This is a genomic window from Pseudoalteromonas sp. SCSIO 43095 (assembly GCF_023650455.1).
GTDB lineage: Bacteria > Pseudomonadota > Gammaproteobacteria > Enterobacterales > Alteromonadaceae > Pseudoalteromonas > Pseudoalteromonas tetraodonis.
This window is the reverse complement of the sequence record NZ_CP087995.1, coordinates 1,672,472-1,730,142: the sequence shown is the minus strand read 5'-3', so window position 1 is coordinate 1,730,142 and position 57,671 is coordinate 1,672,472. Positions and strand designations below refer to the sequence as shown.

At 40.3% G+C, this 57,671-nt stretch carries 45 protein-coding genes and 2 pseudogenes (2 of these 47 running past the window's edge); 15 read left to right on the top strand and 32 right to left on the bottom strand.

Features of this window, described 5'->3' with window-relative positions; translation table 11 throughout:
* A protein-coding gene (locus tag LOC50_RS08150) for a VWA domain-containing protein (RefSeq protein ID WP_250653032.1) crosses the window boundary here: on the top strand, positions 1-705 show its 3' end. It extends 774 nt beyond the left edge of the window; only the last 705 of its 1,479 coding nucleotides appear in the window; its start codon lies off the left edge, out of view; it ends in the stop codon at positions 703-705.
* 301 nt (positions 706-1,006) lie between these two features.
* Here the strand turns inward: LOC50_RS08150 and LOC50_RS08145 are convergent, their stop codons facing one another.
* The 5 genes from LOC50_RS08145 to LOC50_RS08125 form a co-directional block, all read right to left on the bottom strand.
* The gene (locus tag LOC50_RS08145; RefSeq protein ID WP_036983043.1) at positions 1,007-3,178 is read right to left on the bottom strand and encodes a M3 family metallopeptidase; all 2,172 of its coding nucleotides are present in this window, start codon (positions 3,176-3,178) and stop codon (positions 1,007-1,009) included.
* Positions 3,179-3,471: 293 nt separating this feature from the next.
* Complete coding sequence (locus LOC50_RS08140) at positions 3,472-3,738, bottom strand: c-type cytochrome (RefSeq protein WP_036983042.1); 267 nt, start codon at positions 3,736-3,738, stop codon at positions 3,472-3,474.
* A gap of 110 nt (positions 3,739-3,848) precedes the next feature.
* Positions 3,849-4,961 (bottom strand): methyl-accepting chemotaxis protein, encoded by a 1,113-nt coding sequence (locus tag LOC50_RS08135; RefSeq protein ID WP_036983041.1) that lies wholly within the window; start codon positions 4,959-4,961, stop codon positions 3,849-3,851.
* Positions 4,962-5,426: 465 nt separating this feature from the next.
* Entirely contained in the window at positions 5,427-5,816 is a 390-nt protein-coding gene (locus tag LOC50_RS08130) for a DUF2750 domain-containing protein (protein ID WP_036983040.1), read from the bottom strand.
* A gap of 64 nt (positions 5,817-5,880) precedes the next feature.
* Positions 5,881-6,459 carry a TetR/AcrR family transcriptional regulator gene (locus LOC50_RS08125; RefSeq protein WP_036983039.1) on the bottom strand — a complete coding sequence of 193 codons (579 nt, stop codon included), beginning with the start codon at positions 6,457-6,459 and terminating at the stop codon, positions 5,881-5,883.
* Between the two features lie 156 nt (positions 6,460-6,615).
* Here LOC50_RS08125 and LOC50_RS08120 point away from each other — a divergent pair, with 156 nt between their 5' ends.
* From LOC50_RS08120 to recD, 4 genes are all read left to right on the top strand, one after another.
* Positions 6,616-7,659, top strand: a complete 1,044-nt coding sequence (locus tag LOC50_RS08120) for an alkene reductase (RefSeq protein ID WP_036983038.1) — start codon at positions 6,616-6,618, stop codon at positions 7,657-7,659.
* 636 nt (positions 7,660-8,295) lie between these two features.
* On the top strand, positions 8,296-11,595 hold the full coding sequence (recC, locus tag LOC50_RS08115; RefSeq protein ID WP_036983037.1) for an exodeoxyribonuclease V subunit gamma: 3,300 nt from the start codon (positions 8,296-8,298) through the stop codon (positions 11,593-11,595).
* Complete coding sequence (gene recB, locus LOC50_RS08110; protein ID WP_250653031.1) at positions 11,582-15,148, top strand: exodeoxyribonuclease V subunit beta; 3,567 nt, start codon at positions 11,582-11,584, stop codon at positions 15,146-15,148. Before recC ends, recB begins: the two co-directional genes overlap by 14 nt.
* Positions 15,145-17,163 (top strand): exodeoxyribonuclease V subunit alpha, encoded by a 2,019-nt coding sequence (gene recD, locus LOC50_RS08105; RefSeq protein WP_036983033.1) that lies wholly within the window; start codon positions 15,145-15,147, stop codon positions 17,161-17,163. Before recB ends, recD begins: the two co-directional genes overlap by 4 nt.
* Positions 17,164-17,176: 13 nt before the next feature.
* Here recD and LOC50_RS08100 read toward each other — a convergent pair whose 3' ends face one another.
* A complete protein-coding gene (locus tag LOC50_RS08100; protein WP_036983031.1) occupies positions 17,177-17,809 on the bottom strand; it encodes a trimeric intracellular cation channel family protein in 633 nt (210 codons plus the stop codon).
* A gap of 128 nt (positions 17,810-17,937) precedes the next feature.
* Positions 17,938-18,261 (bottom strand): annotated as a pseudogene (locus tag LOC50_RS08095) (M20/M25/M40 family metallo-hydrolase); the annotation flags it as partial.
* Between the two features lie 65 nt (positions 18,262-18,326).
* Between LOC50_RS08095 and LOC50_RS08090 the strand changes: the two are divergent.
* Positions 18,327-18,944: a hypothetical protein gene (locus LOC50_RS08090; RefSeq protein ID WP_250653030.1), complete on the top strand. Its 618-nt coding sequence runs from the start codon at positions 18,327-18,329 to the stop codon at positions 18,942-18,944.
* Positions 18,945-18,947: 3 nt separating this feature from the next.
* On the opposite strand, the gene LOC50_RS08085 is transcribed toward LOC50_RS08090, so the two are convergent.
* A complete protein-coding gene (locus tag LOC50_RS08085; protein WP_250653029.1) occupies positions 18,948-20,174 on the bottom strand; it encodes an RNA-guided endonuclease InsQ/TnpB family protein in 1,227 nt (408 codons plus the stop codon).
* Between the two features lie 73 nt (positions 20,175-20,247).
* Between LOC50_RS08085 and tnpA the strand changes: the two genes are divergently transcribed.
* Together tnpA and LOC50_RS08075 are read left to right on the top strand one after the other, a co-directional pair.
* On the top strand, positions 20,248-20,607 hold the full coding sequence (gene tnpA / locus LOC50_RS08080) for an IS200/IS605 family transposase (RefSeq protein ID WP_081762908.1): 360 nt from the start codon (positions 20,248-20,250) through the stop codon (positions 20,605-20,607).
* 64 nt (positions 20,608-20,671) lie between these two features.
* Positions 20,672-21,016 (top strand): annotated as a pseudogene (locus LOC50_RS08075) (hypothetical protein); the annotation flags it as partial.
* A 48-nt stretch (positions 21,017-21,064) separates the two neighbouring features.
* Here LOC50_RS08075 and ttcA read toward each other — a convergent pair.
* The 11 genes from ttcA to ccoN all read right to left on the bottom strand — a co-directional run bounded on the left by ttcA (position 21,065) and on the right by ccoN (position 31,347).
* Complete coding sequence (ttcA, locus tag LOC50_RS08070; RefSeq protein WP_036983024.1) at positions 21,065-21,979, bottom strand: tRNA 2-thiocytidine(32) synthetase TtcA; 915 nt, start codon at positions 21,977-21,979, stop codon at positions 21,065-21,067.
* Between the two features lie 92 nt (positions 21,980-22,071).
* Complete coding sequence (uspE, locus tag LOC50_RS08065) at positions 22,072-22,998, bottom strand: universal stress protein UspE (RefSeq protein WP_036983022.1); 927 nt, start codon at positions 22,996-22,998, stop codon at positions 22,072-22,074.
* 375 nt (positions 22,999-23,373) lie between these two features.
* Positions 23,374-24,111, bottom strand: a complete 738-nt coding sequence (locus LOC50_RS08060) for an FNR family transcription factor (RefSeq protein ID WP_036983021.1) — start codon at positions 24,109-24,111, stop codon at positions 23,374-23,376.
* Between the two features lie 42 nt (positions 24,112-24,153).
* On the bottom strand, positions 24,154-24,825 hold the full coding sequence (locus LOC50_RS08055) for a sulfite exporter TauE/SafE family protein (RefSeq protein ID WP_036983020.1): 672 nt from the start codon (positions 24,823-24,825) through the stop codon (positions 24,154-24,156).
* The gene (ccoS, locus tag LOC50_RS08050; RefSeq protein WP_008109812.1) at positions 24,818-24,985 is read right to left on the bottom strand and encodes a cbb3-type cytochrome oxidase assembly protein CcoS; all 168 of its coding nucleotides are present in this window, start codon (positions 24,983-24,985) and stop codon (positions 24,818-24,820) included. Before ccoS ends, LOC50_RS08055 begins: the two co-directional genes overlap by 8 nt.
* Positions 24,982-27,354 carry a heavy metal translocating P-type ATPase gene (locus tag LOC50_RS08045; protein WP_036983018.1) on the bottom strand — a complete coding sequence of 791 codons (2,373 nt, stop codon included), beginning with the start codon at positions 27,352-27,354 and terminating at the stop codon, positions 24,982-24,984. The genes ccoS and LOC50_RS08045 overlap by 4 nt, the downstream gene beginning before the upstream one ends.
* A gap of 8 nt (positions 27,355-27,362) precedes the next feature.
* Positions 27,363-27,854 (bottom strand): FixH family protein, encoded by a 492-nt coding sequence (locus LOC50_RS08040; protein ID WP_036983017.1) that lies wholly within the window; start codon positions 27,852-27,854, stop codon positions 27,363-27,365.
* Between the two features lie 149 nt (positions 27,855-28,003).
* Positions 28,004-29,038: a cytochrome-c oxidase, cbb3-type subunit III gene (gene ccoP, locus LOC50_RS08035; RefSeq protein WP_036983016.1), complete on the bottom strand. Its 1,035-nt coding sequence runs from the start codon at positions 29,036-29,038 to the stop codon at positions 28,004-28,006.
* The gene (locus LOC50_RS08030; RefSeq protein ID WP_010389598.1) at positions 29,035-29,220 is read right to left on the bottom strand and encodes a cbb3-type cytochrome oxidase subunit 3; all 186 of its coding nucleotides are present in this window, start codon (positions 29,218-29,220) and stop codon (positions 29,035-29,037) included. The genes ccoP and LOC50_RS08030 overlap by 4 nt, the downstream gene beginning before the upstream one ends.
* 6 nt (positions 29,221-29,226) lie before the next feature.
* Positions 29,227-29,901, bottom strand: a complete 675-nt coding sequence (gene ccoO, locus LOC50_RS08025) for a cytochrome-c oxidase, cbb3-type subunit II (protein ID WP_036983014.1) — start codon at positions 29,899-29,901, stop codon at positions 29,227-29,229.
* Between the two features lie 12 nt (positions 29,902-29,913).
* On the bottom strand, positions 29,914-31,347 hold the full coding sequence (gene ccoN, locus LOC50_RS08020; RefSeq protein WP_010389600.1) for a cytochrome-c oxidase, cbb3-type subunit I: 1,434 nt from the start codon (positions 31,345-31,347) through the stop codon (positions 29,914-29,916).
* A 337-nt stretch (positions 31,348-31,684) separates the two neighbouring features.
* Between ccoN and LOC50_RS08015 the strand changes: the two genes are divergently transcribed.
* The 3 genes from LOC50_RS08015 to LOC50_RS08005 all read left to right on the top strand — a co-directional run bounded on the left by LOC50_RS08015 (position 31,685) and on the right by LOC50_RS08005 (position 37,036).
* Positions 31,685-32,119, top strand: coding sequence for a hypothetical protein (locus tag LOC50_RS08015; RefSeq protein ID WP_036983011.1), 435 nt, complete (start codon positions 31,685-31,687; stop codon positions 32,117-32,119).
* 754 nt (positions 32,120-32,873) lie between these two features.
* On the top strand, positions 32,874-35,561 hold the full coding sequence (locus tag LOC50_RS08010) for a TonB-dependent receptor (RefSeq protein WP_013464672.1): 2,688 nt from the start codon (positions 32,874-32,876) through the stop codon (positions 35,559-35,561).
* 107 nt (positions 35,562-35,668) lie between these two features.
* Positions 35,669-37,036, top strand: coding sequence for a hypothetical protein (locus tag LOC50_RS08005; protein WP_036983009.1), 1,368 nt, complete (start codon positions 35,669-35,671; stop codon positions 37,034-37,036).
* Between the two features lie 23 nt (positions 37,037-37,059).
* Here LOC50_RS08005 and LOC50_RS08000 read toward each other — a convergent pair whose 3' ends face one another.
* The 6 genes from LOC50_RS08000 to LOC50_RS07975 form a co-directional block, all read right to left on the bottom strand.
* Positions 37,060-37,314, bottom strand: coding sequence for a lipoprotein (locus LOC50_RS08000; protein WP_036983007.1), 255 nt, complete (start codon positions 37,312-37,314; stop codon positions 37,060-37,062).
* A gap of 24 nt (positions 37,315-37,338) precedes the next feature.
* Entirely contained in the window at positions 37,339-38,175 is an 837-nt protein-coding gene (locus tag LOC50_RS07995; RefSeq protein WP_036983004.1) for a peptidoglycan binding protein CsiV, read from the bottom strand.
* Positions 38,175-41,648 carry a transcription-repair coupling factor gene (mfd, locus tag LOC50_RS07990; RefSeq protein WP_036983002.1) on the bottom strand — a complete coding sequence of 1,158 codons (3,474 nt, stop codon included), beginning with the start codon at positions 41,646-41,648 and terminating at the stop codon, positions 38,175-38,177. Before mfd ends, LOC50_RS07995 begins: the two co-directional genes overlap by 1 nt.
* Positions 41,649-41,698: 50 nt before the next feature.
* Complete coding sequence (locus LOC50_RS07985) at positions 41,699-42,592, bottom strand: carbon-nitrogen hydrolase (protein ID WP_013464677.1); 894 nt, start codon at positions 42,590-42,592, stop codon at positions 41,699-41,701.
* Positions 42,589-43,644 (bottom strand): agmatine deiminase family protein, encoded by a 1,056-nt coding sequence (locus LOC50_RS07980; protein WP_036982999.1) that lies wholly within the window; start codon positions 43,642-43,644, stop codon positions 42,589-42,591. The genes LOC50_RS07985 and LOC50_RS07980 overlap by 4 nt, the downstream gene beginning before the upstream one ends.
* A gap of 114 nt (positions 43,645-43,758) precedes the next feature.
* On the bottom strand, positions 43,759-44,367 hold the full coding sequence (locus LOC50_RS07975) for a PilZ domain-containing protein (protein ID WP_036982997.1): 609 nt from the start codon (positions 44,365-44,367) through the stop codon (positions 43,759-43,761).
* A gap of 297 nt (positions 44,368-44,664) precedes the next feature.
* On the opposite strand from LOC50_RS07975, the gene LOC50_RS07970 reads away from it, so the two are divergent.
* From LOC50_RS07970 to LOC50_RS07960, 3 genes are read left to right on the top strand one after another with little or no spacing between them, the layout of a single operon-like run.
* Positions 44,665-45,222 (top strand): RNA polymerase sigma factor, encoded by a 558-nt coding sequence (locus LOC50_RS07970; protein WP_036982995.1) that lies wholly within the window; start codon positions 44,665-44,667, stop codon positions 45,220-45,222.
* Positions 45,219-46,295 (top strand): FecR family protein, encoded by a 1,077-nt coding sequence (locus LOC50_RS07965; RefSeq protein ID WP_036982993.1) that lies wholly within the window; start codon positions 45,219-45,221, stop codon positions 46,293-46,295. Before LOC50_RS07970 ends, LOC50_RS07965 begins: the two co-directional genes overlap by 4 nt.
* Before the next feature lie 9 nt (positions 46,296-46,304).
* On the top strand, positions 46,305-49,337 hold the full coding sequence (locus LOC50_RS07960; RefSeq protein WP_036982991.1) for a TonB-dependent receptor plug domain-containing protein: 3,033 nt from the start codon (positions 46,305-46,307) through the stop codon (positions 49,335-49,337).
* 378 nt (positions 49,338-49,715) lie between these two features.
* On the opposite strand, the gene LOC50_RS07955 is transcribed toward LOC50_RS07960, so the two are convergent.
* From LOC50_RS07955 to LOC50_RS07930, 6 genes are all read right to left on the bottom strand, one after another.
* Positions 49,716-50,159, bottom strand: a complete 444-nt coding sequence (locus LOC50_RS07955) for a ferritin-like domain-containing protein (protein ID WP_036983479.1) — start codon at positions 50,157-50,159, stop codon at positions 49,716-49,718.
* Positions 50,160-50,330: 171 nt separating this feature from the next.
* Positions 50,331-51,269 carry a LysR family transcriptional regulator gene (locus tag LOC50_RS07950; RefSeq protein WP_028835763.1) on the bottom strand — a complete coding sequence of 313 codons (939 nt, stop codon included), beginning with the start codon at positions 51,267-51,269 and terminating at the stop codon, positions 50,331-50,333.
* A 16-nt stretch (positions 51,270-51,285) separates the two neighbouring features.
* Positions 51,286-53,004 carry a bifunctional isocitrate dehydrogenase kinase/phosphatase gene (aceK, locus tag LOC50_RS07945; protein WP_036982989.1) on the bottom strand — a complete coding sequence of 573 codons (1,719 nt, stop codon included), beginning with the start codon at positions 53,002-53,004 and terminating at the stop codon, positions 51,286-51,288.
* 192 nt (positions 53,005-53,196) lie between these two features.
* Positions 53,197-53,679: a DUF4124 domain-containing protein gene (locus LOC50_RS07940; protein WP_036982987.1), complete on the bottom strand. Its 483-nt coding sequence runs from the start codon at positions 53,677-53,679 to the stop codon at positions 53,197-53,199.
* 145 nt (positions 53,680-53,824) lie between these two features.
* On the bottom strand, positions 53,825-55,321 hold the full coding sequence (locus tag LOC50_RS07935; protein WP_036982985.1) for a DUF3413 domain-containing protein: 1,497 nt from the start codon (positions 55,319-55,321) through the stop codon (positions 53,825-53,827).
* Between the two features lie 5 nt (positions 55,322-55,326).
* Positions 55,327-55,539, bottom strand: coding sequence for a YejL family protein (locus LOC50_RS07930; RefSeq protein ID WP_008109847.1), 213 nt, complete (start codon positions 55,537-55,539; stop codon positions 55,327-55,329).
* A 63-nt stretch (positions 55,540-55,602) separates the two neighbouring features.
* Here LOC50_RS07930 and yejK point away from each other — a divergent pair, with 63 nt between their 5' ends.
* Positions 55,603-56,619, top strand: coding sequence for a nucleoid-associated protein YejK (gene yejK, locus LOC50_RS07925; RefSeq protein ID WP_036982983.1), 1,017 nt, complete (start codon positions 55,603-55,605; stop codon positions 56,617-56,619).
* Between the two features lie 331 nt (positions 56,620-56,950).
* Here the strand turns inward: yejK and rne are convergent, their stop codons facing one another.
* Positions 56,951-57,671 carry the final stretch of a ribonuclease E gene (gene rne / locus LOC50_RS07920; RefSeq protein WP_250653028.1) on the bottom strand. It continues 2,441 nt past the right edge of the window, so only the last 721 of its 3,162 coding nucleotides appear in the window; the start codon falls outside the window, past its right edge; its stop codon occupies positions 56,951-56,953.

Genomic DNA, 57,671 nt, shown 5'->3' with positions numbered 1-57,671 from the left:
GGTATTAAATTATCTAAAGATATTGAGCATGCACTACCTTCTGAATTAGCGCTATTAAGTGACGAGGATACATCAATATTATTTGATCTTAAGTATGTTGAATCTTCTTTGATGTGCTTTGAAATGTCGGGGCAGCAATTTGTTGATGAGGAATTTGAAATAGAGGAGGAGTTGACAGTTGATGAAGATGAACAAAAAGGTCCTGTAATTATTTGTATTGATACCAGTGGTTCAATGCGAGGAACACCTGAAACTGTTGCAAAAGCCGTTGCCCTAGTTATGTCACTAAAAGCGCAAGCTAAAAATAGAGATTGCTATATTATCAACTTTTCTACTTCGATTAATACCTTGGATCTATCCAAAGGATTTAGTTTAGAAAAGTTGACAGACTTTTTATCAATGTCGTTTTATGGTGGAACTGATGTAGGTCCAGCTATTAGCCATGCAGTTAATTTAATGACAGAAAATACATACAACAAAGCTGATTTACTTATCGTTTCTGATTTTATAATGGATGGGCTACCAACTTCGCAAATAGATGCTATATCTGCTTTAAAGCTTAACGGAAATAAGTTCTTTTCTTTGGTAGTGGGTGATTGTTACTTAAGTAAACGCCTCGGAGAAGTATTTGATCAGGAATGGATATATAATCCAAAAAATGCAAGTATTACTGAATTGGTCGCTATTGATAGCTGGCTTGATTAATAAAGAGTATTAAATCTTCACCATTATTCTATATTAGGACGCTTTTAAGCGTCCTTTTTTTGTGCCTGTAATAAAGTTTAGCCTGTTAGCCTATCGCTTGCGCGACTCGATTATTTTTATGCCGATGTTTTAACGTATACATGCTCGGCTAAGGTTAAACAGGTTGGGTAAGTGGGGGGCGTTTTGCTGCTGGGCAATTATTAATACCCATAAAAATGGCTGAGGGGCGTTTGAAGTTTAATGTAATAGCATAAAGCAGAGCTTAATGGCTATGTAGCCATCAAGCTCTACTAACAGCTTGTTATTCAACCGTGGCTGTTAAACCACGACGTTTAAGTAAGGCTGATGTGTCTGGCTCTTGGCCACGAAATGCTTTAAACGATTCCATCAGGTCACGCGAGTTACCGACTTCTAAAATTTCTTTACGGTATTTGTCACCTAGTTCACGTTTTAAGCCACCTTGCTCTTGTACATAAGCAAAAGCGTCAGCTGCTAAAATTTCACTCCACATGTAGGCATAGTAGCCTGCAGAGTAACCGCCACCCATTGAATGAGAAAAGAATGCAGACTTATAACGCGGCGGCACAAATGGCACGTTAACGCCGTGTTTTGTTAAAACATCTTGCTCAAATTTTTCAATATCTTGCAGTGGGGCATCTGCCGGTAATGAATGCCATTCCATATCTAATAAAGCGGCAGATACATATTCTAATGTATCAAAACCTTGGTTAAAGCTTCTTGATTTAATTACTTTTTCAAGTAATTCATCCGGAATCGGCTCGCTTGTTTGATAATGTTTAGCATAGTTAGCAATTACTTCAGAGTGCATTGCCCAATCTTCTTCAAACGTAGACGGGAATTCAACAAAGTCTCTTGATACTGACGTACCAGATAAGGTTGGGTATTTTACTTTTGAAAGCATACCGTGCAGACCATGGCCAAGCTCATGGAACATAGTGGTTGTTTCATCGTAGCTAATAAGTGTTGGCTCACCTTTGGCGCCTTTTTGAATGTTCATAACATTCACGACAACAGGTTTTTGCCCATGCAAACCAGACTGTTTAACAAACGAGCTCATCCATGCGCCGCCACGTTTACCTTCACGCGCAAAATAATCAGCAAAAAAGATAGCTAGGCTTTCACCATTTGCGTCAAATACTTCATATGCTTTTACATCTGGGTGATACACAGGTAGATCGTTACGTGGCTTAAATGTAATGCCATACAAACGATTCATGGTAAAGAATACACCGTCTTCTAATACACGGTTAAACTCAAAATATTCTTTTACTGCTTTTTCATCAAGGTTGTACTTATCTTGACGTACTTGCTCAGCATAATATAACCAATCCCATGGTTTAAGTTCGAACTGCTCTGCAGATGCATTTATTTTTTCTTGAATATCGGCAGCTTCTAACGCTACATTTTGAGTTAGCCTTGGCACCATGCTAGCAAACATATCAAATACAGCTTGTGGTTTTTTAGCCATTTGCGACTCTAAACTAAATTCAGCCCAGCTGTTGTAGCCAAGTAGCTTTGCTTTTTGTGCTCTTAATTTAACTAGTTGCGCAACAATGTCGCGATTACTAAATTCACCATCTAGCGCGCGTTCTGAAGATGCACGCCACACTTTCTCGCGTAAATCACGGTTTTGTAATGAAGCTAAAACAGGCTGGCGAGTGGTATTGGTGATTTTAATTAAATACTGCCCTTCGTGGCCGGCTTCTGTGGCTGCATTAGCAAATTGTTCAATTTGACCTGCCGATAAGCCAGCTAACTCTTTTTGGTCTTTTACGATGACAACATTACTTTTACTTAGCGCAAGTAAGTTTTGTGAAAACTGTGTCGTTAAAGTTGATAGCGATGAGTTAATATCACGTATTTGCTGCTTTTGTTCATCATTAAGCTGAGCGCCTGAGCGTACAAAACGTTTATAGTAAACGTCTAATAGTCGTGTTTCTTGCGCTGTTAATGCTAAAGAGTCTGTTTTTTCAAAAAGTGTGGCTACTTTTTTAAATAACGCATCATTTAAAAAGATGTTGTCTCTGTGCGCTGCAAGCTTTGGTGCAAGTTCTTTTTGAAGCTCACGACGCGCTGGGTTTGAGCTAGAGCCTGCAAGGTTGTAAAAAATGCTGCTTGCACGCGTTAATAACTCGCCACTTTGCTCAAGTGCCACGATGGTGTTTTCAAAAGTCGTAGGGGCTGTATTATTAATAATGTCTTGTACTTGCGCCATTTGCTGCGCCATACCTTGATTAAAGGCAGGTAAAAAATGCTCATCTTTGATGACTGCAAAGTCAGGGGTTTCGTACTGTAGTGTGCTTTTTTCTAATAATGGGTTGGTAGCTTGTTGTGCTTGCGCTGAAATACTTTGCGCAGTAGTTTGCTGTTTGTTGTCAGCGTTTACATTTGGCTCAGAGCAGCCCGAAAGTAATAACGCAGAGCTGATTGCCGTGGCGAGTAAAGTTTTCATATTTACATTCTCTTATTATTGTAACCTGTCGTTACCTTGTCATTAATCATGTAAGAGTACGTTGACTTAAATGTAACTACACTTAGGTTGCGATAAAGTCTTAATTAACTGCGACGAGCTGTTAATTTATATGCCCCATAGTACATTTTTTGACGAGCGAGTAAAATATAAAGCAGTAAATAGGAGGGGCGTTGAGTGACTTAAATACGCCAGCGATGCTTAATTTATTTACTTATCTAGTTATTTATCGACGCACGTCTTTTGGTGCGCCACCTTTTGGCCAGTCATCCGCTTTACAGTGGCTGACCTTTCATTGAGCGTTGAAAACAGCCATTAATTCTGTCTTCAATGGTGTTTATTTTTGCATTACGTGAACGATACTTTGGATATACCACATTCATGCCCACATAAGGCGCGGCTTTGGCTACACGCCCTTCATTAAGATGGTAAGTGCTACAATTGAGCTTATTATTTACGTTATTGGGAAGTTGTTTATAGGTATCAATAATTAATAAGCGCCCATAACGAATTAAATCCGACTTTTGATTATTGAACAGCATTGCTTAGGTGGAGGTGTCATTAGTTTGTGATTAATTTATATAAGTTTGGTATGCATAGCCAAATGATTATGAATCATAACGCTATGCAAAGTGAGGTTTTTTTGACTATTTTATTTACAGTTATAATCCATAATTTTGTGTGATAAAGCGCTAAGTATGTCCGCTACTTTAAAACTTGCTTGCTCCATAAGAGATACTTTTTCTACAGCAGTATTGATATCGCCTAATTGGAATGCTTCTAAAGCAGCAAAGCCATTCTTATGGACATCTTCATGTGGTTGCTCTAATGCTTTAAAGTCGTTAATGCTTGAATATTTTAATGCACCTTCACCTTGGTAATACCATTTACCTAAACGACACATGGTATGATCAGAAAAGTCTTCTGCAGTCTTATTTGATTGGCCTAAAATGACTTTATAAATATCGTATTTCCATACAATGTGATCCATTTTTACTGTTTGAATAAATGCATCGGCACTTGAATTAACAATAACGCTATACATATTTTGTGATAGTTCAACCACCTTTTTAGCGGTAGCATCAATTTCTGATGAGCTATTTGCAATGCCATTACTTTCTTCGCTAACGCTAGTAATGTTAGTTACAACGCTTTGCATTTGCTCATTGACCTTAGCTATTAAATTAGAGATCTCGTTAGATGCATCAGAAGAGCGCTGAGCGAGCGTTCTTACTTCATCTGCCACAACAGCAAAGCCTCGTCCTTGTTCTCCGGCTCTAGCGGCCTCGATGGCCGCATTAAGTGCAAGTAAATTTGTTTGATCAGAAATCCCTTTAATTATGTTTACAAAATCATTAATTCCGGTTGTTACTGACTGCAATTCTTTAACGGATTTAGTGGCTGATTTTGTATCTCTTGAGATATTATGTGTTGACGATGAAGTCGTTGCTAACATATCTAAAATTGTATCAAGTAATTCTTGGGATGACTTAAATGACGTAATATCATTAATTAGTTTATGTGAAGTTGAGGCTAAGCTTTCTCTGATGTCACTCATTAAATAAGATGACTGTAATGATAAGGTGTTTAATTCACGCTGTTTTACAAAGGCTGTATTGTTTGCTATTTCATTGTCGTTTAGTTGTGATTGCTCGCTGTTTGCTGCTAACAATTGCGCCTCAAGTTTTTCATTGGTTTTTTTTAATTGCATTAACTCGTTATTTAACTCATTAATTTTGTTTTTATATTTTGAATTGAACAGCATGTAGACCCCAATTTAAACACAGAAAATAAACGTATATTTTTTATTAAATTTACCTGAACATTGATTACTTTATTCGATTTTTTACAGGGGTGGAATTGACGTCCACCCAAGTCGATTTTTATAAAAGTAAGTTACAACACTATAATAAATGCTTTATAACCTTTTGGTAAATAAACTTTTCTTTTAATGCTTAAGGGCCTGTTTATCTTTCGAGGTTGAATTTTCAGCAGTCTGTTTGGTAATTAGGCAAGGCAGAGCCTATGTAGTGTGGTTGTTCCCCATAAATAGGCGATAACGTAGCGTAAATGCCAAACAGGCGCTGCCCGAAGGGTTTCTGCCTAGGGGTCATTTACTCTTTGTTGCTCGGTTTTTACTTAGCCCACTAGGTTACAAACCTCGCGCCGCGATTAAATGGCCCCTAGATTGAACAAATTTTAATCCTGAAAGGTTAACAGGCCCTAAAATTTAATACTTCCTAATTGATTTACTCAACTGGGCTTGAAACTCATCAGGGAATAAAATTGTGCCGTCGTCTTCTTCGGTAGGGAACACGGCCACCAGTAAGTCGTCTTCTTCAAGACCAGGTGTCCAGCGGCTAAACCAATCTGCAGTTGGAATTGCTTTAGGTGTACATCCTTGCCATTCGCCGGTTGCCCAGGCTTGTGCGAATTCTCGTGTTGGCCATACCGGCACGCAATCGTCGTCCTCGTTAGTGAGCATTACGCAGCCGTCGTCATCGTTTAAAATCCACACTTGCTTAAATTGCTGCACGGTTTCGTACATGTATGCGAGTCGTTTTTTTGCGCCAAGGCCTAAAATTACGTCGTCTTGCTTTGATAAATTGTCAGTGGTCATTTTTGGCTCTCTCTCACTGTGGAGTATACAAAGAGCAGCGAGCTGCTGCGCTTTAAAATTTAGTTTAGCTGATGGCTGCTAGTAGCTCATTGGCTAGTTGGTTTAGTGCGTCGGGGTCTTGGTTTGTTAATGCGTAGGTGCGTAATCCATATATACCCATAACACAAAATCGTGCCAGCTCTATGGCACTTCGGCCATTGGTAATTTCTTTATTATCAATTGCTTTTTGTAACTGCTGCGCAAAGGCATGCTCATATGCAGTTAAATTAGTACGCAATACGTGGCAAATTTGTGGTTCGTTACCCTCTACCTCGCTAATGCTTTTTGTGAGTAGGCACACTTTGGTTGCTTCACCGTCAACGCATTCTTGCACAATGATATTAAGGTATTGTTTCAGCGTATCTAAAATACAACTGCTGTGCTCAAACAGCGCCGTAAACTGTGTATTGCGATCGGTTTGGTATTGCTCAGTAGCGGCTAAAAAAATGCCTTTTTTACTTCCAAATGCCGCGTATAACGAGCCCGGATGTAAATGGGTGGCTTGAGTCAGTTTTTGCATACTGGTTTTTGCATAGCCATGAAGCATAAACATGGCCATAGCTTGGCGCAGTACAAACTCTGTATCAAATTCTGCAGTTCTCATAATGACTCTTTTAGTGGAGAGAGTAGTAATGAATAAATTTATTTTTCTTAGGCTTAGGTGGAGTTTACGCAATCTTAAACAAAGTTTCAAAATTATACTTGAATATTCATTCAAGTGACCTTATCTTGAATGTACATTCAATAAAGGATAAACATTATGTCGATTGACTTACTTTCACCTTTTAAATTAAATAACAGCATAGAACTGCAAAACCGCGTACTTATGGCACCAATGACCCGTTGTATGGCAGATGACAATTTAGTGCCAACACAAGCCATGGTTGATTACTACGCTCGCCGTGCTGATGTAGGCTTAATTATTAGTGAAGGCATTATTATCCGTGCTGATGCTCAAGGTTATCCAAATACACCTGGGCTTTTCACTAGCGAACAAATTCAAGGTTGGAAAAAAGTCACTGATGCAGTACATGCCAATGGCGGAAAAATGTTTGCACAACTATGGCATGTTGGCCGTGTTGCTCACCCTCACTTTTTTGGTGGTGATGTTTTGGCGCCATCTGCAATAGGGGTTGAAGGTTCAGTACCGCGTATGCGCGAGCTAACTTATATTACGCCAAAAGCTGCCACTAAAGATGATATTAAAGGCTTAGTGGCCGATTACGCTAAAGCCGCAGAAAATGCGATGGAAGCGGGTTTTGACGGCGTGGAAATTCATGGTGCTAATGGCTATTTAATTGACCAATTTTTACATTATGCGGCAAATAAACGTGATGACGAGTACGGCCAAACACCAGAAAACATGTCGCGCTTTGCACTGGAAGTAACCGATGCAGTTATTAATGTAGTAGGCAATGAACGCACCGCAATACGTTTAACGCCAGGTGCTTATTTTAATATGAGCGAAGACAATCGCGATAAAGCAGTATTTGACTACTTATTACCAGAGCTTGAAAACCGCAAGTTAGCTTATTTACATGGCGGTATTTTTGACGACAGCATGCGTTTTGATTCACTAGAAGGTAAATCAACCTCTGAATTTTTACGAGCTGGTTATGCAAGTACCTTTGTGGGGGTAGGTAGTTATAGTTTTGAAACTGCCAAAGAAGCGATTAACGACAATAAATTTGATTTAATTGCTATTGGTCGCCCGCTAATTGCTAACCCAGATTACATTAGCAAAATTAAAAACGGCGAAGAAGTCACAGCTTACAGTGATGAAATGCTAGCTGAATTGAAATAGCAGCTAATTTAGTAAAAACCATAGGACACTCATGGACAACTTTGAGTGTCTTTTTTTATACATTTATTTGCCATAATTTACTCATAATTGTTTAATCTTGCTGTCAATAAAATTGCCCCTCGTTGTCATATTTAAAAAATAGACTGTGCCCGCTTTCATCATTACCTTTTATAATTAGAAACCTGCTATTTCATTAAAGCTTAAAGGCATTGATGGGCAAGTTATTATGCAAAGTGACTTTAGTCTTTCAAGTATTAGTCCTTATAAATAGCATCACCATTTAAATAACCTGAACTCTGGTTAAGAGATTTACTAACATATTGAATCAAAATGATATTTATGTTTATTTTCTCTAGCTAGAGATTTTTAGTGAAAACAAGGCGAAATTACGCGTCAATAGCTAGCCTATTGCAAGTAAATTCAACGCAGTTAGCGCTGAAAATAGCTGCTTGAGATGGATTTATTATCCACAGTTCAGGTTAAATAATAAACGCACTGCGGTTAAAGCTGTGCGTTTAAAAGTTCATCTATCGGCGGGCTAACTTGCTGATTTATTAACGCCAATGTCTTCTTAGCGCTACCGCTTAAATTGAAAATATCATACACTGGCTTTATCTCAATTAAGGCTGGTATCGTATGCTCAATATTTTTCAATCAAACCGTATGGAAGCCCTGCAAGCGCAGTTTCATCAGCTATTAAAAATAAACCCATTGCAAAGCCCATTTGATAAAGAAGTGGTGTTAGTGCAATCGCCGGGTATGTCGCAGTGGCTAAAAATTGGTTTAAGTGAAAATTTAGGCGTGGCTGCGCAGGTAGACTTTCCGCTGCCGTCGAGCTTTATTTGGCAGTTGTACCAGCAACTATTGCCAAACGTGCCTAAAGAGTCGGCGTTTAATAAACCGAACCTTGCTTGGAAACTGTTTGCAATTTTACCTACTTGTATTGACGAGCCACTGTATTTACCCCTAAAAACCTATTTAGAGGGGGATATTGACGGCCAAAAAACCTTTGCCCTATGTGAAAAAATAGCCGATGTGTACGACCAATATTTAATGTATCGCCCCCATTGGATAGCCAAATGGGATAGCGGTGTTGATACGCTTGACGATGTTGATGTAAGCATTGCTCCTTGGCAACCCGATTTGTGGCGCCGCCTTGTCAAATTAAGCAAACAGCTAGGGCAAAGTCAATTTCACCGCGCCAACATGCAAGGACAATTACTCAGCGCCCTTGAGAGTATGGATAGCAGCTTATTGCCAAAGCGTATTAGCCTATTTGGTATATCTGCTATTGCCAGCTCACAGCTTGATGTGTTTGAAGCCTTGAGTAAAAAAACTGAGGTGTTTTTATTCTTTTTTAACCCCAGCGAGCATTATTGGGGCGATATAATCGATGAAAAAACAGCGGCTAAAATAAACGCTAAATACGCCAAAATGCCGCTGGTGGAAGCGCAGCAAAAAAAGCAAACGAATCCTGATGAAGAATACTATTTTATTGGTAATCCGTTGTTGTCGTCGTGGGGTAAACTCGGCCGCGATTATTTTGAGCAACTGGTGCAGCTTGATGCCCGTTGGATTGATGGTTTTATTGATGCGTTTGACGATACCTTACTTGGGCAAGTGCAAAGCGAAATATACCAACTTGCCTTTAAAGGTGAATCGCTTACCGATAACAAAGAATGGTTTATAAACGATGAGGGTAAACTGCCCATAAGTGCACACGATACCAGCATTACGTTAAGTGACTGCCACACACCATTAAGGGAAGTCGAGCGCCTGCACGACTACTTACTCAATTTGTTTAATCAAAACCCAACGCTTACCCCCAAAGATATCATTGTGATGATGCCTGATGTAGGTACTTATAGCCCTTACATTGAGGCCGTTTTTGGTGGTGCGCAGGGCAGCCGATTTATACCATACGCCCTTGCCGATTTAGCCATAGAGCAAGAAAAACCAGTACTGAGCTCGTTTGCCAGTTTAGCTAATTTACCGTTTTCGCGCTTTGGCGTGTCGGATATTCTTGATTTATTACAGGTTACGCAAATTGCCGAAAAATTTGGCCTAGAAGCCCATGAATACGAGCAAATACATTATTGGCTTGAGCGAGTAGGGGTAAAGTGGGGTATAAACGCTGAGCATAAACAAAGCTTTGATTTACCCGCCATTGATTTAAATACCTGGCAACATGGCTTGAACCGTTTATTACTGGGGATTGCCATGCGCGACGAACAGTGCCCATTTAATGGTATTTACAGCGCCGATGAAGTAGAAGGTATGGCGCTTGATACTCTCAATAAGCTGGTGCATTTTATTGATGTGCTTCAAGACTTTAAAGCGAAACTCACCCCTGATGATACGCTTTCTAATAAAGCCCATATACTAAGTGAGCTACTCAATGCTGTGTATGAGAGCGAAAGCGATGATAGCTGGGATTTATTACTGCTGCAAAAGGTGCTCGAAGACATTGCGAAGCACCACGACAACGGCGACTACAGTAAAGCCGTTTCGCAGCGCATAGTGAGCTATCTAATAAAACAAGGTATACAAGAAAAAGGTGTAGGTCAGCGCTTTTTAGTAGGACAAGTGAACTTTTGTACTCTCATGCCCATGCGCGCCGTCCCTTTTAAAGTGGTGTGTATGCTAGGCTTAAACGATGCCGATTACCCGCGCACGGTGCAGCCAATCGGATTTGATTTAGTGCCGTATTCTAAAAAGCAAAAAGGTGACCGTTCACGTAAACTCGATGACCGTTACCTCTTTTTAGAAGCGCTCTTAAGTGCTCGAGATAATTTATATATGAGCTACATTGGTCGCTCATGTTTTGACAACCAGCCGCGCATGCCATCAACGCTTGTCAGTGAGCTTTTAGAATACATAGGCCGCAGTTTTAAACTTAGCGAACCCAGTGATAAATCCTTGCCAGATTGCCTTATTAGCCAACAACATTTACAACCTTTTAATAGTCAGTATTATTTGCCAGCTAGCACTGAACAGGCGGGAGTAAATAATCACAGCTATAACCCAATTTGGCTGCCTAGCGAGGCTATTGAGCCTAAAGCAATCACTGCGCTTGATGTAACGCCCCCAGAGCTACTTGATCTTGATGTGTTTATTCGTAGTGTATGCCATGCCCAAGAGAGCTTTTATCAACAAAGTTTAGGGTTACGCTTGCCGCAATTTAACGATATAGCGAAAGACGAAGAACCGTTTAGCTTAGATGCGCTGCGCCGTTATTTTTACCTTGACGAAATACTTGAAGCAAACATTAACAATACGCCGCTCAGTACCAAGCAAATCCTGCAGCGCGGTGAGTTGCCCCAAGCCAATGTAGGCAGCTTAATTTATGAGGGTATGCAGCACCGAGTTGATGCGCTTGCAGGGCAAGTAAAAGAGCAAATAAAAGCCGGTAAAAGCGAACCGATAGAAGTGTTACTTGCGCTTGAAAATACCACCATTGAAGGCTGGCTTAACCATGTGTATATGCAAAAACAAGTGTTTTACCGCAGTGCCAGTATTAAAGCCAAAGATTTAATAAAAGGCTTTCTTTATCACCTGGCAGCTCAAAGCATGCAACAAGAGGTTGAAACCTTATTACTGGGTTTAGATAAACAAATTAGCTTTGCCCCTATGAGCAAAGCCAATGCTGACTTGCTGCTTGCAGATTGGTTTGAACTATACAAAGCACTGCGAAATGCGCCGGTGGCGTTTTTTCCGGTGAGCGGTTATGAATACGTGAAAAGCGGTGGCGACATGGCAAAAGCTAACAGTAAATTTAGCCCACAGTATATTGGCCCAGGTGAAGGGGAGAATCCCTATATTCGTTTAACGGTGCAATCGCTCAATGATTGCCAAGAGGAGTTTATTAAGTGGAGCGAAAAATTACTCGCCCCGTTATTTGAGCATGCCAAGGAGAGTGACTATGCAAGCGCTTAACCCACTCACTATGCCTTTATCAGGCCAAAGTTTGATAGAAGCCAGTGCGGGTACAGGTAAAACCTACACGATCACGGGTTTGTATTTACGCTATTTATTAGGCATGCAAATACCCGGTGAGCTGAGTACGCCATTGAGTGTTGAGCAAATTTTGGTGGTTACCTTTACCGATGCTGCAACACAAGAAATTAAAGACCGGGTACGCAGCCGTATTATTGCCGCGCGCGATGCCTTATTGGGGCAACAGCCAAACGATGAATTAATAGAAGGTGTAATAGCCGCAGTAGATGATAAACATCGTGCGTTTGACTTACTCGATGCAGCAGCTAAATCAATGGATGAGGCGGCTATTTTTACCATTCATGGTTTTTGTCAGCGGATGCTAAAACAACATGCGTTTGAGTCGGGGGTCGCGTTTAACTTAGAGTTTATTTTAGATGAGCGCGAGATACTGCTTGAGACCATAAAAGATTTTTGGCGCGCGTTTGTCTACCCGCTTAATAAGCAAAGAACAGATGCGATTTTAGAGGTGTTTGCCGCACCTGAATCATTATTTAGCCAAGTAAGCAGTATTTTAAATAAAGCTAACGCCGAAATAACGCCGCAAATAAATTTAGAGGATGTGTGGCAAGCGCGAGATGAATATTTAGAGCTTATACCCGCTTTTAAAAAAACGTGCCTAGAGCAAGAGTTTATTGGTGCTGTTAAAGCATCCGATTTAAGTGGCTCAAAAACACCCGGGCGAAAAGGCAGTTTAGCGGCGCTTGAAGCATTTTGCTTAGGCAATGATGACTTTTTTGAATTTGGTACTAACAAATATTCGTTTGAGGTTTGGAGCAGCGAGAATTTAAGTAATACCGCTAATTATAAAAAAAATGGCACATTACTGACGCATCCACTTATTAGCCAATTCGATGCCTTAGCCGCACTTAACAATACCATTAAACAAGGGCTAAAAATTGCGATAGTGCAATATGCGGCGAGTTGGGTAAAAGCGGCCATAGTTAAACGCAAACAAGAACAAAGCGTGATCACGCCTGATGACCTACTCACTAATTTACATACAGCCCTTAATAGTGAGCAGGGTGACGTATTGTCGCAAAAAATTGCGCAGTTATTTCCGGTGGCAATGATTGATGAGTTTCAAGACACCGACCCTATTCAGTACGGTATTTTTAGTAAAATTTATGCTCAAAGCAATACCACTTTAGCCATGATAGGCGATCCCAAACAAGCTATTTATGGCTTTAGGGGCGCAGATATATTTACCTACATTGGTGCCAAAGAGGCCGTAGAGCAGTCGCAACAATTTACATTGGGCACTAATTTTCGCTCCAGCAGTGATATCGTCAACAGTGTAAATAGCTTGTTTGGTAAATACGACAACAGCTTTATTTATAACGATGCCATTCCTTTTAATAAAGTGAAAGCCAAGGGTAAAAAAGCCGAAGATACATTTTTAATTGATGGCAAACCGGCCACCGCCTTTGAATTTAATGTGTTTGTGGATGAAGCCGGCGATGAAAAAGCCAAGCCGACCAGTAAAGGCGTAGGGCAAGCACATTTAGCCACCCATTTTGCTAATAAAATAGTTACTTTACTTGAGCAGGCAAACCAAGGAATAGCCTGTATTGGCAGTACGCCGGTAAGCGCTGCTGATATTTGTATTTTGGTGCGCGACCGCGTTGAAGCGCAAATAATGAAGCAGGCCTTGAGCAAAGCCAATATTGCCAGCGTGTATTTGTCTCGTGATAGTGTATTTAGCCAAGAGCTAAGCCACCATTTACTCAACTTTTTAACCGCATTGCACGGCCAGTACGACGAGTCACTTCTACGTGGTGTACTCGCAGGGCCATTATTCTGTTTAAGTTATAACGATATTTTTGCTTTGGCCGATGATGAAAATGCATGGCAAGAACATTTAAACTTTTTTGCTCAACTTAGCCATATTTGGCATAAGCAAGGGGCTATGGCGATGCTTGAGCGCTTACTAAGTCATAATCAACTCAGTGCCAAATGGCAAGGCTTGGGCTATAACGTAGAACGTTGGCTTACCGATTTTAGACACCTTGGCGAAATACTGCAGCAAAAACAAATAGAGCTTGAAGGGACACTTCGTTTGTTGCGTTGGTTTGCGCAAAAGGTGAGCCAGCAAGATGGCGAAACAGTGCAAGTACGTTTAGAGAGCGACGCAAACTTGGTTAAAATTGTCACTATGCATGCCTCAAAGGGGCTTGAATATCCATTGGTATTTATGCCCTTTGCCAGTGGCTATCGTGAAACTAAAGACGCGCTTTATCACCATAACGGCAAGTTAATTTTTGATTTAAGTAAAGGCGAAGACGCCTTGCAACAAGCAGAGCAAGAGCGCCTAGCCGAAGATTTACGCCTATTGTATGTCGCATTGACCCGTGCAGTGCATTTTTGTGCCTTGGGTGTATATAACATCGGGCAAGGGCAAAGTAGCCGCTTAGCGATTCAAAGTAGTGCGCTTGGGCATGTGTTGTTCTCAGGGTTAGCGTTAACCAGCAGCCAAACATGGCGCACTCATTTAAGTGAGTTTTGTGATGCCAATGATTCGATGGAATATTTGCAATTTACCTCGGGTGAATTACTCGAGCAGGGCATACTTCGCTTTAATAATGAACACGTTAAAAAGCAGGCGCTGAGTATTAATACTGTAACCACGCAGATTGAACGCGATTGGCGGGCAACCAGTTTTAGTGCTTTAAGCTTTAAAAAGCATACTGACCAACTGGCACCTGGGCGCAGCGATGAAGATCATCAAAGAGATGAGTTTGCGGTGCAACAAGATGAACTTCTCTCACCGTATAATTTTCCAAAAGGTGCAAAACCAGGAAGTTGCTTACACGAAATATTCGAGCAACTTGATTTTACCAGCCCGCTTGTTCACCCCTCAAATCCAGAGCAAAACTTATCGGCAGTAATTAAACGTGCTTTTGAAAAATACCACATTAGTGAACAATGGCAGCCAATAACCGAACAATGGATACTCGATGCGCTTAATTGCCCATTAAATAGTGAAAATAATTTAAGCTTGAGTCAATTATCACCGAGAGATTGTCTTGTTGAAATGGAGTTTAACTTACCGCTTGCTAGCCTAAGTGCGCCTAAACTCAACGAAATGCTGATTAAACACTTTGCTTTTAGCCAAAGCAAACTTGAATTTGCCCATGTAAAAGGCTTACTAAAAGGCTTTATAGATTTAATTTTTTGTTACCAAGGCAAGTATTATATTTTAGATTATAAATCGAATTATTTGGGCAGTACCCCCGCAGATTATGAGCCAGAGCAGCTTGAGCAAGCCATGACCAGCCACCAATACCATTTACAGTATTTAATTTATACCGTAGCGCTGCATCGATTGCTTAAACAGCGTATTCCTGATTATGCCATAGAGACGCATTTAGGCGGCGTGTATTATACCTTTTTACGCGGTATGCCAGCGGGTGAAGGGGTGTACTTTAAACAGTTAAGTGCAGAGCAAGTTATTATTTTAGATGGTTTGTTTAGCCAAGGAGCGATGCTATGAGTGATTTAAACCAACAACCCGGTTTGTTTGATGACTTTGACAACGCGCCTGTTGATGAGTCGGCGTTACTCAATGAACAACTAGCGGACCCTGTAACTCAAACACCTAAAGTTGTGCCGCTGCTTAGCTATTTAACTGAGCAGCACCGCGTACGTGTTGTGGATGTAAAGCTGGCTGAATTAGTCAGTGGTAACAATACTGAACATGATTATGACGAGCTATTTTATATTATTTTAATGCTGTGTTTATCGCAGCAAAGCCAGCATAGTTGTTTAACTCTAACAGAGGTTGATTGGGCTAATCCGTTTAATTTACGCCAAAGCGACTTTACTAAGTTAGAAGGTACCGTACCTGACACTCTCACCCCATTTAGTGACGATTTTACGACTGAGGCGGCAATAAATTACTTACACGCGCATAACAGTGTGGGGGATCACAAGCCGCTGCAATTGTTTAATCAGCGGTTGTATTTTTCCCGTTTAGCAGGGTATGAGCAAACCTTAGCGCAACGATTACTGGCAATGAGTGAGCGACAACTCAATATTGATGATGAAGTCCTTACTGAGTTATTAACTCGCTACTTTCCTGATGATCCAACGCTTGATATTGATTGGCAAAAGGTCGCTTGTGCCATTGCTGCAACAAAGGGCTTTAGTGTGATCACCGGTGGGCCTGGCACAGGTAAAACCACCACGGTGACAAAGCTGTTAGCCATTTTACAGTCGTTATATCAGGCTGCACCATTGAGCATAAAATTAGTGGCACCGACCGGTAAAGCAGCGGCACGACTAACAGAGTCAATTTTAGGGGCTAAAAATAAGCTCACAGAAATACCGGCTGATATTAATGCGTTGATCCCGCAAAGTGCGCAAACTATTCATCGTTTGTTAGGAGTTAAGCCATTTACCAATAAATTCAGGCACGATAAAAGCAATCCGTTGCATGTTGATGTATTGATTATTGATGAGGCCAGTATGGTCGATTTATCGCTCATGGCCAAATTAATTGAGGCTCTACCAGCGCATGCCCGATTGATTTTACTTGGCGATAAAGACCAACTCGCCTCGGTTGATACCGGCAGTGTAATGAGTGATTTATGCCAAGGTTTAGTGCTTGGACAAACACCGCAGTATTCAAAAGCACGCTGTGAGCAATTAAATAAGGTGTGTTTTAATGGCACTGCTAAACTTGGCGTGCAAACTCAGAGTGAGTTTAAACTGGCTGACTGCATTGCCTTTTTACAACATAGTTATCGCTTTGATGCCCAAAGTGGTATAGGCCAGTTGGCTTTGGCTGTTAATACCAATGATCGAGGAATATTAAATTATGTTGAACAACACAGTACGCAAGGGCATTTTAGCGATGTTATTTTAGACTACGATTTTGTCTCTACCCCGATTGAAAAGCTTATAAACAGCGCGGCAAGTCACTACGGTGATTATTTAACACTGATTGCCCAAGGAGCGAGTGTTGCCAAAGTGCATGAGGCTTTTGCCCGCTATCAATTACTTGCAGCAGTGCGTGAGGGCGATTACGGCGTTAATAGTTTAAATCAGCGTATTGAGCGTGTATTGCAACAGCAAGGGTTAATTAGCGTTAACCCTAATCAGCGACATTACACGGGTATGCCTATTATGATTAGCCAAAACGATTATCAACTTAAACTTTTTAACGGCGATATAGGTATTTTGATGCCTGATGACAGTGGCCAACTCAAAGCACTGTTTATTGATGAGCAGGGTAATGAACGTGCATTTTCACCTGCACGACTCCCAGCGCACGATAAAGTGTATGTTATGACCATTCATAAATCGCAAGGCTCAGAGTTTAGTTACACTGCTATGGTATTGCCACCACTTAAACAAGCAAACGTCGGTATTAACCGGCAATTAGTGTATACCGGTATTACCCGTGCAAAGCAGACCTTTGAGCTGGTAGCAGATAAAAAAGTGCTGCAACTGGCGATGGGTAAAAGTGTGTCACGGGCATCAGGACTCTATGAGCGATTAGTGTAACGCAATACTTATACTAATCGTTTATTTTTGGTGTTCTTTTTCTAAATAGATTGGGCTGCCAGTCAAAATGGAGCGCGCCCAATCTTAAAAAAACACTGACCAACAGCGAACCAAGAATGCACCATAAATAAGGGGCTTCTAATAAAAATAGCGCTGCATAGGTCAAGCCTCCTGCAAAACAGGCGGTGGAGTAGAGCTCTTCTCGCATCACCAACGGCACTTCTCGACAGATCACGTCGCGTATTAAGCCACCAAATATCCCCGTAGTCATGCCCATTGTAAGTGCAACCATCATGGTGGTGCCTTCAATTAATGCTTTTTCGATACCGACCACATTAAAAATAGCCATACCAATTGCATCAACCAACAACATGTAATAGTTAGACACATCGGGTAAGTGGCTAATAAACATAACAGTGACAAAAATAGCCACATAGGTGACATATAAAAAATCGGGGTTGGCTATCCAAAAAACGGGTTGGTTAAGAAGTATGTCTCTGAGCGTGCCACCGCCAAGCGCAGTGACTGAGCCAACAACCACCACTCCAAATCCGCCAATATCTTTATCATGGCCTAATAACGCACCTGAAATTGCAAAGAATGCCACGCCAATAAGGCTTAAAAAATTAAAATATTCTGCTGTCACTAAGGCGTCCTTTCCAATTTGAGAATTTATAATTAAAGGTAAGCGATTGGGGATTTATATTAGCTGAATAACACTCTCTAATAAAACAAGCACAGGGTTATTAGCCCTGTGTTTGTTATGTTGAGTTGTTATTGTAAGTAGTCAACAACCAGTTGTGATAGTGATTCTACGCCAAGTTGTAAGGCATTTTCGTCAACATAAAACTGAGGTGAATGATTACTTGCTGCTGTTTTAGCGTTTTGATCTTTTGGAGTGACGCCTAAAAAGTAAAACAGCCCGGGGGTTTCAAGCGCATAGTAGCTAAAGTCTTCTGCGCCGGTAATTAAATCGGTGGTAATAATATTGTCAGCACCAGCAATACGGACAAGCGTTGGGGTCATTTTTGGGGTGAGTGCTACATTGTTTACTGTGACAGGGTAGCCGTGATCTATATGCACATCGGCTTTTGCACCCCCCTCTCAATGATAAAAAGCCGATATCGGCACCTCCTGCTCAGCAGCGCACGCTAAGCCAACCTGTGACAAAGGCAACAACAAAAACCAGCTCAGTAATTCAGTCAGCATTTGATGAAGACTTAGCCAAAGCCGCCTCTGTGGTTGCTGATCAGTATCAGAAAAGTTTGGCGTTTCCGCCTTATTCACAACCATTAACGGTATATGATGAGGACAGACTTAAGCCAAATCAGTTCTTTCCTGTTAGCAGCCCAGTGGGTGAGCAAGGCGGGGAGTTAACAGTGAGCTTGTCTAAATATCGGTATGTGTATCCACAAGCTATAGAGCTAACCGTAAGTGCCCCAAATTTAGGTAAGGTGGTATTAACACTCAGTGATACAGACACCAAAAAGTCGCTAAAAACGCAAAGCGGTGTGGCTCGTCAAAACGAGCTGGCAATGATATTTAAAGGTGAAGAAGACTATCCACGTAATTTACAATTATTAGTTGAAGCCGATATCGCGGGTAAAATAGTCCCGGTGGTGGCACAAATACATTATATGCCGCCTAGTGCAACCTTAACTGGTTTTGAAAACGCCCATCCACGTAATGAAAACATGATAGTACCGGCCAATTTAACAGTTGTGAACTACCCATCGACGCCACTCCGTGTCGATCAATGGGCTTCTACAGCCTTGACTTAGAGACTAGGCTGCTTCTTTTTTCTCAGTTCCAACAGCAAACTTCGATAGCTCGAAGACTTTCGTTTTAATGGCTGATTTCTGCTGAGATGTGGGGGTAACCCTTGCGACGATCCCAGCCGCAATCAAATCTAATTCACCTGTTTTTGCTATGCTTTTAGCCGCTGACAAGTCTCGGCTTTGGTAAGTTTCACAAGCCGTACATGTGAAATATCTGTCGTTCAATGTTAAAACATGATGTTGGCCGCATTCAGAACAAACCCCTGTGGATTTTTCAAACCTGTCAATCTCGTGATAGAGTTTACCTTCAAGCTCAGTTTTGTATTTTGAAAGCTGAGTAATTAAGCCCATCATATTGTCGGCAACCATGCTGCCATTGAACTTTTGCATCCCTTTTACGTTTAAATCTTCGAACACTAAAATGTCATTTTCATTGGTTATCTGGCGTGAAATTTTGTGTGCAAAGTCGAGCCTTTGCCGTGAGATTTTGCCGTGTAATTTGTTGATGCGTTGTTTGGTTTTTTGCCAGCGATTTGAACCTTTAGTTCGGCGTGCAAGCTGGCGTTGCAATTGATTTAACTTTGTTTTTGACTGCTTTAAAAACTTGGGGTTATCGACCACAAAACCATCTGAGCCAACAACAGTTTGCTTTGAGTTAATGTCAAAACCTGTGATTGTTTTTAAAACTTGTTTAGCTGTTTTGCACTCAACTTCCTGAGTGATGCTGCATCCCCATTTTCCGTGGTGATACTGGATAGTAACAGTCTTGATTTTACTTGCTAGTTTGCGATGCAAGATAATGGGTATCTTGCCTACCTTTGGGATACTGATAGCGCCATTTTCAATGCGGATACAGTTCGAGTTATTGACCGCTCGAAAACTATCGTTGTGAAGTTTTTTCTTTTTATATGAGATCTTGTGCTTTGGAAAGCGTTGCAAGCGACCTTTAGTAAAAGCATTCTTGAGCGCTAATTCCAGGTCGCGGGCAATTTGTTGAGCTGCCGCAGAATCGAATGCTTTGATCCAGTTAAACTCTTCGAACGTCTTGATATCTTTAAGTAGTGAGGCCATGTCTTTGTAAAACAAAAACGTTTTATCGTGCTCGTATCGACGCATGTTCTCAGACAACAATAAGTTCCAAATGCCACGCGCTGTCGCGCCAAACTCAACGAGTTTAGCTTCTTGCTCTGCCGTAGGATTTAGCCTGTAGTTGTATCTAAGCGTCTTTTTCATATACTGTATAGACTACTGTATGGAAATGAGTTGTCAAGATGGAATATGAACTAAATCTCACTGTAAATATTTAATAGCGCTACATTTAATTCTTGTAGTTAAATATAGAAAACAATTGTTAAAAGGTGATGTAGGTGATTTTGTAAAACAAAAAATCACTGAAATTGCAGAGCGCTCAGAATTTAATATCGAAGAGATGGAGGTGGACAAAGATCATATACACATATTGCTAACGATTTCTCCCAATATCAGCGTTGCGAGTTACGTTAGGAGAATTAAACAATCTACAACGCAAAGTCTATGGTCGAGATTTAAATGGTTTAAAAAGCAATTCTGGGTTAAAAAGACAGTTTGGTCTGACGGATGTTTTGTTTGCTCTGTTGGAAATGCGGCTGCTGATACAATTCGAAAATACATTCAAGAGCAGGGCTGACTATTCCGATTCATCCCATCGACGCCGCTTCGCGTCGAACAATGGGTTTTCTCGGAAAATTTCGATAAAAAGTGGCTTATACCGTTTAAGAGCTAACTTATACAGTGGCACCTCGCCATTAGCACATTTAGTTGCTAAAGCACGTTTAAATGAGGGCAGTCAGCAAATTGACTTTAAAGCGCATTGGTCTGTTTTGCCCAAGCAAACGAATGACTTACGGTTGAGGGACTTTGTTATTGAACGTATGTCGCCAAGCTCAGGTGAGCTTAACAGTTTTGGTGAAAGTGAAATTAGCGAGTTTACTATTGATGATTTTGCTTACGACAGCTTACAACAGTTGCCTTATCAGGCAAACAAACAAGAAATGCAGAGTTTAGAGTTTTTACAAGGATTAGCTGCTGGTCAGTAGCAGCATAGAACAAAGAGAAGGGTTTGCATTACTGCAAACCCTTAAAAATTAGCTTAAATTAATGGTAACCACGTCGGCTTGGTTTGTTTCATTTTGTTCATGATTAACTGGCGCTTTTGGAATATCTGGTTTATCGAGCGCGATATCGCCCCCATCAATAATGTCACCCGTTTGCAAGTTGGTAAAATCAAATAATTGATTATCAGCTAAGTGTGAAGGCACAACGTTTTGCATGGCGGTGAAAATACTCTCTACACGACCTGGGTGCTCTTTATTCCATTGCTCCAGCATATTTTTAGTGTGTTTACGCTGTAAGTTTTCTTGTGAGCCACATAAATTACACGGAATAATAGGGTAGTCTTGGCTGAACGCATATTTGCTTATATCGGCTTCTTTACAATAAGCCAGTGGGCGAATAACCATATGCTCACCGTTATCGCTCATTAGTTTAGCCGGCATACTTTTTAGTTTTCCGCCATAAAACATATTTAAAAACAAGGTTTCTATCATGTCATCGCGGTGATGGCCCAGTGCAATTTTAGTCGCACCTAACTCTTTAGCCGTGCGATATAAAATACCACGGCGCAAGCGAGAGCAAAGCGAGCAGGTTGTTTTACCCTCAGGAATAATATCAGTAACAATACTGTAGGTATCTTCTTCTACAATTTTGTATTCAATATTTAAATTATCAAGATACTCAGGAAGCACATGCTCAGGAAAACCAGGTTGTTTTTGGTCGAGATTTACTGCAAATAAATCAAATTTGATAGGTGCAACACGTTGTAAATGTTGCAACATGTCGAGCATAGTGTAGCTGTCTTTGCCACCCGATAAGCACACCATAATGCGGTCGCCTTCTTCAATCATGTTAAAGTCCATGACAGCTTGACCTGTGAGGCGGCGTAAACGCTTTTGAAGCTTATTTAAGTTGTATTGAGCTTTGGCTTGAGCAGAATGAGACACTACGCCCCCTTATAAATAGTACGGCAAAATTAATTGCTAAAAATAAAGGGACGTATTATATGCCATATGTAATATGGGAGCTACTGCAAACGCTAACTTTCTGCGAGCGGGCTTACGTACCCATCAGGTTTAAGTGCAAGTACATCACAATCAAGGCTGTCAATAACATGCTCAGCAGTGTTGCCTACTAAGGCAGCGCTTAAGCCAGTCCGTCCGACCGTGCCAATAACCACTAATTCGCTGTTTAAGCGTTTTGCAACATCCGGTATCACATCTTCTGGCAATCCCTCTTCAATAAAGCATTGATCAGAGGTTAGGTTAAACTCATTAGCGAGTTCATTGGTTGATTCAATATGATGTTTTTTAACTGATTCGTTATATAACCCTGGGTTAAACTCAGGGATCTCTATGGCTATATTAACCGGTGTAGCAGGGTATGCATTGACTAAGTTAAGTTTAGCATTAGCCAGTTCACATAAAAATTGTGCATCTTTAATTATGCGTTTATTAAGTGACAGGTGCTGATCATTTTCACTGACTGCATTAACAGCCGCTAAAATATTCCCATGTGCTGGCCACGCCATATCTTTTACAAATAATACAGGGGTTGGGCACTTTCTGACTAAGTGCCAGTCTGTTGGCGTGAAAATAACCGCTTTAAGCGCACCATGCTGATGAGTACCTTTGATCACTAGGTCATATTTATCATTAATAACGGTATTAATAATGGCTTCGTAAGGGCGGTTATGCCAAATGACTTGGGTATTAATATTAATGTTTTGATAAGGAGAGACAAGATCTTTTAACCATAGTTCGCGATCTTTTAACACCGCTTTACGCATTGCTTCACGTTCATCACCAGAGAGCATAGTAGTCATTTCGTAAGAGAAATCGTATACCGTCATAAAGGCGGTAATGCTAGCCCCTGATTTTTTGGCTAAATCTATTGATCGCGCGAGGGCATTTTGATCGTCTTTAGTTGGGTCAATAACCGCGATAATACGTTTAATCGTTTCCATTGTGCTACTCCATTCACTTAACAGTTATACCTTGAGTGTAACGCAAATACACAACAGTTAAAGGGGTAGCACTAATATTCTTGTTCTATATCAAGAAATAAAGTTTCTCTAATTTTAAAACTCTTTATCTTGTATAAAAGCATGTACGGCTTTATAAAAATTTAATTATTCTCAGGTTTTATTAAAGTGTTGTCTTCTACAGTGAATCCACTCGTTTTTGCTTTTATATTAAAAAATGAGCCAGACAATTCATTCATCGAGTATTAAAAGTGAATGGTTAATACCTCTACTCAAAGTGTTAGTAGAGATAGAGCATAATTGCAATAATTACGCTCCAATTCAGGGTAGGATTAATTTTAAAATGAGAAGCGATTATTAACGAGGCTTAACAATCGCAGCCGTTTTAGCTAAAGCGTCATTATCTAAAATAGTAATAAATTTACCTTCTACTTTAATTAAGTCGGCTTTTTGAAAACGGCTTAATAAACGGCTGATAGTTTCTACTGTTAAACCTAAGTAGTTACCAATTTCGCCGCGAGTCATAGTAAATCTAAATTCTTTTCGTGAAAAACCACGCTCACCAAAACGCTCTGATAAGTTATAAATAAAGCTAGCAAGACGTTCTTCAGCAGACTTTTTATTAAGTAATAATAGCATTTCTTGATCGTAGGTTATTTCGCTACTCATTAAACGCATTATCTGTTGGCGCAATTTAGGCAGTTTACCGGCTAGTTCGTCAAGAGTTACAAAGGGAATTTCACATACCATTGAGGTTTCTAGTGCTTGAGAAAAACTTTGATGTTGCATTTTATTGATGGCGTCAAAACCAACAAGGTCGCCCGCTAAATGAAAGCCTGTAATTTGTTCATCTCCTTGCTCTGACAAGGTATACGACTTAAACGACCCCGAACGAACTGCATAAATTGCATTTAAAGGTGCGCCCGATTCAAATAAGTAGTCACCCTTGTGTAATGGTTTTTTTCGCTCAATGATCTCATCAAGTTTATCCATTTCTTGGCCATTTAAAGAAAATGGTAAACATAACTGGCTAATACTGCAGTTATTACAGCTAATGGCACAATTACCTTTAGCACGACTTTGAGAAAAATCCATAAGTTCAATCCGTTAAATTTTTATGCACAACGTTTACCAATGTTAATGCACTAGCTTGTCTGTTGCAATGATCAGAAGGTAGATACCATACCAAATGATAACACTGCCTAATATTATTCGCGTCCAAGGGTGATTATAAAGCGTATTGAGCTTTTGTGCAGCCACACCTAAGGTGATCATGGCAGGGAACGTACCTAGGGCAAATGCCAGCATAACCAGAGCACCATTTATGGCAGTGCCACTGGTCATCGCCCATGTGAGCGCAGAATATACTAAGCCGCACGGTAACCAGCCCCATAGCGCGCCATAACCAAGCGCTTTTAGTGGAGAATCAATGGGCATTAAATATTTATTAAGTTTAATTAAGTGCTGCCAAATGAGGGTTTTGCCAAGTTTTTCGAGCCATTGTAATGTCGCGGCTAAGCGCATGATATAAACGCCGACCAGTAACATAAACACGCCCGCTAAAAATGATAAAAACAGCGCAAAGGCCGAGTTTTGTGTGGCAAATTGACTACTAATACCGGCAACAAGGGCACCAGCTAGCATATAACTTAGCGCTCTACCGCTATTATAGGCTAGAGAGTATAACCAAGTTTGGCGCTTGTTACTGGCTAACTGTAATGAGCTGGCAATGCCGCCGCACATAGCAATGCAATGGCCACTGCCAATCAACCCCATTAAAAAAGCACTAACAAAAATCGGGTCAATCATTACTTTTATTATGTTGCTCTTTATCGTCTTCAAACAAAATACTGTGGCCTTGCTTGTTTAAATCAGAGAATTGCTCGCCTTTTACTGCCCAAAAAAACACGCCAATGGCAATTAGTACAAACAAGATAGCGATAGGAACTAAAATATAAATTATGCTCATAACTTTAATAGCCTTAGTGAATTACATATCACAATAATAGAGCTGGCAGACATACCAATTACCGCCATCCAAGGCGCAACTAAACCCATAGCAGCAAGCGGCAATATAGAGCCATTATATAATAAAGAAAGCGCTAGGTTTTGCTTAATTATACGCCGTGTTTGCTTAGCAATCGTCAACAAATGATCAATAGAGACTAAATCACTGTTAAGCAATACAACATCAGCACTGTTTTTAGATATATCGGCACCGGTTTCCATGGCGATAGATAAATGGGCGCTGGCAAAGACTGGGCTGTCGTTTACGCCATCGCCAACCATAGCAACAACTTCACCTTGAGTTGACCAGCGTTCAACTGCGACTTGTTTATCTTTTGGACTACAACTGACTTGTACTGAATCAAGCTTTAATTTTTTAGCCACCTTGGCACCGGCAGCTGAGGCGTCACCTGTTAGCATATGACAACTTAGATTGGCAGCTTTTAACGAGTTAATGAGTTTATCGGCATCTGTTTTTACTTTATCAATAAAGTAAAAGCGTGCAACAGGTTGCTTGTTTATGTAAAGGGTAGCTTGCGCATTGGTTTTTTTGGTATCAAACCAGCCACTTTTACCAATGGCGTAATGCGTATTATCGTATTGAGCACTGATCCCAACCCCGGGATGGAGTTGTACACCGTCAAATTTACGCTGACCTTTAAACTCTTTAAAGGCACTAGCAATAGGATGCTCAGAATAGCTCTCAAGCTGTGCTGCAATATCAAGAATTTGCTCTTTGCTGTAGTTATCATCAAGTATGTCAACAACGTCGAGGCTAAATTTACCTTGCGTAAGCGTACCTGTTTTATCAAAAGCAACTAAAGTAAGCTTTGATAGGGTTTCTAACACATGTGCTTGCTTAATTAATATTCCTTTACGAGTTAAGGTAGCCACAGCACAGGTTAACGCGGTTGGAATAGCTAAACTTAATGCGCACGGGCAGGTGGCCACTAACACCGATATAGTGATCCAAAAAGCAACATCAGGGTCAATTTGATACCAGCCAATGGCGGTTAGAGAGGCAAATACCAGTAATACCGCGACAAACCACTGCGCTACTTTGTCGGTAATTTCTACTAACCGTGGGCGTTTTGTTAGGGCATTATGTTGCAGGCGAATAATTTGATTAAGCAGGGTATTTTGGCCAAGCTTATTGATTTTTATTTCAATAATACCATCATGATTAACCGTGCCCGCATATACGTTATGATCAATATACTTTCGTACTGGCTGATGTTCACCAGTCATCATAGACTCATCAACACTGGTGCTGCCTTTGACTAAGATGCCATCGGCAGGGATAGTTTCGCCTGCTTTTATTAAAACGATATCGTTAAGCTTGAGCTTTTTAGCGGCAATTATGTGCTCTTTGCCGTTTTCATCGAGTGTACGGGCAGTCAGTGGCAGTAGCTTTTGTAAGTTGGCTGTAAATTCACTGGCCTTTAAACGCGCTCTAAATTCTAAGTATTTACCTAATAAGAGTAAAAAGGTAAACATACAAATAGATTCAAAGTAAACTTCACCGACTTCCATTACCGTGGCGTAACAGCTTGCACCATAGGCACCAAAAATCGCCAATGATACCGGTAAATCCATATTCAGTTGTTTTGCTTTTAAGCCGTTAATTGCGTTACTTAGAAAGGGCAGGGCACTGTATAAAATTACGGGCGTTGCAAGGATCAAGCTGATCCATCTAAAGTATTGTTCAAAATTACTGTCCATCCCAGAGAACATGCCAAAGTACATAGCAAAGGCAAACATCATCACTTGCATGGTCATTAAGCCTGCCACGCCGAGGCGGCGAATATACGCTTTGGCTGTTTGTTGTTTTTGCTGGGCTTCTAAATCTGATTGGAATGGATAGGCTTTGTAGCCTATTTCAGCCAGTGAGGTGATTAGCTCACTTAAAGGGGTTGCGCTTTTATCCCATTGGATCATAGCGCGATTTGTTGAGGTGTTTACATCAACGCGCTTTACCGATTTAAGGTTAAGTAATTGCTTTTCAATAAGCCAGGCACAGGCTGCGCAGGTAATGCCCTCAACACTGAGAAGCACCTCAGAGTTGTCGTTATGCGTACTGATAAACTCATCTTGAATATCTTCATTGTCATAGCTTTTAATAAAAGCGAGTTGTTCTGGGACGAGTTGCTCTACTTTACCGGCACTAACAGTGCGATATTTGTAGTAGTCGGTCATCCCTTGGTCAATGATATTTTGTGCAACAGCTTGGCAGCCAATGCAACACATTGGCTCAGCGGTATTGTCTATAACAACATGTGCGCTAAATCCAGCAGGCACACTTTCAAGACAATGAAAGCAATTTTTAGACATACTAAATACTACTTATAGTTAGGAGTCACTAAAACGGTGGCGGTGGTTGGTAAACTAACGTTTTCTTTCATTTTCCAACTGTTATCAACGGGTTCAATAAATACCGAATATGCGCCTGGTTTATAGCTTTCTAATAATGCAGTGAACTCTTGATTAGCATTTGGAGTGAGGGTAGCTTCAAAATCTTGTGCTTTTATAGTTCGGTGAAAAAACGACAATCTTAATGCGTGTATATTACTGGTATCGCCTTTGGTAAATTTAAAGCTTACACGCTTATCTGATACATTTAGGTCGCCATGTAAATACAACGCTTTTGCTTTATCAAACTTAACGAGTTCTAAGTTGATTGCTTTGCCTTTTTTATAGTAATCATCTACAACCATATCTGGGCCGTTACCAATGGCTGTAATAAATAAACTAATGCAGCCAATAATTGCAGCTAAAGGAAAGAAGATTAAAAACCAAGGCCAAAAATTTTTATACCACGGAGTCGGTTGCATAGTCGCTCTAAAATTAATTAATGTGCGGCTATATTATAATAAATAGAATGAAAAGACTAAAAAAAAGCCTCCGAGTGGAGGCTTTTTTGATCTGAATTAATCTACTGAAATAAAAAGATTAAAACTGAAACGTTTTGTTAACTTTATCGTCATTTATCTTGCGATAAGCTGTAAACGTAAGCAGTTAATAGGTGAATTTTATCTTCGCCTAAAATCTCTTTCCATGCAGGCATTACACCAGCACGGCCATGGTTAAGTGTTTCTTCAACAGCGCGTTGAGAGCCACCGTATAACCAAATGTTATCAGTTAAGTTTGGTGCACCAAACGGTAGGTTATGGGCAACTGAACCTTTACCATCTGGACCATGACACGCAGCACACATAGCAAATTTTGCTTTACCTGCATCGGCATCTTTTTGGTTAACAGTACGGCCAGATAGGCTAAGTACGTAAGCCGTCATTTCTTTAACGCCTTGCTCACCTAATGCATCACCCCAAGGTGGCATTGCTGCAACACGACCTAAAAGTAATGTTTCTCTGATCTTGTCAGGAGAACCACCGTACAACCAATCGTTGTCAGTAAGGTTAGGGAAGCCAGTACCACCACGAGCATCAGAGCCATGACATTGTGCACAGTTTTGTGAGAACAAACGTTGACCAATTTCAACAGCGAGTTGGCCTTGCGTTTGCTCATGCGTAGTGCCGTTTTCTAGCGCAACTTGCTGTGCTGCATCACCAGCAAATTTAGACTCTACTAAATCTAGAACAGGTATTTGAGCCAATTCATTAAAAATAGGACCAAAACGTTCTTCAGCAGTGCGGTATTCAGCATCTAGCTTTACAAAACGGCCATCTTCTTTAGCTTCAATGACTGCTTCTTTCGATTCAGTTAAAGAGGTAATACCTTGGTTTGAGCTTGTCCATTTTGCTAAACCTTCCCAGTTACCTAAACCTGGGTAGGCTGCTAAGTAATAAACAGACCACACAAAGGTTGCGAAGAACATGTAAGTCCACCATTTTGGTAGTGGATTGTTTAATTCTTCAATGCCGTCAAACTCATGTCCACAGCTTTCACCTTCTTTTACGCCTACATAGTTTTTTAAGTTCCAAACTAGTAGACCAAAGATAATGATTAAGCATGCAAGGGTTAATACAATAACCCATATACTCCAAAAGCTAGTCATTTCTCAGACCCCTTTTCCTCGTTAGAGAGTGTATTGTTGTGTTTTTTTTCATCTTCAAATATGACATTAGCAGCGTCTTTAAAACGACTTTTACTACGCTTGCTATATGCCCATCCAACAATCACAATAAATAATACTAAAATTACCAGAGTCAAAATGCCTCTGTATGTCCCGTAGTCCATAATAATCTACTTCAAATGTGTGCCAAGTTGTTGCAAATAAGCAATAAGGGCTTGCATTTCTGTTGCACCTTTACCGTCATTCATTGCATCAACTTTAGCAATGTCAGCGATTAATTCCTCGTCACTGCCATAACCTAGACCCTGGTGTTTTGGGTTTTCTGGATTAATAGCAAACGTGTCACGGAAAATTTGTAGTTTTTTCAGAGTCAGACTTGTATCAAGCGTGTTCTCTGCTAACCAAGGGAAACTTGGCATATTAGACTCAGGAACCACGGCACGTGGATCCATTAAGTGCGCATAATGCCAATCATCTGAGTAACGTTTACCTACTCGTGCTAAGTCAGGGCCAGTACGTTTAGAACCCCAAAGGAAAGGGTGATCCCATACTGACTCGCCTGCTACAGAGTAGTGACCGTAACGCTCAACTTCATCACGAAATGGACGGATCATTTGAGAGTGACAGTTAGCACAACCTTCACGCACATAAATGTCGCGACCTTCAAACTCGAGTGCATTTAACGGGCGTAACCCATCCACTGGCTTGGTTGTATCGTCTTGGAACATTAGCGGCGTAATTTCTACTAATGCACCGAAGCTGATTGCGAAAACAGTCAAGATGGCCATGAGGCCAATGTTTTTCTCGATAATTTCGTGTTTGTTTTGTGAATTTTTATTGCTCATTATCTAACTCCGTTATGCTAACTGCGCTTGTTCATCAAGTTCTAACGAGTTATTTTTCGCTGAAACTGTACGATAAACGTTATAAGCCATAACCAGCATACCTGTAACGATGAATACACCGCCTAAGAAACGCATAACATAGAAAGGATGAGAGGCTTCTAACGATTGTACAAAGCTGTACATTAATGTACCGTCAGAGTTAACTGCACGCCACATTAGACCTTGCATTACACCTGAAATCCACATTGCAACAATGTATAAAACAACACCCACTGTGTGTAACCAGAAGTGTGTATTGATTAATTTAATGCTGTACATACGACCTTGCGAGAATAACGCAGGGATAAGGTGGTAAATAGCACCGATAGAAATCATCGCAACCCAACCTAATGCACCTGAGTGAACGTGACCTACAGTCCAATCTGTGTAGTGCGATAACGCATTAACAGATTTAATTGCCATCATCGGGCCTTCAAACGTCGACATACCGTAGAAAGACAATGAAACCACTAAGAAACGTAAAACAGGGTCAGTACGTAGCTTATGCCATGCACCTGAGAGCGTCATAATTCCGTTGATCATACCACCCCAAGACGGTACGAATAAGATAATAGACATCACCATACCTAAGCTTTGCGTCCAATCAGGAAGCGCAGTGTAGTGAAGGTGGTGAGGACCTGCCCAAATGTAAAGAGAAATAAGTGCCCAAAAGTGAACAACCGACAAACGGTATGAGTAAACAGGGCGACCCGCTTGCTTTGGTACAAAGTAATACATCATACCTAAGAAGCCAGCAGTAAGAAGGAAGCCTACTGCGTTGTGGCCATACCACCACTGAACCATTGCATCTACGGCACCTGCATAGATTGAATATGATTTAGTCAATGAAACTGGGACTGCCATGCTGTTAACAATATGTAGAACAGCAACAGTAATAATGAAACCAGCATAGAACCAGTTAGCTACATAAATATGCGCTACTTTGCGTTTTGCAATAGTGCCCATAAATACAACAGCGTACGTTACCCAAACAACAGCAATTAAGATATCGATAGGCCACTCAAGTTCTGCATACTCTTTAGAACTTGAAATACCCATAGGTAAAGTAATTGCTGCTAGAACAATCACTAACTGCCAACCCCAAAAGGTGAAGGCGGCTAATTTATCTGAAAGAAGGCGCGTTTGACATGTACGTTGTACGACGTAATAAGACGTCGCAAAAAGTGCACTTGTACCAAATGCGAAAATTACTGCGTTCGTGTGTAACGGACGAAGTCGAGAGTAAGTTAACCATGGTGTGTCAAAGTTAAGAGCTGGCCAAGCTAATTGGGCAGCTATCAGAACCCCAATACCCATGCCAACGATGCCCCAAATCACTGTCATAATAGCGAATTGGCGTACAACTTTATAATTGTACTCAGTTTGTGATGCTACTGTTTGGCTCATTTTCTGGCTTCCGCTGCAATAAATGCGTTTAGAAATGAATTACCTACTTGTAAAAGTAGGACCTACTATTATTCCAAAGTATACTATCTAAAACCCACAATATATGGTTGTTACAGATAATAATCTCGAGAATTACTTGTTTTTTTTGCAGTTGAAATGATAAATTTTTTGGCTTTAAAAAGATAGGCCAATTGCGTAATAATATGACATCAATCAAACTTTATTAAGTTGCTGTCTATTTTTTGAGGTGATTTGTACTTTACTAACTCATTAAAACCGATAATCAACCAACGTGCCCAAATGTTGGACTAATACATTAGATACTTTGAGAACCTGCATGTATATATATAGAGTATGTTTACTTTCTTTTTTACTATTCTTACTAGGTTGTGACTTTTCTGGATCAACATCAACATCAGCATCAAAAGTAAATCAATCACAAACAGAGTGTAAAAATAACAACCCGTGTATTTTTCCAAATCAAGTTAAAGTTTGGCTAAACGAAGAAACCCTATCACCAGAGACACCGTTTTCAATTTACACTCAGTTACCGACTGGTGTAACAATAACAGCGGCTAAATTGGAGGGGGTAACTATGTATATGGGTTACATTCCCGTACAATTTAGAAATCAGGGCAGCGTTTGGGTAGCTAATACTATGGTAGGGATTTGCTCGGAAAAAAACATGGTGTGGAAGCTTATTCTTACTACTGTCGATACAAACACTGGCATAAGTGAAAATGTTGAATATTTTTTTAACGTTACCTATTAAAGGCTTTCTACTCAGGCGTGGTTTTTAACTGCGCCATTCCCGTAAAATTATAGCGGCAAAACCAAATGCCTCACATTTAATAGTTATTTGCAATTAAAGTACATCTGATAAAATAACCATTCTTAATAAAGCTTTACATACCTATTTACCTTCCAAGTTTATAACTTAAGCTCTGCTTGGCTTACTTTTTCAATTGTGCTCATACGTGCAATAAAGCACCTATATCATTTGTATGTAGATTTATCTAATGGACCCACTTTAATAGCCGTTTTTAGTTTGATTGGCAGCCCGTCTTAAACCTTCAATACACATAGAATTTGCATGATTAAAACTTATAACAAAAAAATTCAGACTAAATAAACAATCTACTTGCATAAATATGGTTAGTAATTAACACCTAGTTTTACCGTTTTAATAACGAGCTGTGATTAACATGTTAATTTTCCTGTTTAGGGCACATTAATGTAATAATTACATTTGATTACAAACTCTACTCATTTGATTTCAGCTGTGTTTTTTATGTGATTGCTTGGTCTTTAATTATTGATTATAAAGTGTTTTTATTAATTAACAATGAAACATACTGTAACCTTTGTTCCTTTCGCGGGACGTCTTAATTTTTATTGATTGTACCGTGATCGCTCATTAAGTTTTCATTCAGTTAAAGACGCCTAAGTTGCTCCCGCTCACTCAAAATTCTCATAAAAGTGAGCATTACCAATTTAGGTAAATTTCCAACAAGTAGGGTTCATCCATGAAAAAATCAACTCTTGGTTTAGCTGTAATTGCAGCAATCCCAATGTTCTCAAGTGTTCAAGTTTTAGCTGCAGACGAAGCAGCAAAGTCAATTGAAAAAATTCAAGTAACGGGTTCTCGTATTAAGCGTTCAGATATGGAAACGGCTAGCCCAGTTACACTTATCGGTGCCGATGAAATTAAAGCATCAGGTGCAACATCTGTAGATAGCGTATTACAACAAATGACGGCTACGGGTGGTGCAATGACAAACCCTGGCGTTAATAATGGCTCTGGCGGTGGTGCATCTATAGATTTACGTGGTTTAGGTTCACAACGTACTTTAGTACTTGTTAATGGTCGTCGTATGATCAATTCAGGTACTGGTGCGGCTTCAACGGTTGATTTAAATACTATTCCAGTATCAATGATCAAACAAATTGAAGTACTTAAAGACGGTGCTTCTGCAGTATACGGCACAGATGCTGTAGCTGGTGTTGTAAATATTATCCTTAAAAATGACTTTGAAGGTTTAGATTTAAACGTCAACACAGCCATGACTTCAAAACATGATGCGTCAGAAACATCAATCGACTTTACCTTAGGTACAACATTTGACAAAGGTAATATGGTTTTTGGTATTCAATACACTGATCGTGGTGAAGCAAGTCAAGGTGATCGTGGTTTCTCATCATGTCCTTTATTTGAAGGCGAAAATGGACTTTTCTGTGGCGGTTCTTCATTCAGCGAAGGCGGCCATATTTACAATGTTAATACAGCTAATATCATCAACGATAAAGGTGAAATCGAGAAGCAGGGTGTTGCTGACGATGCTGGTTTAAGTGGCCTTGGCGGTAACTTACACCGCTATACCGATGAAAACGATGCATACAACTATGCGTCTAAAAGCTACCTATACACACCTATGGAACGCTTAAACATCACAGGTTTAGGTAATTATGAACTAAATGATGACACAATGCTTTTCAGCGAGTTTACCTATACTAAGCGCTGGTCAGAGCAAAAGTTAGCACCACAGCCTATCAACTTTGGCTTTAAATATACCGAAGATATGGGTGACAGCTTACTGTCACAAACTTATGATAAGCGACAAGTCGTTAACGGTGCATTTGTAAAAGATGCTAATGATAATTACGTTACAACACCGACTAATTACGCCTATGGTGATGAAATAAGCTACCGTCGTCGCATGGCTGAAAGTGGTACTCGTGACTTATCGCAAACAGTTGATACTGTTCGTGTTGTTGTGGGTGCTGAAGGTATTATTGGTGATTATTCATGGGATGCATCAGCAAACTTTGGTCGCAATGATTCTGTTGATAAAATGAGTAATCTGCACAACGTTTCTGCAATCACAGAAGACTTAGCTGCAGGTACATTTAAGCCCTTAAATGAGGCATCTTGGTCACAAGAAAACATTCAAGATTATATATACACAGAGCAAAACTCAGGTGGAAGCCAGTTATTTATTTTGGCAGCCTCATTATCTGGTGAAATGTTTGAGTTACCTGCAGGTTATGCTGCATTTGCAGCGGGTGTAGAGCGTCGCCAAGAAAAGGCATGGTATAACCCTGATTCAATTGCTGCTCAAGGTCTAGGTAACGATCCACGTGTAGATCCAACAAGTGGTGGGTTTGATGTGAATGAGGCTTATGTTGAGTTTGCATTACCCTTACTATCTGAGCTTCCATTTGCAGAATATGTTGAATTAAGTGCGGCAATCCGCGCGTTTGATTACAGCACTTTTGGTTCTGATGAAACATGGAAACTTGGTTTTACTTGGAAAGCAAATGATGAATTGATGTTCCGTGGCGTACGTTCAACCGCATTCCGTGCTCCAACGGTAGATGAGCTTTACTCAGGTAATGCGCCATCTTATGAGCAAGTAAAATACCCAGGTGCTGATAGCCAGGCAGAAGTAACTGTGGGCGGTAATCAAAATCTAACACCAGAAGAAGCTGATACTTTAACGTTTGGTGTGGTGTACGAACCACAATGGTTTGAAGGTTTCTCAATGACCGTAGATTACTACGACATTGAAATCGAAAATGCTATTTCAACATACAACAACCAATTCGTTGTTGATCAATGTATTGGTAATTCAAACAGCAGTTCAAACGAACTTTGTGCAAGCACAGGTGCAATTTTACAAGCTGATGGTCGAATTGTGTTCAATAATCAGCTTCGTAATATTGGTTCTGAAAAAACATCTGGCATTGACTTAAATCTGAAGTATTCATTTGATGCATTAGGCCTAAGCTGGAGAGCTGGCCTTGATACAACATATTTAGATGAATACGTTGTTGATACGGGTGCTGTTGTAGATTACGCTGGTTACATTACGGGTGGCGCTGGTAGTTACGCAGATATCAAATCAAACTTTAACTTAACAGTTAAAGGAGATAACTGGGATGCAACTTATGAAGCACGCTACATTGCTGGCCTAGATAGCTTCGCATGTATTGATGGTGAGACATGTTATGCACCTTCAACGCCTTCAGTTGTGTACCATGACATTAGTGGATCTTACTTAATTAATGATACAGTGACATTGTCTGCAGGTGTTAATAACTTATTTGATAAAGAGCCACCGTATTACTCAGGTAATAACGATTCAAACACTGACCCGTACACGTTTGATACGTTAGGTCGTCGTTTATTCGCTGGCGTAAACGTTAAATTCTAATTTTAATTCATTAGAACTATTAAAAGGCCTAGTTTTTACTAGGCCTTTTTTGTTGAACAAAATTAAAGAGGCACGTAAACTCAGGCAGATAACCAAAGGAGGCATCATTGTTAAAGCAAGACGAAAATTTATCGTTTGTTATTGAACCGCAATTATCACCGCGTGCAGAGCAGCGTCTCGATCTTTATTTTTCTATCCCAAATGAAATGGGTATTAACGCGCAAACACTCAGCGAAGAGTCTTACTTTAATAACCAATTTAAATCTTTTGTAGCCTATAACGCGAATAACATTCATCTTCCATTGGTACGAAGCCGCTTTGTGAGTAAAAACAAAGGCGAACAGCAAGATTACCGACAAAATTTAAATCTATATTGTTATCAAGTGCGTCTGGCAATTGATGCTGATATTAAAGATGCGTTAAAAATTCAAGAAAGCGATGAGTTTTATCAACGAGCCATGGAGCTTTGCGAGCAAAGCCAAAGCCTACTTAGAAAACTCAGACGTTACACCCCAGATAACGAAAAGCTGATCCCGTTTTATACCAATGCTGATAACTACCTAAGCTGGCAAATTGAACAAACGTTTTTAAAGCTACTTGATGAAGGCCCGCGTAGTAGCGATTACGCTAAAGAGCGAAATGACTTATTAAACTTTTGTAAGTCAGAGAGTGAGTATCGAGAAGAGCAGCAATATAATTCTGATTCAACACTTAAAGACGCCAACAGAATTACTAATAAGATGCGTTTACTCCAGCGTTTAATAGAGCATGGAGTGATTTTACAGCGCCAAACACGCTATCTTAATAGCTATTTAAAGCGGTTAGTAAAAGGCTCTGTAACAGCTGTTATAATGGCTTTTGTGATGGTGGTAATACTCAATGCGCGTTCTACCTTTACTGAAATAACCGCTTCATTAATTCTAATTTTAGGGGTTATTTACGGGCTGAGAGAAATATTTAAAGAAGATATTACCCGTATTATTTGGCGTGCTATTGTGCGAGGGCGGCCAAAATGGCGCTTTATTTTTAAAAACAGTATCACAAAAGATAAAGTGGCGAGTCAGTTTATTTGGTTAGAGTACACGCGCTTTAAAAAAATCCCTAAAGAAGTGAGGAAGATTTTTTCTAAGCGTCGTCAGCAAAACAAACAAGCGGCACAATGGTTGCACTTTGCTAGTGAAACCCGGGTAAGTGCCAAAGAATTTTTGCCGGGCTACGATAGCTTACAACAAACATTGCAATTTAATCTTGCACCATTTGCACGTTATTTAAAAAAGGGGGAAGGGAAGCTCTACCATTTAGAAAACAATAAAATTTCTAAACAGGGAGTAGAAAGGCGCTATCAGTTAAACATGGTGTTGGTTCTAACCGAACCGGATAAAACACTCTATCAGCGTTACAAAATAACCTTAAACCGCAGTAAAATAGTCAACATAGAGCTTATTTACACCAGCGATGTAAAAAAAGAGGAATAACATACGTTATTCCTTTGTTGTCTTTATTTATCCGTTAGCCCTTTTTTGCTGTATAGCGTTACTTTGTCTGATACTAAGGTAATTTCGATATTTTTAGCGTCATTACCCCAAGTACAACTAGTATGCAGTGTTTTTTCTACACAATTATCAGCACTGCCTAAAAGAGCTTCAACTTCTGTTTTGTCCATACCGATTTTAATCTTTTCATAATTTTCTAAGTTTACTTTTGAACAAGCAGCAAGACTCAGTGCCGCTGCAATAATAAGTAATTTTTTCATTGTTATTTTCCTTGAATAATACCGTTAATGATTAAATTTTCGAATTTGCACAATCATCCCCATACGAGGGTGATCAAAATAATGAATGTCTTCACTGAACACTCGCCTAAACTGTGAAAAGCGGGCTGATTCTAGCTCACCATTGTCACGTTTTTCACTTATATCAAAGTGTGCATTAATAAATAAGTAATGGCGCAAGTGTATTTTAAATAGCCCATCTAACTCCCATTTCATGTCAGAAGATTGAGCTTCGTCAAATAGTGGTTCAGGCGTATTTATTAAGCTAATAAAGTCGGAATTAGCGTAACTAAAACCGGTGTTCATATTGTTTTTTAATTGGCTGCCTGCAAACAAATGAATGCTAGGCGAGCGTGACTTGCTCGCACCCTCAAATCGCCACCCGGTATGCAATAAAGGAGTTAGTCCTTTGCGGTCTAAAGCTTGGCGTTGTGATTGAAACTGCAATTGCTCAGGGGCTAACAGGTAAGTTTGCTCCATCGTCTCTTGGGCAGGTGCTTGAGGTATTACTGGTAACACATCGTAACTTTTTACATAATCAATGCTGTCGTTACACGCTGCTGACTGAGGATTTGAGTTGACTAAAGTGTCAGCAAAGGTACGTTTTTGAAAACGCGGATCGCCATTTATACACGCGTCCATTGCTTGTTTTTTATAAACAGGGCTTAGTAAATCTAAGGTGTTTTTATCTTCTATGGCGTCGTGCTTTAAGCTAAAGTCTTCTTGTAGGTATGGAGCAGGGCGTTGTTTAAATATCAACACTTCTACTTCAAACCAACGCTCTGCAAATGCAGTACTACTAAACAAGCAGCATAAAACAACCAGCGATTTTTTCAGCAACATTAATGGCTAACCTTTTTTTCGAAATCTGCAATCATAGCAGTGATCATTTTTAAGCGTTCACGGGCATTCGCCTCGCTAATGGCAAAGCGTAATTTATTTGCGCCATCCATCTTATAAATATGTGGCGCACTTTGTATCAAACCAATAATGAAGCTAGGATTAACCTTGGTATTTTGACTAAACTCAAAGTAGCCTCCTTTCGGGTTAGCTTCTATTTTGGTTATGCCCAAATTGCTCGCCTGCATTTTTAGTTGTTGTAAACTAAATAGGTTTTTAGCTGCATCAGGTAATAAACCAAAGCGGTCTATTAATTCAACTTGCAGCTCATCAATATCAGCAAGGTTAGCACAACTTGCTACTCGCTTGTACATACCTAAACGCGCGTTAACATCATGAATATAATCATCTGGTAACAAAGCAGGTAGCTTTAAGTCTACTTCTGTTTGTTTTTGTAATAGATTTTCAAGAGTTGGCTCTTGACCATTTTTAAGTGCGTTAACGGCCTGTTCAAGCATTTCCATATACAAATTAAAACCAATGGTCTGCATTTGTCCAGATTGATCATCTCCTAATAGCTCACCGGCACCACGAATTTCTAAATCGTGGGTTGCCAAGGCAAAGCCCGCGCCTAAATCTTCTAATGAGGCAATGGCATCCAAACGCTTTTTCGCATCTTTAGAGAGCGCTTTAGGGTTACCTGTAAGTAAATAAGCATAGGCTTGGTGATGGCTTCTACCAACACGCCCGCGTAATTGATGCAGCTGAGCAAGACCGAGTTTATCGGCTCTGTCCATAATAATGGTATTTGCTGTGGGTACATCAATGCCGGTTTCAATAATCGTAGTACATACCAGTACATTGTATTTTTGATGATAAAAATCGGTCATAATCTGCTCAAGCTCTTGCTCTCGCATTTGCCCGTGGGCTGAGGTAACTGTTGCCTCAGGCACCCATTCGCTAATTTCTTGAGCAACACGCTCAATGGTTTCTACATTGTTGTGTAAAAAGTACACCTGGCCGCCGCGTTTAATCTCACGTAAAACCGCTTCGCGAATAAGCTCTTCGTCGCGTTGGCGCACAAAAGTTTTAACAGCTAAGCGTTTAGCCGGTGGGGTAGCAATAATAGATAAATCGCGCATACCACTCATGGCCATATTTAAAGTACGGGGGATAGGGGTTGCGGTCAGGGTGAGTATGTCAACATCCGCTCTCAGGGCTTTAATTTTTTCTTTTTGGCGCACCCCAAATCGGTGTTCTTCATCAACAATTAACAGGCCTAAGTCTTTAAAATTGATGTCTTGTTGAATTAGTTTATGCGTGCCAATAACCACATCAAGCTTGCCATTACTCATTTTTTCAAGGGTTTCTTTTTGCTCTTTGGTCGAATTAAAACGCGACAGCACACCCACTTCAATTGGAAAATCAGCAAAGCGGTCTTTAAAGTTATCGTAGTGTTGTTGAGCAAGTAGGGTGGTAGGGACTAAAATAGCAACTTGCTTATTATCGTTAACCGCGACAAACGCTGCACGCATTGCTACTTCGGTTTTACCAAAGCCTACATCACCACAGACTAAGCGATCCATGGCTTGTTTTGATTGCATATCACCCAGTACAGCTTCAATAGCGTTACGTTGATCATCCGTTTCTTCAAACGGGAAGCTATCACTAAATTGACGATAAGCTTGGCCATCAAGCGTAAATTTATTACCCGGCTTTGCTTGGCGCTGAGCGTAAATATCGAGCAATTCAGCAGCGACATCACGTACTTTTTCAGCGGCGCGTTTTTTTGCCTTATCCCACGCATCAGAGCCGAGCTTGTGCAGTGGGGCACTAGCTTCTTCACCGCCAGAGTAACGGCTAAGCATATGAAGCGCTGATACCGGCACATAGAGCTTTGCTTCACCGGCATAAATAATGGTTACAAATTCAGTAACCACACCGGCGGCATCAATTGTTTGCAGTCCTTGATAACGGCCAACACCATGGTCAAGGTGCACAACCGGTTGGCCTTCTTTTAACTCTGCTAAGTTACGAATTAGCGCATCTTGGCTTGCTTCATACTTGTGCTTACGGCGTCTGCGTTGTGATACTTTAATTCCAAGCAATTCTTGCTCAGTAATAATGCTCAGGCTAGGTCTTGTGCTAAGCACAACACTTTGTTCCAGTGGGCTTACAATTAAACCAACGTCACTACTGCTGTTGATAAATTGCTCAAAAGTATCAAATTCTTTAAATTTTAAGCCGCTGGGTTTTAATATACTCAGTAATGATTCACGTCGACCATCCGACTCAACACTAATGACAACTCGGCCTTTTTTCTTTTTTTGCTCTGCCACATAGCTAATGAATGCGTTGTAGGGTTCATGTTGTTTATGATCAATGCGGACATTGGGTAATTCATTAACGGCAAGGTTTTTATTGCCGGCTTTAGTGCCCAATTTTGCTTGCGATAAACGAATGCGGCCATAATTACCTAAGTTTGAAAATAGCTCATTGATTGGCTGGTACAATTCATCCGGTGGTAAAAGTGGGCGCAAGGGGTCCACACGGCGGTTTTCATAGCGTACATTAACATCGTGCCAAAAATTATCCGCCGCATGTTCTAAATCGCCTAATTGCATCACGGTCGTTGATTCAGGCAAATAGTCAAAAATAGTCGCCAAGCCATCAAAAAATAATGGCATGTAGTATTCAATACCTCCAGGCCAATTACCTTTACTAACTTGCATATAGACAGAGTCTTGCTCTGCGCTTGCGCCAAACTTTTCACGATAGTTTATTCTAAAGCGTTCAATATCTGTGTCGTTAGTGGGGAATTCATGGGCAGGAAGTAACTCAATTTTTTCAACTTTTTCGTCTGAGCGTTGTGTTTCCACATCAAATAAGCGAATGGTATCAAGCTCGTCATCAAAAAAATCGAGCCTAAATGGGTGTTTACTGCCCATCGGGTATAAATCAACAATAGAGCCACGTATTGCATATTCGCCATGCTCCATAACTTGTTGCACGTGCATGTAACCCGCTTGCTCTAAGTTTTCACGTAAAGCGTGGGTGTCTAATCTATCGCCCACTTTAAAATTAAGCGTTGAACCGTATATAAACGAAGCAGGGGCCGTGCGCAGCATCAGCGTTGATACAGGCATAATGAGCACGCTTTGTTGCTCGTTTTTCAGGGTATTAAGCGTTGCTAAGCGCGCGGAAATAATATCTTGATGGGGAGAAAAATGATCGTAAGGCAATGTCTCCCAATCCGGAAATATCATTACCGGGTTATCCGGAAGCAAATACTCTAATTCGGTTTCAAGGCGCAAAGCACTTGGTGTATCTGGCGTAACTATTAACACTAAGTTATCTTGTTGTTTTACACCTTGTGCAATGGCAATGCTCAAGCCACTGCCTAAAAGCTCGCCCCATTGAATTTTATCTTTTTGAGATTTTACCCAAGGCAAGGCTGCCCATTGCTCAAACGCCATTAATTACTCCATTAAATTAGGCTCTTAGCTGCTAAGAGCCATACTATTATTTAGTCGCGATAGATTTTTGTTAAATCTTGATAATGATCTATTCTGCGGTCGCGTAAATACGGCCAGATACGTCTTACGTTTTCGCTGCGTTTTTGATCAAGTTCAACCATTAATATTTGTTCACTTTGATTATCGGCCTCTGCCAATATTTCGCCTTGAGGACCTGCAATAAACGAGTTACCCCAAAATTGAATGCCGTCACTTTGTCCACTCGGGTCGCGCTCAAGACCAACACGATTACAGCTAATCACTGGAACGCCATTGGCTACCGCATGGGCTCGTTGGCTAATAACCCAAGCATCTTTTTGACGGGTTTGCTCGTCTTTATCATCGCGTGGATCCCAGCCAATTGCTGTTGGATAAATTAAAAGCTCTGCACCGGCCATCGCCATTAAACGCGCCGCTTCAGGAAACCACTGATCCCAACACACCAGTACGCCAAGTTTGCCCACTGAGGTTTGAATAGGCTCAAAGCCTAAGTCGCCAGGAGTAAAGTAAAACTTTTCGTAAAAGCCAGGGTCATCCGGTATATGCATTTTACGGTATTTACCGGCAATACTGCCGTCTTTTTCGAGCACCACTGCGGTATTGTGGTAAAGGCCTGTAGCGCGCTTTTCAAATAAAGACGCGACAATTACAATACCAAGCTCTTTAGCAAGTTCACCTAACGTGTTACTACTCGGCCCAGGTATTGTTTCGGCTAAATCAAAGACGTCGACATCTTCAGTTTGGCAAAAATATAAACTACGGTGTAATTCTTGTAGCACAACAAGTTGTGCACCTTGACTGGCTGCATCGCGAATGCCAGCAATTGATTTTTCAATATTGTGTTCAGCGTTGTCACTGTTGCTTTGTTGCACTAAGGCAACTGATAAATTTGCAGGGCTTGTCATTGTGCTGCTCCAGCTAAAAATCCACGAGGTAATTGCATTGTAATGCAGTGAAGACTGCCAAATTGCTCAATAATAGATAAACAATTTACCCCAATAATTGTGTGCTCTGGGTATGCTTTTTGAACCTGTGCTAACGCGCGTTGATCGTTTATATCGTTATAAGTAGGCACTAATACCGCATTGTTAATAATTAAGTAATTTGCATAGGTGGCGGGTAAGCGCGTGTTTTCATCATCGTACACGGCTTTTGGCCATGGCAACTCAATTAGCTTATATGGGGTGCGATCGGCAGTTTTAAAGCTTTGTAGTTGCTTTTGCATGGCATTAAGCGCGCTGAAGTGCTCATCGCTTTCATCGTCACATTGCACATACACTAGGGTATTATTTGGTGCAAAACGCACTAAGGTATCAATGTGGCTGTCGGTGTCGTCACCTGCTAAATAGCCATGATCAACCCATAAAAAATCTGTTGCGCCCAAGTGCGCTTTTAAAAGCGCTTCTATGTCACTTGGGTTTAAATTTGGGTTACGGTTTTTATTAAGCAAACATTCGCTGGTTGTTAGCAACACACCATGCTCGTTTATTTCAATACCGCCACCTTCAAGTACCATATCGAGCGCTTGATAGTGGTTGTTTTTGCTACTTAACTCTTTTACCAAAGTACGATTAATTTCATTATCTAATGCGCTTTCAAATTTATTGCCCCAACCATTGAAAGTAAAATCATATACTTTTAGTTGCTCGGGTGAGTCAATAGCGCCACAAGTAAGCGGGCCATGATCGCGCGCCCACGTATCGTTGGTAGGGGTTACTACAAAATGAACACGATTCAAAGAGATGTTAGCGCTATTTAGCAATGCTGTAATATGCATTTTTAAGGCACTATTATGCGCCACAATAACAAGCTTTTGCTGCGTTGTTATATGCTTAGCAAGCTCAATATATACAGGTTCTACACGGGCTAAGTTATCAGCCCAATCTGTGTCTTTATGCGGCCATGTAAGCATAACAGCGTCTTGCTCGGCCCATTCAGGTAAAAGTCTAAAGTTCATGGATTTTTAATACAAATAAAGATGGGGCTAGTTTAGCAGTTCAATTACTGCTAAGTCACTTCTAAATGAGTGTTTGGCTCACAATTTTAAAGCGATTTGAGAAGTAAATAAACGCTAGCTTTTATCGTTTGTACTCTCTTTGGCTTTTTCAAGTTGCTGGCGCTTTTTAAGCTGGCGAGTTTGCGCATGTAAGCTGGCTCTTACAACCAACTCTTGGTCGCTGTCTCTTATTGATACAAATAACAGGGTATATTGGTAGTGCTCATTATCTTGTTTTTCAATGGCAACCACTTCGCTATAACAATACACCGCAGAGGCCTCGTGTTGTAAAAAAAGTTTAGTACGAAACTTTTGCTCTAATGTATACAAATGTTCACTGGTAAACTTAATGCCGCCACCGCCGTAACTGTCGCAATAGATAGAGTTATCTTCTGGTTGTTCAGAAGCTAAAATATGACTCATGATCAAATCTATTTTGCGCGACTGAGCTTGTAAAAAAGTAGTTAGTTCTTGGGCAATATCACCTAAATTACGCAAAGGGCCTAAGGCGCTTTGCTCTAAACTGCTTACTTCGTTAGCAAGTTTAAATAAAGGCGGAATATCAGCGTCAAGTTCAGCTAAACTTTTTGGCACAGCCGAATCATCTACGGCAAACAGATTGACGCGATTACTTTCATCAATTTGAAAATAAAGCTCAAAATCTGATAATTTTTGATTATTCATATGTAACTCCTATCCGTTAATAGTAGCGTTGCCACTACTAAATTACTACACAACACGCCAATAAAATTAAGCTAAATATCTGTTTGCCCTCATTATAAAAAGCCTAATCAACTAAAATTGCGGTAACTTTCAATATTTACCAAACAGGCATAATCATTAAAAAAGTTATAAAAGGTAATACGTTTACATTGCACTATCTATGTTAGTAACTAATAAATAACCAATAATTAACAAAATTCCTTGTAATTAGCCCTAAAACCCGTAATCTTACGGAAATAATAACAAGAGACGACCCACGTGGCTCAAGGACTTAGATTAGCCAGTACATTATCAGACATATCCACGCAACTGCGGCGCTTCGTGTCTAAAATTGTGTTGCCTGACGATGTTGATGATATTGTTCAAGAGACCTTTGTTAAAAGTTATGAAGCTGAATTAAAGCAAGATATTCAATACACCCGTAGCTACATGTTAAAAACAGCTAAACACCTAGCACTTAATCATATAGCTAAATGGGATAATAAATTTAGTACCCCTTTAAACCACGAAACTGAACTCCCTAAATTGCTTAAATCAATGCAATTAGAAGACGAATACACCTCTAAAGAGCGTTTTTTATTATTTTGTCGGGCGACTGAGCAATTAAGTCCTGTTGTAAGAAAGTGCTTTATTTTAAAAAAAGTCTATGGAATGAGCCAAAAAGAGATCGCACAGCAAATGCAGCTAAGTCAAAGTACGGTAGAAAAACACATTGCCAAAGGGTTATTAAATACCATGCTATATATGCGCGAACAGTCACACTATGAGAGCGACCATTGCCAACAAAGTGCGGACATAATGAGGGCAGCAAAATGAATATCATCCATCAATTTACCTCAAAAGAATTAATATTAGAAAAAGCATCGCAATGGATCAGTGCTATTGACCGTGGCCTTACAAAAGAAGAGCAAGAACAATTTAAACTGTGGATGCTACAAAGTACTGCTCATCAAAATGCGGTGTATGAATTAGCTCAGCTTTGGGATGACCTGAGTGTGCTTAACGAACTCAGCGTATTATTTCCAAATAAACAACCGGCTAATAGCAAAACAAAGCTTGCGTATGTATTTGGCATGGCAGCAAGTATTGTTGCTGCATTAATGATGTGCAGCTATTTATTGCTAAATATAGATAGCAATTTCAACAAAAATTTAGCCAAGGTAAATTATACAAAAATTTATAAAACAAAAGTTGGCGAGCAAGCAACCTATGTTTTACCAGATGGCACAATTGTACAACTTAATACCAATAGCTCATTGGAAGTCGCTTATAGCCAAGGTCGTAGGCAATTGTTACTAAGTCGTGGCGAGGGCCGTTTTAATGTTGCTAAAGATGCATCACGCCCATTCAGCGTGATGGCCGGTGATAAAAGCTTTACCGCTCTCGGTACTGTATTTAATGTGCAGCGCAATACTTCGTCAGATCTCGAGCTGGTTGTTACTGAGGGTAAAGTGATGATCACCGATCCTAGCGTTGCTGTTAATGCTGATGATTTTAAAGCGTATCAACAAGCTGATAATAACAATCATGAAATTCGTCAAATTAATGCCAATATTGTGATTTCCGGTGAAAAAGTAATTATTGAACAAAGCGTTACCAAACCAATCACACAGTTATCGGTTGATGATGTACAGCGTGACTTAGCTTGGCAAAATGGCATGTTGATATTTAATGGTGAGCAACTGGTTGATGCCTTAAACGAAGTCAGCCGTTATACCGCTACGCGGTTTGAACTATCATCTGATGAGTTAGCCCTTATAAAAGTGGCCGGTGTTTTTAAAGCGGGTGATGTGGCAGGGCTGTTAGAGAGCTTGCAAACTAATTTTTCGATTGAACATGAACGTTTAGGCGAGCATGTTGTTAGCCTAAAATATCAAAAAAAATCATAGGTAATCGTAATGAAAATCACATCATTGTTAATCAATGTTGCTCATAAGAGTGTAAAAAGTAATTTAAAGATTATAAAAATGATAAAAAACTATAGAGGATTTTTGTTTGCTAACTGTTTATATAAGTTGCGCAGTAACCATACGTGCCATTTAACTCAATTTGGCCTTGTTGCACCGCTGTTTTTTAGTATCAGTGTGTATGCAAGTCAAACCGAAGGGCAAATGATGCAATTTGATATAAAAGCGCAACGAGCAGACAAAGCTTTAATAGAATTTGCTAAGCAAACAGAACAAACTGTGGTTTTTTCGTATGAACTTGCCAAGCAATACAAAGCAAATTCGTTGTATGGATTTTATTCTCAACTTGATGCACTAAAAGCATTACTGGCTGAGACACCGCTCGATGCGGTTGTTGATCAAAATGGTTTACTGAGTATTAAACTCAAACAAATCAATAGGAAAGATAACAACATGATGAAGCTTTCAGGAGTTAGTGCAGCTGTATTACCTGCTTTACTTGCAGTTAATTCACAAGGAATAAATGCCGCTGAACAAAGCGCAGAACAAAACATCGAAAAAATTGCTATTGTAGGTAGTCGTGTGGCAGGGCGCTCAGTTGAAGACTTACCTGTCCCCGTTGATATTTTAAGTGCAGAAGCACTCGAAAATACCGGCCAAACAGAAGTTGGTCGCATGCTTCAAGCTATCGCACCTTCTTTTAACTTTTCAAGTTCATCTATTAGTGATGGTACTGACGCATTAAGACCAGCAACGCTACGTGGCCTAGGGCCAGATCAAACGTTGGTATTGATCAATGGTAAGCGTCGTCACCAAGCCAGTATTATTCATATTAATACTTCGGTGGGGCGTGGTACGGCGGGTACCGATATGAACGCCATTCCAGCCTCAGCAATTAAACGTATTGAAGTACTGCGTGATGGCGCTGCGGCTCAATATGGTTCTGATGCAATTGCCGGTGTTATAAATATTGTGCTCAAAGATGGCAGCGAAGGTGGTAAAGCCGCTATTAACTACGGTGAGTATTCAGAAGGTGATGGCGAAACTGTTAACATCGACTTTAATAAAGGCTTTGCTTTAGGTGACAATGGTTATTTAAATACAACTATAAACTACCGTGACCGCGCGCCAACTAACCGTGCAGGGCTTCATGGTTCATGTCAATTTTATGGTTGTACTGAGCTCAGTGACGGCACGTTACTGGCAGGCGACCCGCGTGAACTAACCGCGCCACGCGATACATTTAGAATTGGTGATGCCGACTCTCAACAATTTGGTTTAACCGTTAACACCGGCTACGAATTAGGGGCGGGTGAACTATACGGTTTTATTACCTATTCAACGCGTGATAACGAATCAGCAGCATTTTTCCGTCATAATGCCAATGCCGGTGGTAACCCAGTATTACAAGATGGTGATGCGACAGTTCCGGCTGGCTTTTTACCAAAAATAAACACTACGATTGACGATATTTCATATAACTTTGGTTATAAAACGCAGTTTGATAACGACTCAAGCTTAGACTTATCGTACACCTATGGTGAAAACAGCATTGATTACACCACTAGCGATACGATTAATGCCTCTTATGCCAACTTCTTACGTTACGACCAAGGCTTGAGCGCCGCAGATATTCGCGCCACTATTCCACGTGAAGGTTACGCGTATGGTATGGAGTTATCACTGCAAACGATTAATCTTGATTTTACACAAAATTTTGATGATTACTCATTAGCAATGGGCGCAGAAATACGCACCGATGAGTACCGTATTTTAGAGGGCAGCGAATACGCATACCGCGATTACGATACCAACAATGGTGTTAATATTTATAATGGACTGAGCGGTGGTATTGGTAGCGAAAATGCATCAGGTGGCACACAAGGCTTTGGTGGTTCATCGCCAGCATCGTCGGTTGATGAGTCGCGCGATGTGATCTCGTTTTATTTAGACGCTGAGGCTTACGTTATTGAAGATGTGATTATCTCAGGGGCGTTACGTTACGATAATTACAAAGGATTTGGCGATACAGTTAACTTTAAACTCGCGGGTAACTGGTCACTAACCGAAGATATTTCACTTCGTGGTGCATTAAGCTCAGGATTTAGAGCCCCTTCAATGCAGCAGTTGTACTTTAACAATATCAGCACGCAGTTTGTTGTTGGTCCTAATGGCAATTTAGTGGCTGAAGAAGTGGGCACGTTTAGAAACGATTCAACACTGGCGCAAAGTTTAGGTATTCCTAAGTTAACAGAAGAGAAATCACAAAACCGCAGTTTAGGTATTGTTTATAACGTAAGCGATAATATTAATGTAACGCTTGATTACTACTCAATCGATATTGACGACCGTATTGTAATTAGTAATCGCTTAGGCAAAGGTTTATCAAACAGTCTTGATGCCGCGTTACTGAGCTCGGGTGCTGGTGCAGGACAGTTTTTCTTAAATGGCGCTGACACAGAAACGCAAGGTATCGACTTTGTAGCTACATGGAATACAGAAGGCCTAGGCGGCACGCTTGATTTTACATTAGCGGCCAACTTTACCGAAACCGATGTCGTGTCGTTATTTACACCTGCAGGTTCTGGTCTTGAAACCGTGCCAGTCGATGATGTGTTTTCTGATCAAGAAATTTCTATCATTGAAGAATGGCAACCAGAAGATCGCATTAACTTAAGTGCGCTTTATCGCCGTGACGATTGGACTGTTAATTTATCACTTAATCGTTTTGGTGAGTACACAGTTGAAGATGGCGGCCGCCAGACTTACGGTGCTGAAATTTTAACTGACATTAAAGTTAATTACTTTGTAACTGATAATTTATCGGTAAACATTGGCGCAAATAACTTATTTGATGTTTACCCTGATGAAAACACCATAGGTAATTCACGTTCAGGTACTATTGTAGATGCTCAAGGTAATACCATTGTCAGCAGTGATGGGGTATTTAAGTACTCTCGTCGTTCAGCGCCATTTGGTTTTAACGGTGCTTACTACTACGTAGGTGCAGAATACCGCTTTTAATAAGGGTCTGTTGACCTTTTTGGATTAAAATTTGTTCAAACTAGGAGCGGTTTAATCGCGGCGCGAGGTTTGTAACCTAGTGGGCTAAGTAAAAACCGAGCAAAGCTTCCGCGTCCTGCTCACGCCCCTTACCTACATCCATGTAGGCAACAAAGAGTAAATCGCCCCTAGGCAGAACCCTTCGGGCAGCGCCTGTTTGGTATTGATGCGGCGTTATCGCCTATTTATGGGGAATAACCACACCACATAGGCTCTGTCTTGCCTAAATACCAAACAGACTGCTGCAAATTCAACCTTAAAAGGTCAACAGACCCTAATAACTCTCCTATTGTTATTTAACAACCAAAGGGCCGTAAGGCCCTTTTATAGTTTTTAAACTTAATGTTTTTGCATTTTACTCATTTCAGCATGACAGCTTTGCATGGTAAGCAATACCTTTGACAGCGCCGCTTCACAATCATGTGATTGAGGCTTTTTCAACGCTGTTTTGATTTCTTCTAAGGTTTTATCTTCTACTTCTTCAAGCTCTTTAATGTAGGTTTGGTCGTTATCGCTAGTGAATGTACTGAGCAAAGCGGTAAATGCTCTGCGTGCTTCTACCGCGAACGAAGAGCCATCTTCACGTGCACCTTGTTGATTAATTGCATAGGGTTGTAAGCTTTCAACACTTACTTTGCGGGCGTCAATCATGCGCTGAAATAATGCACTTAAGCTAGGATCTTGTACTTTATCTTGTGCTTTTTCGTAAAAGTCGATACCGCTATTCATTACTTGGATAATGTCGGTGATATGATTTATCTCTTGTCCTTGATGAGTGCTCATAATAATGACCTCTGTTAATTTAAAATACATAGATAACTAAGCAAGCGGCATTCCAACGCGGTTTTATTTTTAACTAATTGTTTTTCATCGTTTTATTATTGTGGGGATGTCTAGGCAAGCTTGCTAACATGCTGCTAGCAAGCAAAATTTACATAAAAGCATGTAAGAAGGTTATTTAAGCTCTTCAGCTACTTCGGCTACTTTTTGACGTAACCAAATATGGCTAGCATCTCTGTGTAACAAAGGGCTCCATATCATATCAAGTTCAAATGGTGGAATAGGAAAAGGTGGCTCAAGTATTTTAAGCCCTGGATCGTCTACATAAATATTGGCCGCTTTTGAGGGTAAAGTCGCCACGAGGTTTTTTTCTTTCGCTAAATGAATCGCAACATGGTAGTTACGAGTAAAGGTGGCAATATTTCGATGCTTCCCAAAATGGGCGAGCGCTTCGTCAACCCAACCCAGCTTTTGCACATCTTTAGGGTCCATGCCAACCCCAACACCAAAGCCTGTTTTACTTACCCAAATATGACGGGCTTTTAAATAGCTATCTAGGCTAAAGTTTTCAATAATAGGGTTGTCGGATCTTACTAAACAGCAAAAGCTATCTTTCCAAATTCGCTTATGATGAAACGATTGCGGTAAGTTCTCAAAGCGGTTAATTGCCATGTCTACTTTACCGTTTTCTACATCATGAAAGGTTACATCGCTGGGCGTTAAAATATCTAATGTGGTGTCTGGGGCTTCTTCATGTAATTTCCCTAACAAACGCGGTGCCATAGTACTGGCTGCATAGTCACTGGCCATAATTCTAAACACGCGTTTACTTTGTTTAGCTTCAAATTCGCGATTAGGTGCTAGCGTTTCCTCAAGCGTCATCAAAATGCCGCGAATAACAGGCTGTAACTCAATAGCGCGCTCGGTCGGCACCATACCATCGCTGGTACGCACTAAAATAGGATCGTTAAAAAGGTTACGTAGGCGTTTCAGTCCATTACTCATTGCCGGTTGAGTAATACTAAGCTGGTTAGCGGCACGAGTAACGTTACATTCGCGCAGTAATGTATCGAGATAAACCAGTAAATTTAAATCTATTTTACTTATATTCATTGTGTGTCCTTAACGTTTACCAGTAATGGATAAAACGCTGTGCTGTAGGATAGGGATAAATATGACTCACCTTTCCATTTTTTATATTTTGTTGTGCTTGTTTCCAAAAGCTCACATCAAGTAGTTCTGGGTGCGTACTGGTTAAAAATTGTTTATATGTTGGGTTAGGCATTACAAAGGTACATAATTGCTCTGGAAATACATCTTGCGGAGCAACCGAGTAACTTTGTTCATCCATCAAATAATCATCATAACTTTTTGCTTTGGGTAGTGCTCTAAAGTTCATGTCTGTTAAATATTGCACTTCATCGTAATCATAAAAAATAATACGTTTGTGCTTACTTACACCAAAGTTCTTTAACAGCATATCGCCAGGGAAAATATTCACGGCAATCATTTCTTTAAGCGCCTGGCCATACTCTTCAATGGCATCGGCGGCACTTTTTTCGTCTGCATTTTCTAAAAAAAGATTAAGCGGTGTCATTCGCCGTTCAATATACAAATGTTTTATGATTAACCACTCACCCTCAATCACCATCGATGAGCCAATGGTTTTGTGCAACTGTGCTAACAAGTTACTATCAAATCGTGCCAAAGGAAATACGACGTTTGAATACTCTATGGTGTCAGCCATTCGGCCAACACGGTCATGACTTTTAACCAGTTGATAGCGTTTTAATACCGTATCGCGACCAAACGGCTTACTTTCGCCAAATTTATCTTTAATAACTTTAAATACATAACCAAACGAGGGTAGGGTAAATACCATCATCACCATACCCGGTGTACCGGGAGCAATGGTAAATTCGTCATTAGAATGGATTAAATGATTCAAAAACTCGCGATAAAACTCGGTTTTACCTTGTTTATGAAAGCCTATGGCGTTGTAAAGCTCGGCGAGGGTTTTATTAGGCATAAGTTGATTTAAAAACCGCACTAACGCTGAAGGAGCGTGAGTTTCTACCATAAAATAGGCACGCGCAAAGCCAAAAATAACGCGCATTTGCGACGACTTTGTAAGTAAGGCATCTAAATAAAGGCCTTTATCTTCATGGTGTAACACGGCAATAATAAAAGGCTGAACGCCACTTTGCGATACAACGCGCCCCACAATGTAAGCGGCTTTATTACGATAAAACGGGGTATGTAATATATCAAAACGCATTTGCCAATGTTGGTGGTGTGTATCGGGTGCTTGTTTATAAAAGGCTTTAACTAATAAACGAATATCGCGTTCTAGATTGACAAAGTCGGCTTTAAAATCAAAGTGATTAATAATGCGTTTAATGGTGGGCTTTAAACCATCTACAACAGGAAAATAACTACGGTATTCAGCTTCAACGGGCACTGGAGGCGCATCTTTGAGCGTGGCTTCTACAAAAATAAAGTCATTGTGAAAATAGCGGCGGTGGTACAAGCGGCAGAATACTGAATTATAAAATGTTTCAGCAAGTTCTGCTTGCGGGTGAAAACATAAAAAGTGTTGGTAAAGCTTTTTCACTTCAAGCCATAAGTTTTCGTTTAGCGCGTCTGTTTGCTGGCGTTCTCGTAGTGTTTTTGTTGTTTCGTTCACCCGATCATCATAATAGCTTATACGCAGGCGACTTATATCATTAATAGCTTGCCAGTCTCTTTTAGCAAAAGCGAAGGGAGCCTTGGCTGTCGTTCTTTGAAACAGCAAATAATGCTTTTTAAAACCGGTTAAAATTAATTCAGCAATTTGGCGTGGTTGCATCAGTACTCCTTAATAGACGCCTTTAGGTGTTTAGGATAATGCCGGTGGATACCATTTAATTTGTAAAAGCGGGTCAAAGGAAATTACACCACTAAACACACAATAGAGTTTATGCTCTATGGATGTAAAGGGTATGTTATTTTATATTTAAAACCAAGCTAATTAAGATGATATTTATTGAAGTTAGCCTGATCAAGGTTGATAGGCATCAATCTTTTTTTGTAAATTTTTAATACGCTTTTCAATCAATGCTTTATCTTTTTTATATTGCTTATCTAATGTTTTCTGTGCGTTTCTAATATCTTTGCTAATACGCTTTTTATCATCTGCGCTCAATATATGATTTAAACGCTGCTGTTGTTTAAAATCAGCCCTGTCTTTTTCTCGTAAAAGTATTGCTAACTTATGCTGATTACTGCGCAGCTCTGCTTCTAGGTTAGAAATAATCGTATCTCGTTCCAGCTCGTTTAACTGTTTGGTATAGTTTATTTCTTTACCCGTTTGCTTAGGCTCAGTGGCGATTATTGTGTGTGAGGTAGCATTATCACTACAAGGAAACTGAGAGAAAGTGGTACCTTTGGGAGTGACGCACTTAAAGTAGGTGGCTTGCGCTGAAGTATATGTACTTAAACAAAAAAGACAGGCGGTAACGATCAGGTTAATAATTTTACACATAACAGTTATCCTTAACATGCGCTACTGAGCTTAAAAATAATTGATGCTAAAAACTATAACCTAGGTTGTTGGGATAGCAAGTGCAAAGGACTAATAACAGAAACTAAGCGAGTCAGTTTTAATGACTCGCTCGTATTATGAGGTGCTATTGGCTGAATGTTTTAAGCTTTTTAATACCATGCACTAAAAATGGAATATCAAGCCCTTGTTCAATTGAAAATCCTTCAGCGGCAGAGATATTTCTAAAATTTCCATCACGATCAATAAGCGTGATTCTATCTTTTTTGTAAGCAATCACCACGCCTTGCGAGTAATTAACCCCAATATTATTACTTTTACTGTACAAGTTTTCGCCCAGCATAGTTTGCTTCGCAATCGCATTACAGTTTAAGTATTGACCAAGGCTTGTAGCGATAATATCGCTAGGCTGAATCAAACCGTTCACCTTAGAAATAAATTTATCGGAGCTATACAATGTTGACGTGGTTACAATTTCATTGCTATCTTGCGAGATACTAAAAGCAAAAAATTCGGTGGCGTCATCACGTACAGTGGCGTTTTCAGCCCCTTTAACAATTCTTATTGCACTGTCTTTATGTGCTTGCTCGTTAATAAAGCTCAGCTCATCAATACCGGCCACTTCCACACTACGGCGTTGGCTTTGCCAAACGGGTAAAGTTTGCTGCTCAATAATGTTCGTTTTGTAAAATGCTGGCAAGCCGTACACAAGCCCAAATAACATATCACTATGATCTGTGGGTTGTAAAAATTGCGTGTTTTTATAAATACTTTGTTGGATGGCAACAAACTTTGCTAGCTGCTCGTCATTATCAAACACCAATATATCAACTTTTGCTGCGCTGTAATCTTCACATTTTTCTAATGGAGCAGGTGCTTGATAATTAATACCTTGGTTATTAATTTTAACGTTGTGCGCTTGCTCGTAGCTTTCAACATCCAGCAAATCGTTTTTAGCGAGTAAGCTTTTTGCCGTAGTCGGGTATGAAAGCGGTAGTACATTATCTTGTTTAGTGATATCAAATTTTAAATTGGCATCAGCCCAAATATGAATGCTGTGGCTTAGCGCAAAACAAATCACTAAAAATGAACCGGCATAACGGGCAAATTTAAACTGTTTTAAACGCCCCAAATGATGCCAAGTAAAATTACTAACAGTCAATTGAAACGCTAATATTGCTAACACTATGCTGCCTGCAAGCAAGGTGGTAAGTGCGGGAGAGTTTGTTACACGATGCCACAACAGTGAAATAATTTCAGGCAGTGCAGAGGCATTTAAGTGATAACCTAAGTTAAAGTAGACGTAAGCGTCTAAAGTCAGTATTGAGGCCCCGATAGTTGCAATCACTGCTGCCATACCGCGTATATGCCGTGGGTAGGGGAATACTAAACTCAAAGGGAAAACCGTCAGCACAAACGCTAAAAATGCAATAAAGCTAGTGTGGCTTAGCCAAGTAACCATCATATAGGTTATACCCATATAAGTGGTCGGTGGCGAATCGGCAAATAAATAGCTTAAGCTAATTAAAAGCGCTAAGCCAATATTGGCAAATGTAAACCAATGGCCCCAACTTAATAATTGACTCGCTTTCGATGAAAACTGGTTGTGCTGCGATAAATTCATAGAGTTTACTTAACCGACTGCGCGAGTGCTTTGGCAAAGTTCTCGGTAACGGCTTGTCTTTTCCCTGTAGGTACATGCTCTTTTAAGATATGCGTGATAGAATTTCCTAAACACATAAGACTTAAATCAACCGGCGCATTGTGTTTTGATAAAACATCAATAAGCTGATCGACGATTTGTTCTACTTCTTCATTAGAGTATTTTGATAAGATTGGCATCAGTTGGTTCAATAAAAAGAGTTATATTCTCGTATTTTAACACCAGAGGCGTGAAAAACAAAGATGGCAATAGATGTTAAAAAATTAGTCGTACACTATGTAGACAAAAAAGATGACAACACTCAAATTCACCTTCGTAACGACGAAATGACTATCAACGATAAAGTGGCTGTATTCATTGAGCAATTACACCATGCCTACAATGGCAAGCCAGGTAAAGGGTTTTGTGCATTCAGTGGCGAAAAAAACAGTATTGTAGCCTCTACCATGCAAAGCTATCGTAATAATGAGCTTGGCTTTTGGCACATGACCGAGCAGGCATCAACGGTGTTAAAAGAAGAGTTAGATAAATACGCCTTTAACGAAACCGGCTATTTAGTATTTTGTCATTATCAGTACGTGGCGACTGATTATATGTTGATTGCTATGATCAATATTAAAGAGCATTACTCAATGACCTCTGAGCTTGATTTAGCCGCATCGCGTCATTTAGATATTTCGCGTATGCAATTGGCTGCTCGTATTGATTTAACCGCATGGGATACTCAAGCAGAAGACAATCGTTATATTTCATTTATTAAAGGTCGTGCAGGGCGTAAAGTCGCTGACTTTTTCTTAGACTTTTTAGGTTGTGAAGAGGGCATTGATCCTAAGCAGCAAAGTCAAGTGATGCTCAATGCGGTAGAAGACTACTTATCAGAGCAAGAGTTTGATAAATCTGAAAAAGACGAGTTACGTAAGCAAGTATTCGATTACTGTAACGACTGTGTTACCACGGGTGAAGAAGCTAATGTGAGTGAACTTTCAGCAACGCTTACCAAAGGCGACGACAACCCATTTGAAAGCTTTTGTAAAGAGCAAAGCTATGATTTAGAAGAGTCATTCCCGGTTGATAAAAAAACGCTAACCAGTATGGTTAAATTTTCAGGCTTAGGCGGTGGAGTCAGTATCAGTTTTGAGCGTAAGCATTTAGGCGAGCGTGTAACTTATAATGAAGCCACTGATACGTTAGTGATCAAAGGTATTCCACCAAATCTAAAAGATCAACTACAGCGCTTTATGGAACAACAGCAAGATTAAACTCACAGCGGGCTGCGAGCTATGGGTTTCGGGATCAGGCTCGTAACCCGATCCCCGTAGCCCGCTAGCTTTTTTGCCTCTAGTCTTTGATTTTTAATCACAGAGAACACCGAGACGCTCCGAACTGCACTGAGAATACAAAACAAAAACTAATATCCCCCTGTGTCAGGGTAGTTTTAACCTTTAACCTTTAACCTTTAACCTTCAGTCTTTAATCCTTACCCGATCCTCGCAACCCGAACCCCGTTGCCAGTTACATAAATGCCAGACAAAAAAACCGCGTTAAAATAAATTAACGCGGCTTTTTTATGCTTTGAGCTAAACTCAGTGCTTATTCAGCACTCAGCGTTTTAGTCATTGCTGAGCTTGCACGACTGGCAGGTTTTACCGAGCCAGGGCGAAGGCCGCTGTCAGGGATTAACTCACGTTTGTCATGTGCCATTGCAACCGATATATGCTTGATTTCACTATCGGCTACAGGCGTAGGCTGTGCCATTGGCGCACTTGCATGTCCTGCTGTAATCACAGTTTTAGCGTTTGCATTAGCTGAACTCGCTTGCGAAACTGTCTTAGGTTTATTTTCAACCACAGGCGCATCTTTCGCTTCTACAGGTGTTTCAGTAGCGCTAACCGGTGTTGTTTCAGCTTCAACAGCAACTTCTTCAGCTTTTACTAGTTCTTCAGCTTTTACTGGTTCTTCAGCTTTTACTGGTTCTTCAGCTTTTACTGATTCTTCAGCTTTTACTGGTTCTTCAGTTTTCACTGGTTCTTCAGTTTTCACTGGTTCTTCAGTTTTCACTGGTTCTTCAGCTTTCACTGGTTCTTCAGCTTTTGCTGGTTCTTCAGCTTTCACTGGCTCTTCAGCTTTTACTGGTTCTTCAGCTTTTACTAGTTCTTCAGTTTTTACTGGTTCTTCAGTTTTTACTGGTTCTTCAGCTTTCGCTAAGTCTTCTTCAACAACGTTTTGTTCAACTACATCAGAGGCATCAACGGCCGTTTTATGTGCTTTTGCTTTTAGCTCTGCCTCGTATTCAGCAGCGGCTTGATCCGCA

What these genes read in the sequence shown, in the direction of transcription:
- LOC50_RS08145 (WP_036983043.1), bottom strand. Translation starts at nt 3,178, where the DNA reads ATGAAAACTTTACTCGCCACGGCAATCAGCTCTGCGTTATTACTTTCG.
- LOC50_RS08140 (WP_036983042.1), bottom strand. Translation starts at nt 3,738, where the DNA reads ATGCTGTTCAATAATCAAAAGTCGGATTTAATTCGTTATGGGCGCTTA.
- LOC50_RS08135 (WP_036983041.1), bottom strand. Translation starts at nt 4,961, where the DNA reads ATGCTGTTCAATTCAAAATATAAAAACAAAATTAATGAGTTAAATAAC.
- LOC50_RS08130 (WP_036983040.1), bottom strand. Translation starts at nt 5,816, where the DNA reads ATGACCACTGACAATTTATCAAAGCAAGACGACGTAATTTTAGGCCTT.
- LOC50_RS08125 (WP_036983039.1), bottom strand. Translation starts at nt 6,459, where the DNA reads ATGAGAACTGCAGAATTTGATACAGAGTTTGTACTGCGCCAAGCTATG.
- LOC50_RS08120 (WP_036983038.1), top strand. Translation starts at nt 6,616, where the DNA reads ATGTCGATTGACTTACTTTCACCTTTTAAATTAAATAACAGCATAGAA.
- recC (WP_036983037.1), top strand. Translation starts at nt 8,296, where the DNA reads ATGCTCAATATTTTTCAATCAAACCGTATGGAAGCCCTGCAAGCGCAG.
- recB (WP_250653031.1), top strand. Translation starts at nt 11,582, where the DNA reads ATGCAAGCGCTTAACCCACTCACTATGCCTTTATCAGGCCAAAGTTTG.
- recD (WP_036983033.1), top strand. Translation starts at nt 15,145, where the DNA reads ATGAGTGATTTAAACCAACAACCCGGTTTGTTTGATGACTTTGACAAC.
- LOC50_RS08085 (WP_250653029.1), bottom strand. Translation starts at nt 20,174, where the DNA reads ATGAAAAAGACGCTTAGATACAACTACAGGCTAAATCCTACGGCAGAG.
- uspE (WP_036983022.1), bottom strand. Translation starts at nt 22,998, where the DNA reads ATGGAAACGATTAAACGTATTATCGCGGTTATTGACCCAACTAAAGAC.
- LOC50_RS08060 (WP_036983021.1), bottom strand. Translation starts at nt 24,111, where the DNA reads ATGGATTTTTCTCAAAGTCGTGCTAAAGGTAATTGTGCCATTAGCTGT.
- LOC50_RS08055 (WP_036983020.1), bottom strand. Translation starts at nt 24,825, where the DNA reads ATGATTGACCCGATTTTTGTTAGTGCTTTTTTAATGGGGTTGATTGGC.
- ccoS (WP_008109812.1), bottom strand. Translation starts at nt 24,985, where the DNA reads ATGAGCATAATTTATATTTTAGTTCCTATCGCTATCTTGTTTGTACTA.
- LOC50_RS08045 (WP_036983018.1), bottom strand. Translation starts at nt 27,354, where the DNA reads ATGTCTAAAAATTGCTTTCATTGTCTTGAAAGTGTGCCTGCTGGATTT.
- LOC50_RS08040 (WP_036983017.1), bottom strand. Translation starts at nt 27,854, where the DNA reads ATGCAACCGACTCCGTGGTATAAAAATTTTTGGCCTTGGTTTTTAATC.
- ccoP (WP_036983016.1), bottom strand. Translation starts at nt 29,038, where the DNA reads ATGACTAGCTTTTGGAGTATATGGGTTATTGTATTAACCCTTGCATGC.
- LOC50_RS08030 (WP_010389598.1), bottom strand. Translation starts at nt 29,220, where the DNA reads ATGGACTACGGGACATACAGAGGCATTTTGACTCTGGTAATTTTAGTA.
- ccoO (WP_036983014.1), bottom strand. Translation starts at nt 29,901, where the DNA reads ATGAGCAATAAAAATTCACAAAACAAACACGAAATTATCGAGAAAAAC.
- ccoN (WP_010389600.1), bottom strand. Translation starts at nt 31,347, where the DNA reads ATGAGCCAAACAGTAGCATCACAAACTGAGTACAATTATAAAGTTGTA.
- LOC50_RS08015 (WP_036983011.1), top strand. Translation starts at nt 31,685, where the DNA reads ATGTATATATATAGAGTATGTTTACTTTCTTTTTTACTATTCTTACTA.
- LOC50_RS08010 (WP_013464672.1), top strand. Translation starts at nt 32,874, where the DNA reads ATGAAAAAATCAACTCTTGGTTTAGCTGTAATTGCAGCAATCCCAATG.
- LOC50_RS08000 (WP_036983007.1), bottom strand. Translation starts at nt 37,314, where the DNA reads ATGAAAAAATTACTTATTATTGCAGCGGCACTGAGTCTTGCTGCTTGT.
- LOC50_RS07995 (WP_036983004.1), bottom strand. Translation starts at nt 38,175, where the DNA reads ATGTTGCTGAAAAAATCGCTGGTTGTTTTATGCTGCTTGTTTAGTAGT.
- mfd (WP_036983002.1), bottom strand. Translation starts at nt 41,648, where the DNA reads ATGGCGTTTGAGCAATGGGCAGCCTTGCCTTGGGTAAAATCTCAAAAA.
- LOC50_RS07985 (WP_013464677.1), bottom strand. Translation starts at nt 42,592, where the DNA reads ATGACAAGCCCTGCAAATTTATCAGTTGCCTTAGTGCAACAAAGCAAC.
- LOC50_RS07980 (WP_036982999.1), bottom strand. Translation starts at nt 43,644, where the DNA reads ATGAACTTTAGACTTTTACCTGAATGGGCCGAGCAAGACGCTGTTATG.
- LOC50_RS07975 (WP_036982997.1), bottom strand. Translation starts at nt 44,367, where the DNA reads ATGAATAATCAAAAATTATCAGATTTTGAGCTTTATTTTCAAATTGAT.
- LOC50_RS07965 (WP_036982993.1), top strand. Translation starts at nt 45,219, where the DNA reads ATGAATATCATCCATCAATTTACCTCAAAAGAATTAATATTAGAAAAA.
- LOC50_RS07960 (WP_036982991.1), top strand. Translation starts at nt 46,305, where the DNA reads ATGAAAATCACATCATTGTTAATCAATGTTGCTCATAAGAGTGTAAAA.
- LOC50_RS07955 (WP_036983479.1), bottom strand. Translation starts at nt 50,159, where the DNA reads ATGAGCACTCATCAAGGACAAGAGATAAATCATATCACCGACATTATC.
- LOC50_RS07950 (WP_028835763.1), bottom strand. Translation starts at nt 51,269, where the DNA reads ATGAATATAAGTAAAATAGATTTAAATTTACTGGTTTATCTCGATACA.
- aceK (WP_036982989.1), bottom strand. Translation starts at nt 53,004, where the DNA reads ATGCAACCACGCCAAATTGCTGAATTAATTTTAACCGGTTTTAAAAAG.
- LOC50_RS07940 (WP_036982987.1), bottom strand. Translation starts at nt 53,679, where the DNA reads ATGTGTAAAATTATTAACCTGATCGTTACCGCCTGTCTTTTTTGTTTA.
- LOC50_RS07935 (WP_036982985.1), bottom strand. Translation starts at nt 55,321, where the DNA reads ATGAATTTATCGCAGCACAACCAGTTTTCATCGAAAGCGAGTCAATTA.
- LOC50_RS07930 (WP_008109847.1), bottom strand. Translation starts at nt 55,539, where the DNA reads ATGCCAATCTTATCAAAATACTCTAATGAAGAAGTAGAACAAATCGTC.
- yejK (WP_036982983.1), top strand. Translation starts at nt 55,603, where the DNA reads ATGGCAATAGATGTTAAAAAATTAGTCGTACACTATGTAGACAAAAAA.